Source organism: Pseudomonas cavernicola (genome assembly GCF_003596405.1).
GTDB classification, from domain to species: domain Bacteria; phylum Pseudomonadota; class Gammaproteobacteria; order Pseudomonadales; family Pseudomonadaceae; genus Aquipseudomonas; species Aquipseudomonas cavernicola.
Map to the genome: position 1 here is coordinate 114693 of NZ_QYUR01000002.1, position 57311 is coordinate 172003.

Here is a 57311-nt window from a genome sequence, read left to right on the forward strand (position 1 = left end):
GAATCAACCGCTGGGTAGGCATATTGTTTCTCGGCTACTACCTGGCATACAGCGCTTATCTGCTGCTATTCGCCACCAACCGGCCTTTCTATAAAATCCTCGGCGACGCCATTCTCTGGTACGCCCTGCCGCTAACAGCCATCACTCTGATCATTCTCAGTGCGCGCGCCTGGCAACGCGGTGCCCACTCCAACGTCGAAAGGAAAAAACATGAGTGATAACTACGCCGACGGTCTCGACATGCGCCGCCAAGTGATGGGCGATGCCTTCGTCGATCGCGCCCTCGGCAATGCCACCGAGCTCACCCAGCCACTGCAAGACTTCGTCAACGAACACGCCTGGGGCGCTGTCTGGACCCGCGAAGGTCTGCCATTGAAGACTCGCAGCCTGATCACCCTGGCCGCACTGACCGCACTGAAATGCCCGCAAGAGTTGAAAGGCCACGTGCGTGGTGCGCTGAACAACGGCTGCACGATCGAGGAAATCCGCGAGGCGCTTCTACATTGCGCGGTGTATGCCGGCGTACCGGCGGCGATCGATGCTTTCCGCGCCGCCCAGGAAGTGATCGACGCCTGGCAGGTCGCAGACGAATAAGCGGCGCCGCGACTTGCCAGCCTTGAACGCTGGATCTAGAGGGGACGCGCCTAGATCCAGCCGCCCCACTGCAACACGAAGATGCCGATGTTGGTGGTCACCGCCGCCGCCAGAGTGGTGATCACGATGATCGCCGCGGCCAACTCATGGTTGCCGTTCACCGCCTTGGCCATGACGAAGCTAGCGGCAGCGGTGGGGCTGGCGAAGTAAAGGAACAGAATACCCAGCTCGGCGCCGCGGAAACCATAGAGGAAAGCCCCGAGAGTGCAGACCAGCGGCAACCAGACCATCTTCATCAGGCTGGCGCTGATGGCCAAACCGCTGCTCGCCCGCAGGGACTCCAACGACAGGGTGCCGCCAATACAGATCAGCGCCAGCGGCAGGGTCAGTTGCGCGAGGTATTCACCGGACGTGGTCAACCAGACCGGCAGGCCTATCTGCCAATAGGCAAAGGGCATGGCTGCGAGGACGCCGATGATCAAGGGATTGCGCAGGATGCTCTTGAGAATGCTCCAGGCATCCGACTTGGAACTCGGGCTGTAGATCGCCAGCACTACCGCCGACAGGCTGTTGTAGGAAAGGATCACCACCCCGGCCAATACTCCGCCCAGCGACAATCCGTAATCACCATACATGCTGGTCGCCAGCGCGAGGCCGACAATACCGTTGTTGCCACGAAAGGCGCCCTGGGTATAGACCCCGCGATCGGCCTTGGGACAACGCCAGATCGCCCAGCCCCAGGCCAAGAGAAACCCAAACAGCGTCGCGACGGCAAAATAGCCCAGTACCGCCGGCTGCAAAGCCGTGCGTAGATCGGCATGTAGGATGGCGAGAAACAGCATGACCGGCATGCTGACGTTGAACACCAGCGCCGATGCCGTGCTGATGAACGCCGCATCGATCAGTCCCAGGCGTTTGAGCAGCACGCCGAGAAACAACATGGCGAAAACCGGCGCGGTGATGCCGAAGGTTGCAGAGATGATCGCAAGCATGTCGTTTACTGTGTCGGGCGGATGTCGTTAGGTGGCTAATGATATGTCAGCCGCACCGACAACGCATGCAAACAACAGGTAGGGTGGATTAGCCGCGCGGCGACGTAATCCACCAAATCGGGCAACAATCAACGCCTCGCACAAGGCGAGGCGCTGGAGCGATCCGAAGCCCTAGCGACCTGTGGATTCGCGGCAGGCGGTGGAAGCCCCTCCGGGGATTCCACCCTACTCATCTGCCTAGCCTACGTGCTCAGCAAACAGCTCATTACGCCGGCAACACTATCGATGCCTGCTCCAGCTGGCGATTTTCCAGGCGCAGCTGTCGCTCATGAAAGCGTTTCAGGCTGGAGCGGTGACCAATGCTGATCAGGCTGGTGTCTGGCAATTCATCGACCAACAATTGATAGAGCGCCGCCTCATCGACCTCGTCGAGGGCCGAAGTCGCTTCATCAAGGAACAACCAGCGCGGTGCGACCAGCAAGGCCCGGGCAATCGCCAGCCGTTGCAGCTCACCGGGCGAAAGCACCCGCTCCCAGTGATCTTCCAGGTCCAGGCGCGCGACCAAATGCTCCAGTCGACAATTGCGCAGCACCTGTTCCAGGCGCTCCTGTGGATAGCACTCGGCGGGGTCGGGGTAACTCAGGGCGCCGCGCAGACTGCCAATCGGCAGATACGGCTTTTGCGGCAGGAACAGGCTGCTGTCCGGCAGGCTCAAGGCGCCGCTGCCGAACGGCCAAAGCCCGCTCAGCGCGCGCAGCAGCGTGCTCTTGCCGCTACCCGAGGCGCCGCTGATCAACACGTGTTCACCGGGGGCGATACGTAACGAGGTTGGATCGAGCAGCGTGCGGCCATCGGCCAGGCTCAGTCGAACGCCATCCAGCGATAGTTCTTCAGCATGAGTCTGCCGGCGAATAGCCGGCGCTTGTTCTTGCGCCTGCCCCTCGGCCAGTGCCTGACGGAAGCTCAGAATCCGGTCACAGGTGGCGCGCCAGGCCGCCAGACTGGCGTAGGCGTCGATGAACCAGCTCATGCTTTCCTGCACATTGCCAAACGCCGAATTGATCTGCATCAGATCGCCCAGCTGGATCTTGCCGGCGAAGTAGCGCGGCGCGGCGACGACCAACGGGAAGATGATCGCAATCTGCGAATAACCGGCACTGAAAAAGGTCAGGCGTTTCTGTACCCGCATCAGTTGCCAGAAGTTACTCCAGACACTGTGAAAACGGGTCATCAGGCGCTGCTGCTCGTTGGCTTCGCCGTTGTAGAGGGCAATGCTTTCGGCATTTTCGCGAATGCGCACCAGACCGAAACGCAGGTCGGCCTCGAAGCGTTGCTGGCGGTTATTCAGCCCGATCAGGCGGCGCGCGACCAAGTGCACCAGCCAGCTGCCGACCATCGCATAGAGCAAGGCGGCCCAGAACATGTAGCCGGGAATCTCGACTCCGAAGACTTCGATGCTGCCCGACACGCCCCAGAGGATCACCGAGAACGACACCAGACTGACCACATTGCGAATCAGCCCCAGGCCCAGGCCCAAGGTGTTGTCAGTAAAACTGTTCAAGTCCTCGGCCAGGCGCTGGTCAGGGTTGTCGGTGTAGCCACGCTGCTCCAAGCGGTAGAAGTTCTTATGCTGCAACCAGGCGTCGAAATGCTGATCGGTCAGCCAGCGCCGCCAGCGGATGGTCAGCATCTGGGTCAGGTACAGGCGATAGACCGCCACCAGAATCGCCACCGCGGCAATTCCGCAGAAATACAGGATCAGATGGGTGAAGGCCGGCAGGTCCTTGTTCTGCAGTGCGTTGTAGAACTCGCGGTACCAGCTGTTGACCGCCACCGAGATGGCCACGCCGACCAGCGACAGCGCGATCACCACGATCAGCAGCAACCAGGCCATGGTCTTCTCTTCGCTGCGCCAGTAGGACGCCGTGAGCTGCCAGACCCGCGAGAAGAAGTTGTTCTGCACCACATCGTTGACCGCTGAATATTCGGCGTTATGGCTCATTTAACGGACTCAGGCTCGGTGTGCGGTTATAAAAAAGAGCGCCTCAATAGGCGCTCCTTGACTCATCTGGTTTTCTTCGGTGGCACTCTCAGCGCCGAACCGGTCGCTTCTGCAACTTGCGCTGCAATGTACGCCGATGCATCCCCAACGCGCGAGCGGTGGCGGAGATGTTGCCATCATGTTCGGCAAGCACGCGCTGAATATGTTCCCACTGCAGGCGATCGACCGACATCGGGTTTTCCGGCACCAGGCTATCAAGGTCGGCGTGCTCGGAGACCAAGGCGGTCAACACATCGTCGGCATCCGCCGGCTTGCACAGGTAGTTGCAGGCACCACGCTTGATCGCTTCCACTGCGGTGGCGATGCTCGAGTAGCCGGTGAGGATCACCACGCGCATTTCCGGGTCCAGCGCCAGCAACTTCGGCAGCAGCACTAATCCTGAGTCGCCGTCCATCTTCAGATCCAGCACCGCGTAATCCGGCAGGTCCTGCTCGGCCAGGGCAAAGCCCTCTTCGGCGGAACCGGCGATAGACACGCGCAGGCCACGGCGGTTCATCGCGCGGGCCATGACCCGGGTGAAGGTAGGGTCATCGTCGACCAGCAGCAGATGCGGCTGGTCTTCGCCTTCGATCTGGTTCTCTTCGCTCATAGCATTCTCCATTACGCGGGCAGACGCGGCAGACGCAGCTCAGTGAGCGTGCCGCCGTCCTCATGGTTATAGAGTTTCACCGAACCGCCGGCCCGCGTCACGCTGGCCTGACTAAGGAACAGGCCGAGCCCGAAGCCTTTGCCCTTGGTGGTGAAAAACGGTTTACCGAGCTGTTCGGCAATCGCCAGCGGCACACCGGCGCCATGGTCACGAATGCTGATGCACAGCTCGGTGGTATTCCAATCCAGGCGGATATCAAGCTTCTCGGGGCAGGCATCCGCCGCATTGTTCAGTAGATTGAGCAACGCCTGGGTCAGGTCCGGTGGCGGCGACAAGCGCGGCAAACTGCCAGCGGAGCCTAGAACTTGGTAGCGATAACTGGCTTCCGGACGCATCAGGTGCCAACGGTTCAGCGCGGTCTCCAGCCAGACGCCCACCGATTGCTCCTCGACCGTCAAGCGGCGGTCGGCTTCGGCGGCGCGCACCAGTTGTTGCAGGGTTTCCTTACAGAGTTTGACCTGTTCCTGCAGCACCGCCAGGTCTTCCTGCAGCAGCGGGTCTGGGTGTTCGCGACGCAGCTCCTTGATCAGCACGCTCATCGTCGCCAGCGGCGTACCCAGTTCATGGGCGGCGCCCGCGGCCTGGGTCGCCACGGCGAGCAATTGCTGGTCACGCATGCCTTCCTCACGGCGTTGCGCGCGCGACTGTTCCTGGCGGCGCAGCTCTTCGGCCATCTTCGCCGCAAAGAACGTGATCAGCGCCGCCGCCAGCGCAAAGCTCAGCCACATGCCATAGATCAGCAGCTTCTCGCGCTCCACCAGTTGCATGTCCAGCGGGTGATACCAGACCAACAGCAACGTGTAGCTGGCCAGCGCCAGGCCGGAGAGGATCACCGAATAGAGCCACGGCAAAGTGGCCGCGGCGATGGTCAGCGGCACCAGGTAGTAGGAGACGAAGGGGTTGGTCGAGCCGCCGGAAAAGTACAGCAACACGCTGTGGATGATCAGGTCGCAGGCCAGTTGTCCGGCGTATTCCAGCTCGGTCACCGGCCACGGCCCACGCAGGCGCAGGGCCGTCAGCACGCAGAGCACGGCGGAAAACCCGAGGGTGATACTCAGCGCCAACCAGGGCAGCGGCAGGAAGTCCGACAAATAGGCGAAGCCCACCGAACCCGCCTGAGCGGCCAACACAAGGATACGGATCAACGTCAGGCGCCAGAGATTCTGGTGGCTGGCAGATAACAATTGAACGGGCGCGAGCATGAGCTCTCCTGATGAGCGCTCCAGATGACCGGGGCGAGTATAACCAAGCGGCGGGCCCGCCTGCCCAACTGCGTCAACGCGCCGCAGTCAGCGCTTACGGAACCCGGCCTCGCGGGCTAGAGTCTGATACTCGTTATCCGCTCAAGGAAGCGCTATTGCGGTATCTGTAAGCTGGGTAGAGCCGTTTTTGGCGAAACCCAGCCTACGGGCTGGAAAAACGCAAAACCTGTAGGAGCGGGCTGGCCCGCGAAGCTTTTGCTTCACAGGCTTTCGCGAGGCGGCAGCCGTTCCCGACGGCTTGCCGCATTTCCCACATCCATGTGGGTCGCAGGCTCGCTCTTACGAAGATCAGCAGCCCAGCTCAGCATTTAACGGGCACATGACCGAAAAACCACACAAGGAGTTGTAATGCGATCCCTCACCCGTCTTGCCGCCGCCCTCGCCCTTAGTTCTGCCGCTCTCGCCAGCCTGCCGACCTTGGCTGACGAGGCACGCTACAACCAAATCGCCCTGCGCGCCGAAGTCAACCAGGACGTGGCCCATGACCTGATGCACGTCACCCTCTATAGCGAGGTGCAAAACAGCGATCCGGCCAAGCTCGCCGCCGAAACCACCCAGACCCTGAACATTGCCGTGGAGCAGGCTTGCCAGGTCAAAAACGTCAGCGTCAAACTCGGCAGCCGCAACAGCTACCCGATCTACGACGAGAAAGGCCAACAGATCACCGGCTGGCGCGAACGTGCCGAACTACGCCTTGAAAGCGCCGACTTCGCCACGCTATCCAAGCTGACCAGCGAACTGCTGAAGGACTTGAAGATGGGCAGCATGGACTTTGCGATCTCCAACCCTTCACGCAAAAAGAGTGAAGACGAGCTGCTGAAGGAAGCGGTTGCCGCCTTCAAGGCCCGTGCGCAACTGGCCACTGAAGCCCTCGGCGGCAAAAGCTACAAGTTGGTCAATCTGAGCCTCAACAGCGCGGGTTTCCAGCCGATCCGGCCGATGCGCATGGATGCCATGGCGGGCAGCATGTCGATGGCCAAAGCCGCGCCGGTACCGGAAATCGAAGCCGGCACTAGCGAGGTCACGGTCAACGCCGATGGCGTCATCGAAGTGCAGATGCCCTGATCCTGTGCGGTGGCGCTTTTTTACAGCGTCGCCGCCTCGCGCAAAGCGCCTGGAATTATAGAAAGGCGACATCCACGGACGAACTCGCCACAGCTTCTACACTGATTGGACCGAGTGACTTGCACTGGGCATACGCCCTGCATAGTTTCACGCGGGTCGGCTCACGAGGCCGTACCTCAAACAATGACAACAAACCTGAGGCCACCATGCGTAAAAACGTTGCCGTTCCCTTTATGCTCGCCGCCGGGCTACTCGCCAGCGCGCCCTTCGCCCATGCCGCCACTAACCTGGTGTACTGCTCCGAAGGCAGCCCCGCCGGCTTCGACCCAGGCCAATACACCACTGGCACCGATTTCGACGCCTCGGCGGAAACCGTGTTCAACCGCCTGACCCAGTTCGAGCGTGGCGGCACTGCGGTGATTCCTGGCCTGGCGACCAGTTGGGAGGTATCCGACGATGGCCTGACCTACAGCTTTCACCTGCGTGACGGCGTGAAGTTCCATACCACCGAGTACTTCAAGCCGAGCCGCGAATTCAACGCGGACGACGTGCTGTTCACCTTCGAGCGCATGCTCAATAAAGACCATCCGTTCCGCAAGGCCTACCCGACCGAGTTCCCCTACTTCACCGACATGGGTATGGACGCCAATATCACCAAGGTCGAGAAAATTGACGCCAAGACCGTCAAGTTCACCCTGGCCAGTGTCGACGCTGCGTTTATCCAGAACCTGGCAATGAGCTTCGCCTCGATCCAGTCCGCCGAATACGCCGACCAGTTGCTGAAATCCGGCAAGGCTGCCGACATCAACCAGAAGCCGGTTGGCACCGGCCCCTTCGTGTTCAAGCGTTATCAGAAAGACGCGCAGATCCGCTTCACCGGCAACAAGGACTATTGGGTTCCGGGTGACGTGAAGATCGACAACCTGATCTTCTCCATCACCACCGACGCTTCGGTGCGCATGCAGAAGCTCAAGGCCAACGAGTGCCAGATCACCCTGTTCCCACGCCCGGCCGACCTCGAATCGCTTAAGAAAGACCCGAACCTGCAGATGCCATCGCAGCCGGGCTTCAACGATGGCTATATAGCCTACAACGTCACCCACAAGCCGCTGGACAAGCTGGAAGTGCGTCAGGCGCTGGACATGGCGGTGAACAAGCAAGGCATCATCGACGCGGTGTACCAGAGCGCCGGCCAACTGGCCGTGAACGGCATGCCGCCGACCCAGTGGTCCTACGATGAGACCATCAAGGACGCCGCCTACAACCCGGAAAAAGCCAAAGAGCTGCTGAAGGCCGCCGGCGTCAAGGAAGGCACCGAAATCACCCTATGGGCCATGCCGGTACAGCGCCCGTACAACCCCAACGCCAAGCTGATGGCTGAGATGCTGCAGTCCGACTGGGCCAAAGTCGGCATCAAGGCGAAGATCGTCACGTACGAGTGGGGCGAGTACCTCAAGCGCGCCAAAGCCGGCGAACACGACGCCATGCTGATCGGCTGGAGTGGCGACAACGGTGACCCGGACAACTGGCTGGGCACCCTGTACGGCTGCGATGCGGTAGACGGCAACAACTTCTCCAAGTGGTGCAACGCCGACTACGACAAGCTGATCAAAGAGGCCAAACGCACCACTGACCAAGCCAAACGCACCGAGCTGTACAAGCAGGCTCAACACATCCTCAAGGACCAAGTGCCGATCACCCCGATCGCCCACTCCACCGTGTATCAACCGATGCGCAAGAGCGTGCAGGACTTCAAGATCAGTCCGTTCGCCCTGAACTCCTTCTACGGCGTCAGCGTCGGTAAGTAACCCCAGAGAACCTGTTCAAGAGCGTCGCGAGCGCAGCAGATATTGAACAGGTTCTAAGCCTATTGCCCGAGCCGGTTACCCACTGGCTCAGGCAACCATGCTGTGGCGACCTACTCGGTCGCCGCAGGCATGAACCGTCGTACCCTGGGGGGAACACCCGCATGAGTCGTCCTAATGCTTTTTTTAACAGCCTGCTGCTGAACGGTCTCTTGCTGGCTGGCGTGCCGACTAGCGCCACTGCGATGGCGGCGATCGACAAACAAGCAATGGATACCCTGGTGGTCTGCACCGAGGCCAGCCCCGAAGGCTTCGACATCGTTCAATACACCGCAGCAACTACCGCCGATGCTTCGGCGGAAACAGTTTTCGACCGTCTGGTGAGTTTCGCCCCCGGCAGCACAGAGCTACGCCCCGGCCTGGCCGAGCGCTGGGAAATCTCCGCAGACGGTTTGAGCTACACCTTTCATCTGCGCCAAGGGGTGAAGTTTCATCACAGCAAAACCTTCAGTCCAAGCCGCAACTTGAATGCCGACGATGTGCTGTGGAGCTTCCAGCGCCAGCTCGATCCGCAGCACCCATGGCACAAACTGGCCGGCCGGGGATTTCCTTACGCCGAGTCGATGGGAATGGCCACGCTGATCGAGCGCGTCGAGAAGCTCGACGACAACACCGTGCGCTTCACCCTGAAGCATCCGGAGGCGCCTTTCCTGGCAGATTTGGCCATGGGTTTTGCCTCTATCTATTCCGCGGAATATGCGGAGCAGTTACTCGCCCAGGGGCAGCCGGACAAGCTCAACAGACAGCCGATCGGCACTGGGCCGTTTGTCTTCGAGCGCTACAGCAAAGACGCGCAAGTGCGCTTTACCGGCAACCAGGATTACTGGAACGGCGCGCCCAAACTGGCACGCCTGATCTTCGCCATCACCGCCGATCCCAACGTGCGCCAGCAAAAGCTGCAAGCCAATGATTGCCAGGTCGCGCTCTACCCGCGGCCGACCGATATTCCGGCCCTGCGCAGCGATCCTGAACTCAAGGTGTTGGAGCTGGACTCGCTGCTGATTGCCTATGTCGCCCTGAATACTCGGCATCCGCCACTGGACGATGTGCGTGTGCGCCAGGCGATCAATCTGGTTTTCGATAAAAACGTCTACCTGCGCGCGCAATTCGGCGAAGGCGGCGCCAGCCCGGCGGTGGCGCCCTACCCGCCGACGCTGTGGGGCCACGACGCGAGCCTCAAAGGCTGGCCGCATAACCTTGAGCGCGCCCGCCAGTTGCTCAAGGAGGCCGGTCAGCAAAACGGCTTCCACCTGTCGATCTGGACCCGCCCCGGTGGCGGGCCGACCAACCCCAATCCCGGTATCGGTGCGCAAATGCTGCAGGCCGACCTGGCGAAAATCGGCATCACCGCGGATATCCGCGTGTACGAATGGGGCGAACTGATCAAACGGGCCAAGAACGGTGAACATGATCTGGTGTTTATGGGCTGGGCCGGCGACAACGGCGACCCGGACAACTTCCTCACGCCTAACCTGTCCTGCGCCGCCGCAGCCTCCGGGGAAAACCAGGCCGGCTGGTGCGATCCGCTCTTCGACGCGCTGATCCAGCAAGCCCGACAAACCCGCGAACAAGACCAGCGGGCTGCCCTCTATCGACAGGCACTGGCGATTTTCCATGAGCAAGCGCCGTGGATTCCCTTGGCTCATCCCAAGCAATTCAGCGTACTGCGCCGCGATGTGTACGGTTTCGTCCAGAGCCCGATGGGCTCGAATAACTTTTCCAAGGTGAAACGAGAACCCTAGGGTGGATTAGCCGCGAAGCGGTGTAATCCACCGCACAGGTCATGGAATCGCCGTACCTCAACGAACAGCGGATTACGCTTCGCTAATCCGCCCTACATGACTGTAGGAGCGGATTTATCCGCGAAGAGGGCGCCTCGGTAGCCCAAGCGCATCGCGGATAAATCCGCTCCTACACAAGCATAACGAACCGGCCGGCCTATGCAGCCAGTCGAACAGATGAACCTGATGTGGAGTGCCGAAACGCCATGCTGTCCTTTATTGCCCGCCGCCTGGGGCTATTAATCCCCACCTTCTTCGGCATCACCTTGCTGACCTTCGCGCTGATTCGCCTGATCCCCGGCGACCCGGTGGAAGTGATGATGGGTGAACGCCGCGTCGACCCGGAAATGCACGCCCAGGCCTTGGAGCGCCTGGGCCTGAACAAACCCCTGTATGAACAGTACCTGAACTACATCGGCGATCTCGTCCAGGGGAATCTGGGCGAATCGCTGCGTACCCGCGAGAGCGTCTGGCACGAGTTCCTCACCTTGTTTCCAGCGACCCTGGAGCTGGCCATCGCCGCCCTGCTGTTCGCCGGCACGCTCGGCCTACTCGCCGGGGTGATCGCGGCGTTGAAGCGCGGCTCATTGTTCGACCATGGGGTGATGGGCATCTCCCTGGCCGGTTATTCCATGCCGATATTCTGGTGGGGCCTGTTGCTGATCATGTTCTTCTCCGTCGGCCTCGGTTGGACGCCGGTCTCCGGGCGCGTCGACCTGCTGTATGACATCCAGCCGGTTACCGGTTTCATGTTGATCGACACCCTGCTCGGCGATGAAGAAGGTGCCTTTATGGACGCCCTACGACACCTGATCCTGCCGGCCATTGTGCTCGGCACTATCCCATTGGCGGTGATCGCGCGGATGACTCGCTCGGCGATGCTCGAAGTGCTGCGCGAAGACTACGTGCGTACTGCGCGCGCCAAGGGCCTGTCGCCGGCCCGCGTGGTTTTCGTGCATGGCCTGCGTAATGCACTGATCCCGGTGCTGACGGTGTTCGGCCTGCAGGTCGGCACGCTGCTATCCGGTGCGGTGCTGACTGAGACCATCTTCTCCTGGCCGGGCATCGGCAAATGGCTGATCGAGTCGATTGGCGCCCGCGATTATCCGGTGGTGCAGAACGGCATCCTGTTGATCGCCTGCCTAGTGATCCTGGTCAATTTCGTCGTAGACATCCTCTATGGCCTGGTCAATCCACGCATCCGTCATCAACGCTAAGAAGCTGTTTCAAATTGTCTGCGCATCGACGATTTTGAAAACACCTTCTATGGAGGCAAGCATGAATACCACTACTGCACTGGCCGACCCGAGCGCCCTCTACCCCTCGCCGCTGAAAGAATTCTGGCAGGCCTTCGCGCGCAACAAAGGTGCGGTCGCCGGCCTGCTGTTCATGACCCTGATCCTGTTCTGCGCGCTGTTTGCGCCCTGGGTCGCGCCGCACGATCCGAGCGAGCAGTTTCGGGATTTCCTGCTGACCCCGCCGTTCTGGCTGGAAGGCGGCAACGCGCAGTTCCTGCTGGGGACCGACGAGCTCGGCCGTGACCTGCTGTCGCGGCTGATCCACGGTTCGCGCCTGTCACTGCTGATCGGTTTGAGCTCGGTGCTGATGTCGCTGATTCCGGGGGTTTTTCTCGGCCTGATCGGCGGTTTCTTCCCGCGCATCCTCGGTCCCGCGATCATGCGTGTGATGGACGTGATGCTGGCCCTGCCCTCGCTGCTGCTGGCGGTGGCGATTGTCGCCATCCTCGGCCCAGGGCTGATCAATACGGTGATCGCGATTGCTGTCGTGTCGCTGCCGTCATATGTGCGCCTGACCCGTGCCGCGGTGATGGGCGAACTGAACCGCGACTACGTTACCGCCGCGCGTCTGGCCGGTGCCGACTTGCCGCGCCTGATGTTCATCACCGTGCTGCCCAACTGCATGGCGCCACTGATCGTGCAGGCAACCCTGAGCTTTTCTTCGGCGATTCTGGATGCCGCCGCACTGGGTTTTCTCGGCCTCGGCGTACAGCCGCCAACCCCTGAGTGGGGCACCATGCTGGCCTCTGCGCGCGACTACATCGAGCGCGCCTGGTGGGTGGTCAGCCTGCCTGGCCTGACCATCCTGCTCAGTGTGCTGGCGATCAACCTGATGGGCGACGGCTTGCGCGATGCGCTCGACCCGAAACTCAAGAATGCAGTCTGAGGAGTCCAAGGTGAGAAAAATCACTGACCCGCTCTATTTCATGGCGGTTTACGCCCCCAAGGAGCCCGCCGTATGAGCCTCCTCGACATCCGTAATCTCAGCGTGCGCTTCGGCGACGCGAATGCAGTGCCAGTGGTCGACGGCCTCGATCTGTCCGTCGAGAAGGGCGAAGTGCTGGCCATCGTCGGCGAGTCCGGCTCCGGTAAATCGGTGACCATGCTGGCGCTGATGGGGTTGATCGACGCCCCCGGCATCGTCAAGGCCGACGAACTCAGCTTCGATGGCACCGACATGCTCAAGCTGAAAGGTCGGCAACGTCGGCGCATCATCGGCAAAGACCTGGCCATGGTTTTCCAGGACCCGATGACAGCCCTCAACCCCAGCTACACCGTGGGTTTCCAGATCGAGGAAGTGATCCGTCAGCACCTCGGCCTGTCCGGCAAAGCCGCGCGCCAACGGGCACTGGAACTGCTTGAACGGGTCGAGATTCCCGGCGCTGCCAGCCGCCTGAACGCTTATCCGCACCAACTTTCCGGCGGTATGAGCCAGCGCGTGGCGATCGCCATGGCCATTGCCGGCGAGCCGAAACTGCTGATCGCCGACGAGCCGACTACCGCGCTGGACGTCACCATCCAGGCGCAAATCATGGACCTGCTGCTCGATCTGCAGCGCGACCGGAACATGGCCCTGGTGCTGATCACCCACGACCTCGCGGTGGTTGCGGAAACCGCCGACCGAGTCTGCGTGATGTATGCCGGTCAAGCGGTGGAGGTCGGCAAGGTGCCGGAGTTGTTCGATGCGCCGGCGCACCCGTACACCGAAGCCCTGCTGGCGGCGATCCCCGAGCACTGCCAGGGTGCCACGCGCCTGTCCACGCTGCCGGGCATCGTCCCCGGCCGTTACGACCGGCCGCACGGTTGCCTGCTTTCGCCGCGCTGCCCATATGCCCAAGAGCAATGCCGTGCACAACGTCCAAGCCTCGACCCGAGCGCTCTGGGAGCGGTGCGTTGCTTCTTTCCACTGAACCAGCTGCCATTGAATCAGGAGGTGACGCGATGAGTGTCGTACTGACCGCCCGCGATCTCACCCGCCATTACGAGGTGTCCCGTGGTCTGTTCAAGGGCCACGCCACCGTGCGCGCCTTGAACGGGGTGTCCTTCGAGCTGGAAGCGGGCAAAACCCTGGCCGTGGTCGGCGAGTCCGGCTGCGGTAAATCCACCCTGGCCCGCGCCCTGACCTTGATCGAGGAGCCCTCTTCCGGCTCTCTTCAGATTGGCGGCCAGGAAGTCACCGGCGCCAGCAAGGCCGAGCGCAAGCAACTGCGTCGCGATGTGCAGATGGTCTTTCAAAGCCCCTACGCCTCGCTCAACCCACGGCAGAAGATCGGTGATCAACTGGCCGAGCCGCTGCTGATCAACACCTCGCTGTCGCGCAGCGAGCGGCGCGAGAAAGTCCAGGCGATGATGCAGCAAGTCGGTCTGCGCCCCGAGCATTACCAGCGCTACCCGCACATGTTCTCCGGCGGTCAGCGCCAGCGGATCGCCCTGGCGCGGGCGATGATGCTCAACCCGAAAGTGCTGGTGGCGGACGAACCGACTTCGGCACTGGACGTGTCGATCCAGGCCCAGGTGCTCAACCTGTTCATGGACCTGCAGGCCGAGTTCAATACCGCCTACGTGTTCATCTCGCACAACCTCGCGGTGGTGCGGCATGTCGCCGACCAGGTGCTGGTGATGTACCTCGGTCGCCCGGTGGAGATGGGCCCGAAAGAATTGATCTACAGCCGCCCGTTGCACCCCTATACCCAGGCGCTGCTCTCGGCCACGCCGACCATTCACCCGGACCCGCTGAAACCGAAGATCAAGATCGTCGGCGAACTGCCCAACCCGCTCAATCCGCCTTCGGGCTGCGCGTTCCACAAGCGCTGCCCGTACGCCACCGAGCGTTGCCAGACCGAGGAGCCGGCGCTACGTCTGCTGGATGCGCGGCAGGTGGCTTGCCACCACGCAGAGCGGATCAACGCGCTAGTCTTGCCGTAGCCCCTCTCGGATTGCGCCGCGCTTTGCCTCCCCTCTCCCTAACCCTCTCCCCCAAGGGGCGAGGGAATGGAGTGTGCGGGCTGCAACTGGAGTGAATGGCACCAGCTGTAGGCTGGGTAGAGCCCTGCGGGCGAAACCCAGCTAAATCGCCGCACATGCTGGGTTTCGCTAACGCTCTACCCAGCCTACGGTCTGTTCGCTAAGGACTCCGCGTGGCGGCTATTCGCGAGCAGAGCTCGCTCCTACACAATCCCCGCCCACCCGTTTCAACGCCCAAAGAAACGATAAAAAACACGCAACTGCGCCTGCGCATCGCTCAGGCTGATCACGGTGAAACGCAGGTTCTGCTGCGCCGGGCATTGCGCCAGTCGGCCCAAATCCAGCGGATGCAGCCACCCGAGTAGCGGGTAACCGCCCATGGTCTGTCGGTCTGCCAGCAGCACAATCGGCTGACCATCCGGCGGCACCTGAATGGCGCCCGTCGCCACCCCCAGCGACCATTGCCGCGCCGGCACGCTCAACGCCTGCCCCTGCAAGCGTGCACCCATGCGGTCGGACTGCGGGCTGAGCTGCCAGTGTTGGGCGAAGAAGGCTTGCAACTGGTCCTCAGCGAAACTGGCCGCATCACCGCCTGTGATTACCCGCAACAGCGGTATCTGCCGGTGGTCCGGGATATAGGGCCAAGGCACGCTGGCCGGGCAAGACAACTGCGCCGGCGCACAGCTCAGGCAATCGCCAGCCAACAGCGCGCGTCCATCCGCGTGTACACCGCCCAACCCCTCGCGCACCTGACAGGCGACACTGCCCAGCACCGGTGGCGCGCTAAAGCCGCCGGCCACCGCCAGATAACCGCGCTGGCCGCTCCGGGCAAACCCCAGGCTCAAGCGCTGACCGGCCCGTAGCGGAAAACGCGACCAGCCCGGTCGCACCTGCCCCTCCAGCTGTATCGGCAGATCGGCGCCGCAGACCGCAACCCAGGTATCCACCTGGCTTTCCAGCTCCACCCCACCGAGCGCGATCTCCAACAGCGGCGTGCCCCAAGCATTGCCCAGCAGCCGATTGGCCCACGCCGCCGCCTGCTGATCCAGCACACCGGCCGGGGAGACGCCAAGATGCTGCCAGCCGAAGCGCCCGGCATCCTGCAACAGGCTCAACGGGCCTGGCTTGATGACCTTGAGCCCCGTCACAACTCACCACCCTGGGCGAGGTAATTCTGCCGATCGATCGGTACAAAGCGCACCCGGTCGCCCAGTGCCAGCGGACACACCGGTGTCGCACGGGCGTCGAACAAGCGCCAAGGGCAACGGCCAATCAGGTGCCAGCCGCCTGGCGAGGCTTGCGGGTAGATCGCGGTTTGGCGTTCGGCAATCGCCAGGCTACCGGCTGGCACCTGCGTGCGAGGCGTGGCGCGACGCGGCAGCGCCAGGCGGGCGTCCAGCTCGCCGAGGTAAGCGAAGCCCGGGGCGAAACCGATGGCGCCGACCCGGTATTCGCCCGCGCTGTGCAACTCGATTACCTCGGCCACGCTCAAACCGCAGGCGGCGGCCACGGACTCAAGGTCTTCAGCGACGTACCAGATCGGGATTTGCTGTAAGCGCCCGGCCTCGCTTGGCGGCGGCTCGGCCTGCCAGGCTTCCAGCAAGGGCGCCAGCTGCGCGGCCAATTGCAGGTGATCGGTACGCATGAGGTCGTAATGCAGCAGCAGGCTGGTCCAGCCGGGCACCAGGTCAATCAGCATCGGGCCTAGACGCTGACGGATACGCTCGGCCAGCAGGGCAATGCGCAGCGGTAAATCCGCATCCGGGGTTTCGGCCAGCACCAGCAGCAGCGCTTGTGCACCGGCCGGTTCGATTCGCATCATCGCCGGCTCATGCCGCGTCCAACATTGCGCGCAGACGCCGCAGCACGGCCAGTGACTCGGCATTGTCGCCATGCACGCAGAGGCTGTCGGCGCGCAGCTGCAGCGGCGCACCATCCAGATCGGGGAACGGCTCAGCACGGGCAATCGCCAAGGCCTGTTGCAAGATCCGCTCGGGATCATGATGCACCGCAGCGGCCAGACGCCGTGGCGCCAGTTGGCCATCGGCCAGATAAGCGCGGTCGGCAAAGGCCTCGAACAACAGCGGCACCCCGACGGCCGCGGCCAAGCGCTGTTCGCGACGGTTATCGGCCAAGGCCAGCACCATCAGCGGCAAGCCCGGGCGAAAGGCGGCGCAGGCTTGCAGCACCGCAGCCAGTAACGCGTCGTTGCGCACCAGGTCGTTGTACAGCGCGCCATGCGGTTTGACGTAAGCCAACTGGGTACCGGCGGCGCGGCAAAAGGCCTCCAGTGCGCCGATCTGATACAGCACCATGGCCCGCACCTCCTCCGCCGAGCAGGCCATATGCCGGCGACCGAAACCGACCAGATCCGGGTAAGCCGGGTGCGCGCCAATCGCCACGCCGTGCTGCGCAGCGAGCGCCACGGTGCGCTGCATGGTCAACGGATCGGCGGCGTGGAAGCCACAGGCCAGGTTGGCCTGATCCACCAGCGGCATGGCGTGAGCATCGTCGCCCATGCTCCAGACGCCGAAGCTTTCACCCATATCGCAGTTCAGTAGGATTCGTTTGTTCATGGGCGCTAGCTTCCAGCGTCAAGCGGCGCGCTGCAAGCCCACCCTACAACGCATTTCACGGCAGCAGATTTCCGAACGTAGGCTGGGTAGAGCATAGACCCGTAGGGTGGATTAGCCGCGCCGCGGCGTAATCCACCAGAGGCATTGCAAGGTGAAACCTGCGGCGGCAGTGTGGCGGATTACGCTGCGCTAATCCGCCCTACTTCGCCCTACGGCTCAATACACATCGCGGCGGTAGCGGCCCTCTTCCGTCAGCTGCTGCACAGCCTGCGCACCGAGCAGTTCGTTCAGCACCTGGTCGACGCCCTCGGCCATCCCCTGCAGGCTGCCGCAGACATAGATCGCTGCGCCCTCGGCCAGCCAGTTGCGCAGTTCATCCGCAGCCCCGCGCAGGCGGTCCTGCACATAAATCTTCTGCGCCTGATCGCGGGAGAAGGCCAGGTCCAGTCGCGCCAGTGCGCCGTCGGCCAGCCAGCCCTGCAGTTCAGCGCGGCAGAAGAAATCGTGGGCGGCGTTACGCTCGCCGAACAGCAGCCAGTTGTGCTTGCAGCCCTCGGCGATGCGCGCCTTGAGCAGGCTGCGCAGGCCCGCCAGACCAGTGCCGTTACCGAGCAGGATCAGCGGACGCGGCTCTTGTGGCAGGTGGAAGCCGCTGTTACGGCGCAGGCGCAAGCTGACCGCAGCGCCGGCCGGCGCGTACTCGGTCAGCCAGCCGGAACCCAGGCCCAAACTGCCATCCGCGTGGCGCTCCTGACGCACGATCAGCTCCAGCGCGCCATCACTCGGCAGCGAAGCGATCGAGTATTCGCGCGCCGCCAGCGGAATCAGCGCATCGACCAAGGCTTGCGCATGCAGGCCGACCAGATGCTCGCGGCTCGGCGGCAGCTGCCGGCTCGCCAGCGCCTGAGCCAGGGTTTCGCTCAGACCGGCCAGCTGCACCGGCGTCTGCGCCGCCACGCCCAGGCCGGCGAGAAATGCCTCGACCGCTATGGCGCTGTTACGCGGCAGCACCTCCACCAGATCGCCGGCGAGCCAATCGCCGGCCGCGCTGCTTGGCGCAGCCAGGCGTAATAGGAAGGTCGGCGCACCAGCGCTGCCGGAATTCAGCAACTCACGCCCACTCAAGGTCCAACTGGCAAAGTCTGGTGCCTGCCAAGCCGTCAGCGCTTGGCAGCCGGTCAACTGGCCAAGCTGCTGCTGCCAGTGTTGCAGTGCAGTACCGTCGCCGTTATCCACCTCGACCGGCGCGAACAGACTCTGCGCGCCCTGCTGACCGAGCCAGCCGTGCAAACGCCGGGCAAAGCCGCAAAACTGCGCGTACTGCCGATCGCCCAGGGCCAGCACGGCGTATCTCAGGTTACCCAGCGTCACGGCTTGACCGAGCAGCTTGCGCTCGAAACCGCGGGCGCTGTCCGGGGCTTCACCATCGCCAAAGGTGCTGACCACAAACAACGCGTTTTGCGCCTGGCGCAGACTCTGCTCATCCAGCGCCGCCAGCGGCTGCACCCGCACTGGATGGCCGGCGGCCTGCAAATGCCCGGCGGTCTGCCAGGCCAACTGTTCGGCGAAACCGCTCTGGCTGGCGAAGCCGATCAGCCAGCCGTCTCCACCGCTGGTGCGGATATCGCCACGCGCCGTACGGATCGCGCGCTGCTTGCGCCGCCGGTCGAGGTAGAGCAGCCAGCCGGTGATGGCGAACAACGGCATCGCCGCGCTGGCCAGCAGCATCAGGATGCGCCCGGCCAGGCCGAAGTATTCGCCAACGTGCAGGGCGTAGACGCTGGTCAGCAACTGCGCCTTGAAACTCTTGTCGTTGTAGCGCTCGTGGCGGGCGATCTTGCCGCTGGCCGGGTCGAGCAGGATCTGATTGAGCGCGCGCGGGTGGTCGGCATCTGCCAGCAAGTAGAACACCGTCGCCGGCTGCCCGCCGACCGGCGGCAGGCGCAGGTTGTAGGCTGTCATCTGCGGCCCGGCGGCATTCTGGATGCTCTGCCACACCGCCGGGTAGTCGACCACCAGCGGCGGCCCGGGCGGCGCCGGCATACCCCGCCCGCCATCGCTGCGGCCCTCGCCACGTCCAGCGGGCTTGCCGCGCGCCTCACCGGCCGGCGCATCGGCGAGCAGCTTGGTCAGCCCCTCGCGATACCAGTCGTAAGACCAATACAGCCCGGTCAGTGACGCCAACAAATAAAACGCCAGACACCAGGTCCCAGCGACCGAATGCAGATCCCAATTGAAGTTACGACCCTTGCGCGCCCAATCCAGGGTCAGCCAGGCGCGCCAGTTCAGCGCCTGGCGTGGCCAGCGCAGATAGAGGCCAGACAGACAAAAGAAGATGAGGATCAGGGTGCAGGCGGCGGTGATCTGTTTACCGAACTCACCCAGGGCGAGGAAGCGGTGCAACTGCAGCATCAGGCCAAAAAACTGCTGCCCCGTCGGCTCGTCCAGCAACTCGCCGCTGTAGGGGTCGAAATAACGCATCGGCCCGCGCCGCTCGCCCGGCGGTGGGGTGAAGAACACCCGTGCGGCGTTGCCGCTCGTGGTTTCGACCCACAGGCTAGCGATCGTCTTACCCTCGGCGGCCTCGATCTTCTGCACCAGCTCGGCCGGCGCCAGCACGCCGGACTCACGCACCTGGACCCGCAAGGTGTCCGGGTTGAGGGCGCGCATGATCTCGCCTTCAAAGGAATACAGCGCACCGGTTACGCCCATCAACGCCAGCACCAAGCCGGCGCTGATGCCGAAGAACCAGTGCAACTGGAACAGAGTTTTTTTCAACACGGGAAGAATCCACCTTCAGCGGGTAACGGTCCGACACCATAACTGCGAAGCAATTCTATTTGAGAATGCATTACATTGGAGCCGTAACCGGGCGCTTTTATCTTTTATGTTCAGCTCTGCTCGCGATCGCTTTTTGGAGTTCAGATCGCGAGCAGAGCTCGTTCCTACACATCAGCCCAGCGCCGCAGCAGGTTGTGATACACGCCGGTCAACTGCACGCTGCTGGCGTGCCCGGCGCCCAACTCACTATTGAGTTGTTGGATGCTCGAATCCAGATCGAACAAGAGACTGCGCTGGCCGTCATCGCGAACCATGCTCTGCAGCCAGAAGAACGAGCAGACTCGTGCGCCGCGAGTGACTGGGTTGACCCGGTGCAGGCTGGTAGACGGATAGAGGATCAGATCGCCGGCCGGCAGCTTGACGCTGTGCGCACCATAGGTGTCTTCCACCAGCAGCTCACCGCCGTCGTATTCGTCCGGGTTGCAGAAGAACAGCGTGGCGGACAGATCGGTACGGATGCGCTCGCCCGTACCACGCACTTCGCGCACGGCGTTATCCACATGCAGGCCGAACGACTGCCCACCCTGGTAGCAGTTGAACAGCGGCGGGAAAACCTTTTTTGGCAGGGCTGCGGAGATGAACAACGGATTGCGCTCGAGTGCCTGAAGGATCAGTTCGCCCATCTGCCGTGCCTGCGGGCTGTCCTCCGGCAATTGCAGGTTGTCCTTGGCCATCGCCGACTGGAAACCTGCAGTCGCCTTGCCATCGATCCACTGCGCCTGCTGTAACAGGCGCCGGCACTCGGCGACCTGTTCGGGGGTCAACACCTTGGGGATATGCACCATCATCGCGACGATCTCCTGATACGCCAAAGCCCCGCCGAATGGGCGGGGCTTTGATTGCAACGGTTTTTAAGCTTTAGAACGAGTAGTTGGCGGTCAACACGGCGGAGCGACCGTCGCCGGGGACCAGCGAGGAGGAGCGACCAGTCGTACCTGCGGTGGTGCGGATGCGGTCGTAGTACTCCTTGTCGAACAGGTTGTAGAGGTTCAACTGCAGGCTGAGTTCATTGTTGACCTCGTAACCCACCAGCGCACTGTGCAACCAGTAGGCCGGCACCTTGGCGGTACCGGTGTTGGCGACGTTACGCTCGTCGACGAACTGCGCGCCATAGCCAACTTCCCAGCCCTGCGGCAGGTCATAGCTGGTCCACAGGCTGAAGGAACGCGGCGGGGTGTTGGCCAGCGCCTGCCCCTCCTCGGCCAGATCGGTCGCCGATGTGCCGGTCTTGCGAATCTCGCTGCGCATCTGGGTGTAGTTGGCAAAGGCCTCCCAGTTGTCGGTGATCTTGCCGGACAGTCCCAGCTCGAAACCCTCCACGCGCTGCTCGCCGTCCAACTGATAGCTCACCCCGGCACCGCTATCCACATCAACGCGGCCATTGGTCTTGTCGACCCGGAACAGCGCGGCATTGACCGCCAGCCGCTGATCCAGCAGATCCCACTTGGTGCCCAGCTCCCAGGTTTCGTTCTTCTCCGGGTCCAGATTCTGCGTCTTGTCGTTCAGGCCGGTTCCGCTGGTGCCGCCCAGATTGCCACTGCCGGTCAGGCTCTCCGCCGAAGAGTTGTAGGAGTTGCCCCAGGCGACATAGATGGCGCCGTTCGTCGCTGGCTTGAACACCAGGCCGGCGCGGCCGCTGAACATGTCATCCGAGGAGTCCTGCTTGCCGCTCCAGGCGTACTGGCTGCCGTAACCCGGTACCACTGCTACGGTGGCGGTCTTGCCCTCACCCTCGTAGCGCTCGTAACGCAGGCCCAGGTTCAGCTCCCACTGCTCGCTCAACTCCAGGGTGTCGAAGGCGTAGAGCGCCCGGCTATCCAGCTCGGACTCGGCGCGGCCGGTGTCCTGCTTGTTGGTCGGCCCGCTGTAGTAGCCCTCGGGATTGTGCAGGTCGAACAACTGGTTGGCGGCCAGGGTGTTGTAGCTGAAAGTGGTGCGCTCGTATTTCTCCTGAAAAATCTCGGCCCCAGTGACCAGGGTGTGGGCGATGAAGCCCGTATTGAAGTTCCAGGTCAGGTTGGTCTGATTGATCGCCAGCTTGGTGCTGTAATCGCGACCAAAGCCCGCCGCGCCGCCATAGGTGTATTTGCCGGCCGGTACGGGTCGAACCCCACCGGGCAACGAGCCGTTGGAGTCATAGGTGCCGGTGTTGATCTGCGCGGCGGTGACCACGGTGGTGCGATCGGTTTCCGAGTAACGGGCGCTGTTGGACAGGCTGACCAGGTCGTTGAAGTCGTGCTCCAGCTTGACGGTGAAGCTGTCGATATCGGTTTCCTCGGTGTCCAGGTTGCGGAAACCGTAGTAGTTGTCGCGATCGACACCCGCCAACACCTTGCCGTTGAGGGCTGGCAGGCCGTAGTCCGGCAGATTGTCGTCGGACTGATGGAGATAGCTCAGAGTCAGGCGGGTCGGCGTGCCCAATCCGAAGCTGAGGGACGGCGCGATGCCCCAGCGGTCGTAATCGATCTGGTCGCGGCCAGCCACATCGTTCTGGTGGGCCATCAGGTTGAGCCGGAAGGCCGCCCCTTCGATGCCGTCCAGCTGCTGATTGGTGTCGGCGGTCAGGCGCTTGTAGTCATCGGTGCCGAGGCCGGCGCCGAGGGTGGTTAAGGTGCCGAAGTGCGGCGTCTTGCTCACCAAGTTGATCGAGCCACCCGTGGTGCCGGCGCCGGAGTAGACCGAGCTCGGGCCCTTGACCACTTCCACCGACTCCAGGTTGAAGGTGTCGGAACGGGTAGTCTGGGCGCTGTCGCGCAGGCCATCGATCATGATGTTGTTGTTGGCGCTGAAACCGCGAATGTTGATGCTGTCGCCCAGGCCGCCACCGCCCTCACCAGCGGCGAAGGTGATGCCGGAGACGTTGGACAGCACCTGGCGCAGGCTCAGGGCGCCCTGCTCCTGAATGACTTCCTGCGGCACCACGGTGATGGTTTGGGGAGTGTCGAGCAGCGGTGCGGTGTATTTCGGCGAAGAGGCTTGCTCGACCTTGTAGCTTTTCGCCTTCTCCTGCTTGCCTTGCACGTTCACCGCGCCCAGCTCCACCGCTTGGCTCTTGCTGCTCTCTGCCGCCAGGCCAGTACAGGCGAAGGACGCAATGGCAAGACCGATAGCGGAAGCCAGCAGGCGAGGCTGTGGCAAATTGGAGGACATCGCTTTCTTGTTCATAAGAATCACTCCCCAAGTAAAATGAGGCGCGATTCTATTTGAGAAACAATCTCAATCAACAGCAAGTCGCAATCTTTACAAACTCTTTACATATCTCCATGGAACCGTGCAAACCCACCAGTTTCTGCAGCCCATAACGACAAAACCCCGCCAAGGCGGGGTTTTGCAATCTGACTCAACGCTTACAAATAGAAAGCCTTCAGCGGCGGAAAGCCGTTGAACTCCACCGCGCTGTAGCTGGTGGTGTAGGCCCCGGTGGACAGCCAGTAGAGGCGATCACCGATCGCCAGGTTCAGTGGCAGGCCGTATTTGTAGTTCTCATACATGATGTCGGCGCTGTCGCAGGTCGGGCCGGCGATCACCACTTCCTCCACTTCGCCCTTCTTCTCGGTCCAGATCGGGAACTTGATCGACTCATCCATGGTTTCGATCAGGCCGGAGAACTTGCCGACATCGACATAAACCCAACGCTCAACGGCAGTACGCGACTTACGCGCGACCAGCACCACTTCGCTGACCAGCATGCCGGCGTTGGCGATCAGGGAGCGACCCGGCTCGAGGATGATTTCCGGCAGGTCATCGCCGAAGTCTTCCTTGAGGAAGCGGATGATCTCTTCGGCGTAGGTTTCCAGGCTGTTGGTACGGGTGATGTAGTTGGCCGGGAAACCGCCACCCATGTTGATCATCTTAAGTTCGATGCCGTCTTCTTCCTTCAGGCGCTCGAAGATCACCTTGACCTTGGCGATGGCCGCGTCCCACACGCTGATGTCGCGCTGCTGCGAGCCGACATGGAAGGAGACGCCATAAGGCACCAGGCCCAGTTCGCGAGCGAGAATCAGCAGGTCCATGGCCATGTCGGTCTGGCAGCCGAATTTGCGCGACAGCGGCCAATCCGCCGTGGTCGAGCCTTCGGTGAGGATGCGTACATAGACTTTCGAGCCCGGCGCTGCCTTGGCGATGTTGCGCAGGTCGGCTTCCGAGTCGGTGGCGAACATACGCACGCCCTTCTCGAAGAAGTAGCGGATGTCCTTGGATTTCTTGATGGTGTTGCCGTAGCTGATGCGCTCCGGGCCAACGCCCTGATTCATCACCTTGTCCAGCTCGTAGATCGAGGCGATGTCGAAGTTCGAGCCCTTGTCCTTGAGCAGATCGATGATCTCGACTGCCGGGTTGGCCTTCACCGCGTAGTAGACCTTGGCGAACTCGAAACCTGCGCGCAGGTCATCGTAGGCCTGGCTGATGATCTGGGTGTCGATCACCACGAACGGGGTTTCTTGCTGATCGGAGAACGCCTTCATTTTCTGGAAGGTTTCACGCGCGTAGTAGTCTTCGACCTGAATCGACATGCTAGGGACTCCATATGGCAAAACAAACAAAAGTTCTAAGGGGTGCCTTACTCAATAAACCGCAAAGCTCGAACGCCTAATCCGTTTCCCCACTTTGGTTCGCCTACTTCCCAAGGCATGTCGCCGAGGATTACCTGCCAGCAGTGGCCTGCAACCTCTCGTCGTCAGTACTTGAGCCGGATGGATCGTTTCCAGCATGGACGTTCGGGCGCGAACTTTAGGAGCATGTGGGGCTGAGATCAATCAAAAATTGCCGCTCTCCTACCTCACTTTGTCGCCTCGGCGATTGACCGTTGCGGATTCAAAACAAAACGTCATGGAATGCTGCACAAGCCCCGCGAAACCAGACCGCCCGTCGGCCGCCGCCGAGGGCGCGCATGCGTTATAATCGCCGCCTTTTTTGACAGACCGACTATCCGTCGAGGCGTTCCCCTCCTATGACCACTCAGGCCGCCGAAGTCGCGAAACGCCGCACCTTCGCCATCATTTCCCACCCCGACGCGGGTAAAACCACCATCACCGAGAAACTCCTGCTGATGGGCAAAGCCATTGCCGTCGCCGGTACGGTGAAGTCGCGCAAGTCCGACCGTCACGCCACCTCCGACTGGATGGAAATGGAGAAGCAGCGCGGCATCTCCATTACCACCTCGGTGATGCAGTTCCCCTACCGCGAGCACATGATCAACCTGCTCGACACCCCCGGCCACGAGGACTTCTCCGAAGACACCTACCGCACCCTGACCGCGGTGGACTCGGCGCTGATGGTGCTCGACGGTGGTAAAGGCGTCGAACCGCGCACCATTGCCCTGATGGACGTCTGCCGTCTGCGCGACACGCCCATCGTCAGCTTTATCAACAAGCTTGACCGTGACATCCGCGACCCGATCGAGTTGCTCGACGAGATCGAGGCGGTGCTGAAGATCAAGGCCGCACCGATCACCTGGCCGATTGGCTGCTACAAGGACTTCAAGGGCGTTTACCACCTGGCCGGCGACTACATCATCGTTTACACCCCGGGCCACGGGCATGAGCGCACCGAAGTCAAAATCATCGAGCACCTCGACTCGGACGAAGCCCGCGCCCACCTGGGCGATGAGTACGAGCGTTTTATCGAACAGTTGGAGTTGGTGCAGGGCGCCTGCCACGAGTTCGACCAGGAAGCCTTCTACCAAGGCCAAATGACCCCGGTATTCTTCGGCACCGCGCTCGGCAACTTCGGCGTCGATCACGTCTTGGACGCTGTCGTCGACTGGGCCCCACGCCCGCTGCCGCGCGCCGCCCATGAGCGCGTGGTGGAACCGACCGAGCACAGGTTCACCGGCTTCGTGTTCAAGATCCAGGCGAACATGGACCCGAAACACCGCGACCGTATCGCCTTCATGCGCATCTGCTCGGGCAAATACGACAAAGGCATGAAGCTGCGCCACGTGCGGATCGGCAAGGAGGTGCGGATCGGCGATGCGCTGACCTTCTTCTCCTCCGAGCGCGAGCAGTTGGAAGAAGCCTGGGCCGGCGACATCATCGGCCTGCACAACCACGGCACGATCCAGATCGGCGACACCTTCACCGAGGGTGAGAACCTGGGCTTCACCGGCATCCCGCACTTCGCCCCGGAGCTGTTTCGCCGCGTGCGCCTGAAGGATCCGCTGAAGTCCAAGCAACTGCGTCAGGGCTTGCAGGAGCTGGCAGAAGAAGGCGCCACCCAGGTGTTCTTCCCGCAACGCAGCAACGACATCATCCTCGGCGCCGTCGGCGTGCTGCAATTCGATGTGGTCGCCAGCCGCCTGAAGGAGGAATACAAGGTCGAGTGCCTATATGAGCCGATCACCGTCTGGTCCGCGCGCTGGATCGAGTGTGACGACAAGAAAAAGCTCGAAGACTTCAAGGTCAAGGCTCTGGAAAACCTCGCCATCGACGGCGGCGGCCACCTCACTTACCTGGCGCCAACCCGGGTCAACTTGGCACTGATGGAAGAGCGCTGGCCGGACATCAAGTTCCGAGCTACGCGCGAGCATCACTAAAAGCCCAAAGCCCCCTCAAGAGCTCAAAGCCCCTCTCCCCTGCCCCTCTCCCGCACGCGGGAGAGGGGTTCTATTCGTACACAACCAATCCCTGCGCTTTGGCTTTGGCTTTGGCTTTGGCTTTGGCTTTGGCTTTGGCTTTGGCTTTGGCTTTGGCTTTGGCTTTGGCTTTGGCTTTGGCTTTGGCTCCCCTCTCCCGTTTTACGGGAGAGGGGCCGGGGGAGAGGGCTGCTGGGGAGAGGGCCGCTCCTGCTCCACCCACATCCGAATCCGCTCCAGCACCGCATCCGTTTGTTGCAGCACCTCGTGATTCCAGAAACGCAACACCGTGAAACCCTGCCCCATCAGCCAGCGATCCCGACGCCGGTCATATTCAGCCTGTGTGGCATGTTGTCCGCCGTCGAGCTCGATGATCAACCGCAGCTCCATGCAAACGAAGTCCACGATGTAAGACCCAAGCGGCTTTTGCCGCTTGAACTTCAGCCCCATAAAGCGACGAGCCCGCAACTGATACCAAAGACATAACTCTGCGTCCGTCATGCCCTTGCGCAGATCCTTCGCATACTCAAGAGTCGTCATATCCCTTTACCCTCTCCCCTGCCCCCACTCTGTGCCCCAGCCACTGTGCCTGCAGGCGCAGTGGCGTTCGGGCGGGGCAAAGCATGCTTTGCCTATTTCCGCCTCACCCCGCAAGCGGGAGAGGGGTTCACCTGCTCAGCACGGTATATCCTGCGACTTCTGCTCGAGAAAAATAAACCATGCGCCTGATCGACACCCACAACCACCTGGACTTCCCCGACTTCGACGCCGACCGCGGCGAAGTCTTGACGAACTGCCGTGCGCTCGGCGTGGAACGCATGGTGGTACTCGGTGTTTACCAAGCCAATTGGCAGCGATTGTGGGAGCTGGTGAGCCGCGAGGATGGCCTGTATGCCGCCTTCGGCCTGCATCCGGTCTATCTGGATCAACACCGGCCGGAGCATTTGCATGAGCTGCGGCGCTGGCTGGAACGGCTCGCCGGGCAACCCAAGCTCTGCGCCGTCGGCGAGTTCGGCCTCGACTATTACCTGGAAACCCTCGACCGCGAGCGGCAGCAGGCGCTGTTCGAGGCGCAACTAGAGCTGGCCGCCGAGTTTGCGCTGCCGGCCCTGCTGCATGTGCGGCGCAGCCATGCCGTGGTGATCGCGACGCTGAAGCGTTTCAAGCTCAAGCGCGGCGGCATCATCCATGCGTTTGCGGGCAGCGTGGAAGAGGCCAAGGAATACCTCAAGCTCGGCTTCAAACTGGGCCTCGGTGGCGCCGCGAGCTGGCCGCAAGCCCTGCGCCTGCGCAAGGTAGTCGCCGCGCTGCCAGTGGAGGCCATAGTGTTGGAAACCGACGCTCCAGATATGGCACCGGCCATGCACCCGAACCAGCGCAATAGCCCGGAATATTTGCCGCAGATCTGCGCGGCTCTGGCTGAGCTCAAAAAAATCAGCCCGGACGAGTTGGCACGGGCTAGCACGGACAACGCCCGCGCGCTTTTCGGCTGGTAGCACGCAAGCCATTACAGAAAGATGCCGTTCAGTTAAGCGTCGGACAACTGTGCGGGCACTCTGTACATCCAGCAGGAGCGCGCAAGGTAGGTTGGCGCTGAGCCGAAGGCGATGCCCAACAACCGGCCTGTAAGGCCGGGCTTCTATGTTCGGGACCGTGAAGAGGGAGTCGCGGGGCGACTCCTCGTTGGGCATCACTGCGTTCAGCGCCAACCTACGTCAGCGCCTACATCAGCGCCAATCCGGCAGCCTCAGACGCGGAATGCGCTGATCAGCTGCTTCAGGTGCGCGACCTGCCCAGACAGCTCGCGACTGGCCTGCTCGGTCTGGCTGGCGCCCTCTGCGGTACGCTCACCCGCCAGGTTGATCTCGACGATGTTCTGGTCGATATCGTGGGCCACCGCCGTCTGCTGCTCGGCGGCTGCGGCGATCTGCTGGTTTTGGTCGACTATCATGCCCACCGAACCAAGGATGTTCTCCAGCGCCTGCTGCACTTTGCCCGACTCGGCGACAGTGCCATCGGCCATCTGGTGGCTGGTGTGCATGGTTTTCACCGCCGCGCCAACCCCTCCCTGCAGCTTGGCGATCATCTTCTCGATCTCTTCGGTCGACTGCTGGGTACGCTTGGCCAGGTTGCGCACTTCGTCGGCCACCACGGCGAAACCGCGGCCCTGCTCGCCGGCACGCGCCGCTTCGATCGCCGCGTTGAGCGCCAGCAGGTTGGTTTGCTCGGCGATGCCCTTGATCACATCCAACACTTGGCTGATCGAGGCGCTATCGCTCGCCAACTGATTGATTACCACCACCGACTGGTCGATCTCGCCCGCCAACCGCTGGATGCTGCCGACCTGGAACTCCACCAGCGCCCGGCCACTGACCGTTTCCTGATTCACGTTCTGCGCACTGTCCACCGCCGCGGCGGCGCTACGCGCCACTTCCTGGGCCGTAGCGGACATTTCGTTCATCGCCGTCGCGACCTGTTCAATCTGGCTCCGCTGCCCAGCGACCGCTTGGTTGCTCTGTGCGGAGACCGCCTCCACTCGATCAGCCTGGCGCCCGACTTCGCTTACGGTATGCCCGACGCGCTCGATCAAGTGGTGGATTTTCTGCACTGTGCCGTTGAACACCTCACCCAATTCGCCCAGCTCATCGCGACTCTGCGCCTTGAAGCTGACGGTCATATCGCCCGCCGCAACCTTGTCCATCACCAGGCCAAGATTCTTCAGCGTCGTCCGCGTGGAGACATAGAAAGCACCGTAGAGGTAGACGATCAGCAGAAACACCACCATCAGCGCGACGACCAGCAACACCACCTGTACGCGTTTTTGCTCTAGACGCTGCTGCAGCTGTTGGTCGAGGAACACCACGGCGGCATCGTTGAGCTGATAGGTTTTGTCCATCGCCGCCGTGACCTGGTCATAAAACTGCTGCCAGGGGGTGTCTAGCGTGTCGGCCATGATCACTTGGTCTTCAAACAGCGCGCTGCTGTCTTTCAGCGTTGCGCGGCTGGCGGTCGCCAAAGCGTCCAGCGCACTGCGCGCCTCCGGGCTGCCATCCAAGGCATCGCGCAGGCTAAGCCCGTATTCGGCATGCAGTTTTTCCAGCACCAAGAGCAACTCGTCGAACTTGCTGCTGGCAGATGAATTCAAGAACCCCTGGCCGAGGGAGTAGGAACCAATGGCTCGACCGCTGCTGAGCGCGGCCGTCACCTGCGGTGTCACCACCGTAACCAACTCAACCATCTGCCGCACTGCGGGTTGATTGTCCTGGCTAAGCCCAGCCTGGTTCGCCACTACCTTGATAAACACCTGGGCATTGCCAAGCAGCTTCTCGACCATGGAAGTCTTACTCTGCAACGAAGTCTCGGCCTCAATGCCCTGCAACGCAGCGAGCATCTCGTCACGCTTGCTGTTGAACTCCTCGACCTGCTCGGGCTCGCTGACCACCGGCGCCAAGGCTTGCAGCGAACCCCTGACTTCCTTGCTCAACTGTGCGCCCCGCGCCTCCAGATCGCCGGCCTTACCCGACTGACCAATCATGGCGTTGATCTCGACCAGGTCGTTGAGGCTTTCCAAATCACGCCGCAGCTTGAGACTGGAACTCAGTAGGTCGAGACTCTCCAGCTCGGCACGGGTGCCGACGAACTGCCGATAGGAGTCGCGCACCAGATAGAAGTTGGTGACCAGCATCGGCAAGAAGAACAAGACGCTGATCAGACTAAATTTCATACCAAAACTAAGGCGATTCATCAGCGCGATGGCCGGATACAGCACGGTCTTCACAAGACGTCTCCTGTTCGCATTATTGTTATGTGTCGTCGCAGAGACGGACGGGTAAGAATCACACGTGGCAGCCGTTCCATCCCGATGGGCCGTCCTGAGTCGCTAGAATCAGAACGACAACTACAGGCAGTTCAATGTAAGAAAAGTCCCAAAAAACCGTCAGAGCGCGGAGTCCTGTATACCTGATATCGACTCAGCCCTCTGTAACTTAAGGTTAAGAATGAATCGATCATTGCGGTTCGGTATCGATCTGGGTGGCACCAAGATCGAAATTGTCGCCCTGGAAAATAATCAGCCGGTCCATCGCCGCCGGCTACCCACCCCGCAAGGTGACTATGCCGCCACCCTGGCTGCAATTGCCGCTCTGGTGGCCCAGGCCGAGCATGAGTTGGGCGCCAGCGGCAGTGTTGGAGTGGGCATTCCGGGGATCCGCTCGCCGGATCACGGGCGGATCAAAAACGCCAACTCGATTTGCCTGATCGACCAGGACCTGCGAGGCGACCTCGAACGCTTGCTGCAACGTCCGGTGCGTCTGGCCAACGACGCCGACTGCTTCGCCCTCTCGGAGGCCAGCGACGGCGCCGGCGCAGGCGCGGCAACGGTATTCGGGGCCATTCTCGGCACCGGGGTCGGCGGTGGTGTGGTGATTAATGGCCGCTTACTCAGCGGGCCGAACGCAATTGCTGGCGAGTGGGGACACAACCCACTGCCCTGGCGCAGCCCTGCGGACGGCCCTGCCCGCCGTTGCTATTGCGGGTTGGAGGATTGCATCGAAACGTTCTTGTCTGGCCCCGGCTGGGCAGCCCGTAGCGGCATGGCGCTGGACGCCGGAGCTTTGGCGCTGGCGGCCGCGCGCGCCGACTCCGCCGCCCAGCAGGCTCTCGAACGCTATTGCGACCAGTTGGCGCGCGGACTGTCCTCGGTCATCAACCTGATCGACCCGCACGTCATCGTGTTAGGTGGCGGCTTATCGAATATCGGCGCGCTGTATGAACAGGTGCCACGGCTATTGCCGCGCTATGTGTTTTCCGATCGGGTCAACACCCGCCTGCTGCCAGCCCAGCACGGTGACTCCAGCGGAGTACGCGGTGCAGCCTGGCTATGGGATTGAGGAGCCGCCCGGCAGCGGCTGGGCACGGCTAACCCAGGCAGACCCGTAGATACTCTGTTGGACGTCAAGCTTCAGCCAGATGGATTTTGCTGAATAGCTTGCTGGAGTCGAAGGGTTCGCCCAGTTGGATGCAGGCCCAAAGCCCGGTCAGGTACTTGCGCATGACGGCGCATACGGCCTGTATTTTCTTTTTGCCACGGCGTTGTAGGGACAGGTAGAAGGCCTTGGCGTTTGGGTCATGTCGTACCGCGCTCAGTGCCGGCATGTAGAGGGCGCTTCGTAGATAGGCATTACCCGCCTTGCTCAGCCGTGAAGCCTTATTGACGCTACTGCCCGATTGGCACAGGCGGATATCTAGCCCGGCATAGCGACTGACTTGCGGCGCCTTCAGATGCTGGGGCAGGACACTGAGTTCAGCCAGTAACGCAATAGCACTGGCAACGCCAACACCTTTGGCTGCCAGCAGATGCTGAAACTGACTGTTCAACACGGCGTCCTCGGCAATCAGGCGCTGTGCAGCGTTGCTGAGTCGCTCGATGCGCTGATCCAGCCTCTCGACCGCTTCAACTTCGTCTTCAATCAGCAGCGCCAGCGTGTCACGTTTGGAGCGCAAGGCGTGCAGGCGGTTCTTGGCTTGTGTACGGGTCGCGGTCAGCCGATTGATTTGTCGGCCGATGTCACGCAGCGCCATACGGAGGGTATCCGGCGCAGTCCAAGGGGCTGGCGTCATCCGCTCGGCGTACTCGGCCAGGAGGGCCGCGTCTAGCGGGTCGGTCTTGCTTTGCGCCAACTTGAGTTGGGCAAAGTGGTGGAAGCTTTTGGGGTTGATGACAGACACGACGATCCCGGCCTTGCTCAAGGCAACGGCCAAGTCCAAGTAGTAAACGCCGGTGGCCTCCATCACGACTTGGACGGCTTCTAGCGCTTTAATCCGCTCCACCGCCTGGGCGTGCCCCTCGGGCGTTTGCTGGATGTCCAGCTTGCCCCGCGTGCGACCACCCTTTCGCCATGCCAAGACAACTGTCTTGGCACCCACATCCACACCGACAAATACGCTCATTGTTTTCATCTCGCCCGGCATTTGAGCAACAATAGCTACCGGTTCCCCGACCTCGCACTTCTTGCCGCTGCAACCTTGTGATGCGAAGTCCACCTCAATGAGCTGGCTTCCGGATACTCCACGCGGTGGGCAATGAGGCGGGGGGCCAATCTACGGACGAGGTTGAGTGTGAACTCACCTCCAGGTTGGAACGGCCTCCCCAGTAACTGCTTCTCTGCGTCAAGCGCAGGGCCTGAAAGGCTAACCCGGTTGACGGAAAACAACATACAAGGGTGGATTAGCCGCACCGCGGCGTAATCCACCGGAGCCATTGCAAGGTGCCACCTTCAGCGGCAACCCAGAGTCCCTAAAGCAACAGCGTCCACACGGCAAGGCCGGCATACCACAGCACCGCGGCGCGCACCAGCAACTGCCAGAGCCCGTCCAGGCTAGCGACGCCAGCCTCACCCAAAATCGGCTCGGCCACCTCACCCGCCGCACGCCCGGCCTGCACCACCAACTGCGCGGCGGAAATATCCCAGTTCAGCAGTTCATGCAATAACCCCCGGCTGACCGCGACAAAATTGCCCACCAACGCAAAGCTCGCCGCTAGCAGCCGCACCGGCAGCCAGTCGAAGGCGTGTCGCCACTGCACTGCGCGCTCCCGCACGATCGGCTGCTCGGCATGCTCAGTCATCAACGCCAGTAGCCGATAGGCCAACGCCGCCACTGGCCCGAGCAGGGCGTACCAGAAGATCACCGCGAAGAAACTCTGATAGCCCTGCCAAAGCAGATAGTTCTGCACCTGCGGCAATAGGGCATTGCCCTCCTCGGCCTGTAGCGCCAGATCGCGGCGAGCGACCAGATAAGCCGCCTCCGCATCGCCGCGCCGCCAACTGTCGCGGAAGGGGCCGAGAGCCGCCAGCGGATCGCCGCGCCCCAAGCTATAGACCAATACCAGCAGATGCACCGGCAAGGCCAGCCAGCCATAAGCCAACGGCTCGAGCAGAGTCAGCAGCAAGGCCAGGGCCACCAGCGGCAGCAGCACCAGCACCAGCACCGCCAACCAGGGGCTCTCGATGAAGTCCGACTGCCGCTCGACCCACGCCAGCAGACGCAGCCAGGGGCCATCCTGCTGGATCTTGGCCCGCCAGGCCGAGAACTTCTCTACCCACAGCACCAACAGCAGCACCAGAAAGCTCATTGCCCATCCTCCTTAATCTGTTAATGCCGCGCGCAGACGCCGCCAATCAAAAGCGGGCCCCGGATCAGTTTTGCGCCCCGGCGCAATATCGCTGTGGCCACAGATACGCTCCAAGGTGATCGCCGGATAAGCGTTGCGCAACAACAGGCTCAATTCCACCAGTGCAGCATATTGAGCCTCAGTGAAAGGCAACTCGTCAGTCCCTTCCAGCTCGATCCCGAGAGAGAAGTCATTGCAGTTCTCTCGCCCTTCGAACAGTGAAATTCCGGCATGCCAGGCACGCTCCAGGCAGGAGACAAACTGAGTCACCGCGCCGTCACGCTCAATCAGAAAATGCGCCGACACCTGGAGCGTGGCAATTCCAGCAAAGTATGGATGCTCATCAGTCGTCAGCTTATTTTGAAAAAACTCTTGCACCTTGCCGGTACCGAACTGGCCTGGCGGCAGGCTGATGTTATGAATCACCAGCAGGGAAACTTCCCCCTGCGGACGGGCATTGAAGTTTGGCGAGGGGCAGTGGCGAACGCCAGCACACCAACCGCTTACGGAATCCAGCTGCATAAAGGCTCCTTGAACTGCCAACCACTCTAGAACAGGCCGGCGGCAGGGCCAAGCGCCACAAACAACAACGCCCGACAAGATGCCGGGCGTTGTTGTTTGTGGCTATGCCTGAGAGCCGCAGGCATTCCACAGGCCGGACACGCCCCTCCGTAGGAGCGGATTTATCCGCGATGAGGCCTTCCGACCAGCGCGCCTGTAACAGCTGAAGCCCGCCCACAAAAGCTACGCAGGCTTCCTACCGTGGGATCGGCGCCATTTTCAAACTCGGCTTCGCGGATAAATCCGCTCCTACACAAGCCCCGCAGCCGCAGCCATTTCGCAGGCCGCCCCCCCTGAAGCGAGCTCCTACAAGAAGCTACAGCCCAACTCAATATGCAACGGGCGCATAGCTTTGTTGATCGCTAGCAATGAGTCAGGCGTTTTTCAGACGACGCAGATTACCGATCACCGACTCCAGAGCGCGGTCGAACAACAACGCATCATCAAGCAGGCGAATAGCACTGCGGCGAAATTCTACGGCCAAGCCCATGCGGGTCTTTTCCAAGACTTTCATGCCGGTACGGTTCACGAAGATGTACTTGCCTGTTGGCTTGATCACCGCCGCTAACTTGCAACGCAGCTTGTGCTCCTCGTCCTCCTGGAATTCCACCCAGCTGCCGACGCGCAGGTTGTCCACCTGTAGCAGCGCCTCATCGTCGTCGGCCAGGCTGGTCTCCGGTTCCTGCACCCGGCTTTCGCCCGGTGCCAGCAGGACGATTTCTTCAACCACCTCGACCATCGCCGGCGCATCAGCCAACTCAGGCTCCTCAGCAGGCGGCAGCTCCAGCAGCGGCAACTCGACTCCAGCCTCTGCCAATACCTCAGCCACCTGTTCAGTAACCGGCGGCTCACTAACCAACCGTTCAGCTTCTGGAAGCGGCCGCTTGAAGCGTTGGAATCCCTGAACATGCAGGAACTCCAGCTGGCTGAAAAATTCGCTGGTGGAGAACGGATCGAAAGCTGCGCTGGCCATTCCTTCGCGCAATTCCTTCAGCAGCCCAGGCACCAACTCCAACAAGCGCAGGCGCGCCTCCGGATCTTCGTGCGGCGCAACGCTCCAGACCAAGTCATCCATGGTCGCCAAGGCCGCCAGCCACTCTGGCGAGTCAACTCCGTGCTTGAGGCACGTCAGCATCAGCACCTTGCTCCAAGCCTCTTGCAGCAAGCGCACCACCACTTCCGGCAGAGTCCTGCCCAGCAGACGCTCATTCAGCGCCAGTTCCACTTGCCGGCGTGCCAGTTCCGCCTTGGCGCTGCCCTCTTCAGCATCACGGGTGCGCTGCTCGAGGAGTTCGCTACGCCGGCGCTCATCGCCGGTAAAGGCCAGGAAGTCCGCCAGCAGCTCGGAAAAAATCGCCGGGTCATCGACAAAATCATTCAGTAGACGTTGCACCACCTGCTCGATCTTCTGATACAGGCTGTCACGCTGGGTATTGTCGTGCTCAGCCCAACCCAACGCCGCCGAAGCAATTTCGTTGAGCAGGCGGCGAGCCGGATGGCTACCGCGACTGAAAAAGGTCTTATCCAACACCGCCACTTTCAGCATTGGAATTTGTAAACGCCCGATCAGTGCTTTCAGCGAGTCCGGTAGCGTGCGGTCATCCAAGATGAATTCGAACAACATGGAGACCAGATTGATGACGTCCTCATCAACCTCGCCAACCACACGCGCCTTGCCACTTTTGACGCTGGCGCGGGTCAGCAGCTGCTCCAACTGCTGACGCAGATCGAAGTCATCCATGGCCGCTGGAGCGGGCGTGCGCTGCTGCAAGTGCGACAGCAAGCGCATCAGATCACCGCTGGAAATCGGTAGCGCATCAGCCGGCAGCTCGCGCCGCGGCAAGCCTGTACCGCGAACCTGCGAGAGCAGCTCCTGAAGTACGCCGAACACCTCCTGCACGCCTTCATCAGCGTAGCTCCCGCCCTCCGAGGGCAGAGCACCGCCGCCCTCACGCCCTGAACGCGAGCCCGATGTCGGCACCTGTCCCGGCTTGCGGCGAATAGGCGCCGACTTCAGCTCCGGCAGCACACCCGCAGCAGCCAACTGCTGATTGGCCTCGGCGTAGAGTTGGTCGAGATCACTCAGTACATACTTTTCGAATAGCTTGAGAATGATCAGCTTGACCTTGATCTCCACTCCCAGACGGCTGCAGGCATCCAGGAAAACCTCACAAAGCACCAGAGGCCCGAAAGGGTTGGACTTGTCATCCAGTTTTTTACTGACCAACGCATTCAGGCGAGTGGTCAGATGGCTTAACGCGACACCGTCGCGGCTCTTCACCTTGGCCACCATGGAGTCCAGCGCTACCGACTCCTCCAGCTCATCGTTCTGGATCAGCGCGAGCTTGTCGAAAGACACCGCATCCAACTGCGGCGCTTGGCCAATTTCGTATTGGTTGAGGGTGGCGAAAGACTCAAAGACTTTGTGCAGGAAGCCACGCTCGATGCTTTTGCGCTTCAAGCGCAAATCACGCATGGCCTCGAAGAAAGTGTTCTGCTCGGCATTGCTGGTCGAGCGATCGGCCATCTCGAAGAGCGTGTCGTCCGCGTTATCGAACAGCGCTTGCAGCGCCTGCTTAAGCTGCTGAGCAGCCTTATCGCGTACCTGGATCAGCGCCACTGGCAGCCTTCCCACCGGCGGAGTTGGCGAGTGCTCAGGGGCAACCTTATTCAGGTGCACCACTTTCGCATCGGTCATTGCAAATCTCCCGCAGACCGCCCCTCTCGGGCTTATTCGTCTGCACAACGATCAACTGAGCGTCATCCGTAACGTCAAAGGCCTGGCGTCAATATTAAGCATTTAAAAGTCATTATAGAGACCAACCCCAGCCTTCAAGCCGACTTTTCCCACAGACATGACCCGCGTCACAGATGGACCGCATCAGCCTCCCAGCGGCTGCTCATGCACGACCGACACACTATCGGCCTCACGGAGCAGGCCGCGTGAAAACGTAGCGAGCGACGGTTAGACAAGGCGAAAACAGGCGAAAAAGCGCAGTTTACGTGGTGTAAATGAGCATTTTTAGCCTGTTTTTAACGCCGTATAACCGAGCGCAGTAGTTTTCACTCGGTCTGAGAAAGCCCCCGGCTTGCCATCAATCACGCTGCGCCCGCCGCCGACCATCCCTATAATTGCCCGATCTAGAGAGTGGAGCCAGCCATGCCGAACCTAATCCTCGCCGACCTGAGCGCAGAAATCGAAGCCAACGTCCGCCGCGCCTTACGCGAAGATATTGGCAGCGGCGACATTACCGCCCAACTGATCCCCGCCGAACGCCTGGCCCAAGCCACCATCATCACCCGTGAAGCGGCTGTGATCTGCGGCACCGCGTGGGTCGATGCCGTGTTCCGCCAACTCGACCCACGCGTCGCCGTGCACTGGCAAGTGAAGGATGGCGAACGCGTAGCGCCTAACCAAGCCCTCTTCCACCTGGAAGGCCCGGCCCGCGCCCTGCTCAGCGGCGAACGCAGCGCACTGAACTTCCTGCAAACCCTTTCCGGTGTCGCCACCCGCTGCCGCCACTATGCGGACCTGGTGGCAGACACCGGCGTCAAACTGCTCGACACCCGCAAAACCCTACCCGGCCTACGCCTTGCGCAGAAATACGCCGTCACCTGCGGCGGCTGCCACAACCACCGCATCGGTCTCTACGACGCCTTCCTTATTAAGGAAAACCATATCGCTGCCTGCGGCGGCATCGCCCAAGCCGTGCAAGCCGCCCACAAAATCGCCCCTGGCAAACCGGTGGAAGTGGAAGTGGAGAGTTTGAAAGAACTGCAAGAGGCGCTGGATGCAGGCGCCGACATCATCATGCTGGACGAGCTCAGCCTGGAGGAGATGCGCACCGCCGTAAGACTCACCGACGGCCGCGCCAAGCTCGAAGCTTCCGGCGGGATCAACGAAACCACCCTGAGAACCATTGCCGAGACAGGCGTGGACTACATCTCGATTGGCACCCTGACCAAGGATGTCAAAGCCATCGACCTCTCCATGCGCCTCAGCCTTTGACCGGATCATGCCGGCCAATCGGTTCGCGGTGGCGGTGGAAGCCCCTTCGGGGATTCCACCCTACGATCTTGCCAAGCCCCACGCACCCGTAGGGTGGATTAGCCGCGCAGCGGCGTAATCCACCGTAACCGCGCAATACGTCCATAGCTCAAGTATCAAGCAAGTCAGTTGCAAGGCGCTGACCCTGGGCGCAAATTGCATCGCAAATGCACTACAAAAGGCATGCCACATGAAAGCCTCAACGCTCCCCTCGATTCGCGTTCTACCGGAACTTCGCCAAGCTGCCGAAGCCGTGCTCAAGCCAGGCGAAACCTTGTCAGCACTGATAGAGGAAGCGCTCAAGCAAAGCATCGCATTGCGTCAAGCACAGCGAGAGTTCATCGCTCGCGGCTTGGCCTCCGCGACAACCGCCAGGCAAAGCGACAGTTACATCGCCAGCGATGCCGTGCTGGACAAGCTAGAACAGCGTCTGCAACACGCTAAAACCGCGCATAAGGGCGCCCGATGACCTATCAGATACGCTTCACGGAAGAAGCGCAGGCCGATCTGCTTAGGCTTTACGATTTTCTCCTGCAACGTGACATCGGCCTTGCCGAAGAGGCCCTAAGCGCTATCCGCCAAGCCCTTGCCCTACTGGAAACCTTCCCCTTCGCCTGCCGGCCCAACCCGACACCCCACTCCTGCGCGAGCTGCTGATCCCTTTTGGCCGGGAAGGCTATGTGGCGCTCTTCGAGATAGACAATGCCACAACAGTCACCCTGCTCGCCTTCAGGCACCAGCGCGAAGATGACTACCACTGAGCATGGCGATGAAAGCCACGTAGGAGGATTAGCTGCGCAGCGGCGTAATCCGTCATCGCCCCAGCCCACAAAAGCAAACGCGCACACCCTCTTCGGTCAGCGGCGTTTTGCTGTGCGGTAGGAGCGAATTTATTCGCGAACCTGGGCAGCTCCGCGCGGCCTTCATTGCGCATGAATCCGCTCCTAGCCGCCAGCACTACTCGTAATGTGTCCATAGGCGAAGCACCTTCACCAGATGCTCTTCCTCAAGCACTTGATACACGAGGCGGTGCTGGATATTGATTCGGCGCGAATATGCGCCGGCTAGATCCCCTACCAATTTTTCGTAAGGGGGCGGGTTCTGGAATGGGTTGTTCGCAATAATTCGGAGCAGGTCCTTTGCCTTTTCCTTGAGTCCAGACGATGCGAGCTTCTGTGCATCTTTTTGGGCTTGCTTGGTGTAAACGAGTTGCCAACTCACCAATCAAGCTCCTTGGCGCAAGCATCAGCCGGCTCAGTCATGCCTTCCTTGATGGACTCGCGCATACCGGGAATGGACAGCAGGAAGAGGGTTTCCTGGATTGCCTCCCAATCTTCGGCGGCAATCAAAACCGCGTTATTCCTTTTCCCTGCGATAACAATGGGCTGATGGGATTCTGCAGCCTGATCCAGAAGTCGATACAGATTGGCTCGGGCCTCACTGGCGGTAAGGGTCTGCATAGGAGAGGCTCCTTCGATTGCATGGAGAGAAATCGTACGTCTTAACGTACCACTATGCAAGACCGCTTTGACAGCCAACCCACCTTGCCCACCCGGCACGTCGAAAACCCGTTGGTTGAACCGCTCCGGGGATTCCACCCTACGCTCTACGAGCCATCATACCGCGGAGCCATGTAGGATGGATTAGCCACGCAGCGGCGTAATCCGTCACCCAACCGTCCCACAAAAGCAAACGCCCCGCACAAGGTGGGGTGCTTGCTTATCGGAGTGCAATGGTCGAACGATTCGGGATAAACGGTGGAAGCGCCTTCAGCGATTCCACCCTACGAATCAATCCGCCATACCGCGATGCTCGCTCAGGCACCAGGCACGTAGGATGGATTAGCCGCGCAGTGGCGTAATCCGTCACCTCTCCGGTCCCACCACCCTGGGATGCGTTCAGGCATCGCCGGCAACGGCAAGCTCGATGCAGCCGGCCCAATCGGCTGGGTACAGCCCGCGACGCACATCGCGGTGAAAACTCGAATAAGGCCAATCCCTCACCCGCCCGACCAGCCCATGTTTGAGCGGGTTGATATGCACATAATCCACGTGCCGGCGAAAATCTTCGTCGTCGCGAATCAAATGCTCCCAGTAGCGCCGCTGCCAGACGCCCCGTTCGCCCCTCAGCAACCGCAGCGGCGAGCGATGCTCGGCGGGCGGCAGGGCGCGGCAGAAGAACGTCTTGATCAAGCGCCAGCGCAGTGGATAGGCCATATCGCCCGGCGGCAGCGTCCACACGCAATGCATGTGTTCCGGCAGCACCACCCAGGCATCGATGGCGAACGGATGCAGGCGATGCACCCGGCGCACCGCGTCACGCAGGATATCCACATGACGAACCAGCAGGTCATTGTTGCGGCGTTGCAGCAGATTGACCGTAAAGAACCAGGTCGCCCCCGGCACATAAGCCCGACGATAATTCGGCATTCCTTGCCTCCACATCCGATTGAATGAGCAAGCATAACCTTGTCCCGTAGGGGGATTAACCGAAGGCGTAATCCACCGCGCGCAAAAAACAAACGCCTGCACAGGACGGGGCGTTTATTCAACAGCGGAGCATGCCGGCCAACCGATTCACGATGGCGGTGGAAACCCCTTAGCCGCGTAGGAGGATTAGCCGCGCAGCGGCGTAATCCGTCATCAACCCACCCCACAAAAGCAAACGCCCCACACAGGGCGGGGCGTTTGTTGACAAGCCGACGTAGCGACCGAACGGTTCGCGGTTAACGGCGGAAGCGCCTACGGCGATTCCACCCTACGAGTTAATCCGCCATACCGCGATTACCGCAATTACCGCGATTACCGCGATTACCGCGATTACCGCGATTGTAGGGTGGATTAGCCGCGCAGCGGCGTAATCCACCGAACCGCGCAAAAACAAACGCCCCGCACAAGGCGAGGCGTTTATTCAAAACCGGATCACGTCGGTCAAGCGGTTCGCGGTGAACGGTGGAAGCCCCTTCGGGGATTCCACCCTACGATCCGTCATACCGAGATGTCATATGGCCATACGATCCGTCATACCGCGATACGATCCGTCATACGGTCATACCGCGATTATTGCTTACAAACCTTAGCGGCCAAACAGTCGCCGGACTGAGTCCACACAACTTGTGTTGCACCGGCCGCCAATGTCGGGGTATTGACGTAAGTGTAGCCGCCTGCAGCAGCACTCGCGGTGGCAGTCACAGCTGCAGTGGTCCCCGTAATAGCTAGAGCGGTAGCCGCTTCTTTGGAGTTTACCAGTGTAGTAATGCCGACTTCTGCAATCGTGTCACAGGAAGTTACAACACCTGCGTTTTCAGTCAAACACACAGAAATAGCGGTTTCAGCAGAGGCGGCAGCCGACACGATGTCTTGAAACTTGGCCTTAGTCACATAGTCCTGATAGGCCGGAATCGCGATAGCCGCCAAGATACCGATGATTGCAACCACGATCATCAATTCAATAAGGGTAAAACCCTTTTGCATTTGAGCTTTCATTTGAGTCTCCTTGAGTTGTTAGGCCATCAGCCTGCCAGAGACAAAGCAGATAGCGTGCCAACTCAACTATCCCCACCATGCCGCTTGAATCGCAACACTTGCCCATACCGAGACAGCCATTAACGCGCAGCTTGTGACATTTTTTGCCACCCGCTTGCTCGCCGTTTGGCAGCCCCGCGCAACTGCGCTATAAGGCAGGGCATTGTGTCTATGAGTCCCTTGTCATGAATGACGCCGTTTCCCTCTCCGGTCTGGCCAGGCAAATGGTGCTGGCCGAGCTGCTGGACGAAAAAGCCGCGCAGCAAGCGCAGCAGCAAGCGCAGCGCAATAAGTTGTCGCTGGTCACCTATCTGGTTCAGAACAAGCTGGTCAAGAGCCGCGCCCTAGCGGAACTCGCAGCCGAGCAGTTCGGCGTGGCCTTTCTCGACCTGGGCAGCATCGACAAGGAAGGCCAGCCCAAGGATCTGGTCAGCGAAAAATTGATTCGCCAGCACCGCACCCTCCCCTTATGGCGCCGTGGCAACAAACTCTTCGTTGCCGTATCGGACCCGACCAATCACCAAGCGGTTACCGATATCCAGTTTTCTACCGGGCTCAACACCGAGTCCATCCTGGTCGAGGACGATAAACTCGGCGATGCCATCGAAAAATTTTTCGATAACGCCACTAACGGCATGGAAGATCTGGGTGATGTCGATCTGGACGGTGTGGACATTCAAGCCGTCGATGATGACAAACAAGACACTGCCGAGGGCAATTCGGCGGACGACGCGCCAGTCGTGCGTTTCGTTAACAAAATGCTGCTGGACGCGATAAAAGCCGGCTCTTCCGACCTGCACTTCGAGCCCTACGAAAAAACCTATCGGGTACGCTTTCGTACCGACGGCATCTTGCATGAGATTGCCAGACCACCGATCCAACTCGCGCCACGCATTTCCGCGCGACTCAAAGTAATGGCCAGCCTGGATATCTCTGAGCGTCGTAAACCTCAGGATGGGCGCATCAAGATGCGCATCTCGAAAAACAAATCTATCGATTTCCGTGTCAGCAGTTGTCCGACTCTATGGGGCGAGAAGATCGTGATGCGGATTCTCGACCCCTCTAGCGCACAAATGGGTATCGATGCCCTCGGCTATGAAGAGTCGCAAAAAGATTTGTACATGGCCGCACTGAAGCAGCCACAAGGCATGATCCTGGTTACCGGCCCTACCGGCTCCGGCAAGACCGTTTCGCTGTATACCGGCCTGAATATCCTGAACACCGTTGACGTCAACATCTCTACCGCCGAAGACCCGGTGGAGATCAACCTGGAGGGCATCAACCAGGTCAACGTCAACCCCAAGCAAGGCATGGACTTCACTGCGGCACTGAAATCATTTTTGCGCCAGGACCCTGACATCATCATGGTCGGCGAGATTCGCGACCTGGACACCGCCTCCATCGCAATCAAGGCCGCTCAAACCGGACACATGGTGATGTCCACCCTGCACACCAACAGCGCCGCCGAGACTCTGACGCGGCTACGCAATATGGGCGTCCCCTCGTTCAACATTGCCACCTCGGTCAACCTGATCATCGCTCAGCGGTTAGCCCGCAAGCTCTGCACTAGCTGCAAGAAAGAGGTACAGATTCCGCGTGAGGCTCTGTTAGAAGAAGGCTTCCCGGAAGACAAGATCGGCTCCTTCAAGATTTATGGCCCGGTTGGCTGCGAAAATTGCAACGGCGGCTACAAGGGCAGACTCGGTATTTATGAAGTAGTTAAAAACACGCCGGCCTTGCAGCGGATTATCATGGAGGAAGGCAACTCCATTGATATTTCAATACAAATGCGCAAAGACGGCTTCAATGACCTGCGCACATCGGCTCTGCTGAAGGCCATGCAGGGTATTACCAGCCTCGAAGAAGTAAACCGCGTGACTAAGGACTAATCCATGGCCGTGAAAGCGATAAAAACCAGCACCTTCAGCTGGGAAGGGACTGATAAAAAAGGCTCCAAGATCAAGGGCGAAACAAGCGGCCAAAACCCAGCCCTGGTCAAAGCGCAATTGCGCAAGCAAGGCATTAACCCGACCAAGGTGCGCAAAAAGTCAGTTTCGCTGTTCAGTGCTGGCAAAAAAATCAAACCGATGGACATCGCCCTGTTTGCGCGGCAGATGGCGACCATGATGAAAGCCGGGGTGCCCCTGCTGCAGTCCTTCGACATCATCGGCGAAGGCTTCGACAACCCCAACATGCGCAAACTGGTGGATGAGATCAAGCAACAGGTCGCGGCAGGCAACAGCTTTGCCACCGCCTTGCGCACCAAGCCCGAATACTTCGACAGCCTCTTCTGTAACTTGGTGGATGCGGGCGAACAAGCCGGCGCTCTGGAAAGCCTGCTCGATCGTATTGCTACCTATAAGGAAAAGACCGAGGCACTGAAAGCCAAGATCAAAAAGGCGATGAACTACCCGATTGCCGTAGTAGTAGTGGCCATTATCGTTTCGGCAATCTTGTTGATAAAGGTGGTGCCGCAGTTTAAACAGGTTTTTTCCAGTTTCGGTGCCGAACTACCCGCTTTTACGGTGATGGTGATCGGATTATCTGAAGCCCTGCAAGAATGGTGGTACGCAGTTCTAGCGAGTATATTTGCTGCAGGTTTTGCTTTTCAGGAGGCCAAGAAACGCTCACAGGGTTTTCGCAACTGGCTTGACCGCACCGCTCTTAAGTTACCTATCGTCGGCGATATTCTGTACAAGTCCGCAGTCGCGCGTTTTGCCCGTACCTTGTCCACCACCTTTGCCGCCGGGGTGCCGTTAGTCGAGGCACTCGACTCGGTTGCTGGCGCAACCGGCAATATCGTATTCGTCAATGCCGTCAATAAAGTCAAACAAGACGTTACCACCGGCATGCAGTTGAACTTCTCCATGCGTACTACCGGCACCTTCCCCTCTATGGCAATTCAGATGACTGCCATCGGCGAGGAGTCCGGGGCGCTGGACGAGATGCTCGATAAAGTCGCCAGTTACTACGAAGCAGAAGTGGACAATATGGTCGATGGCCTTACGGCGCTGATGGAGCCATTGATCATGTCGGTGCTGGGCGTTCTGGTCGGTGGTTTGGTCGTGGCCATGTACCTGCCCATCTTCCAACTGGGTGCCGTGGTTTAACTTATGTCCTTGCTCGATTTTCTGGCCAGCCATGTGCTGGCCTTTGTTTTGTGCGCGCTATTACTGGGCCTTCTGATAGGCAGCTTCCTTAATGTAGTCATACACCGCCTACCGAAAATGATGCAGCGCGACTGGCAAACCCAGGCCCGGGAGATTCTGGAATTACCGGCCGAGCCGGCCGGGCAGACATTCAACCTGATTCTGCCCAACTCCCAATGCCCCCACTGTGGCCACGAGATCAAGCCCTGGGAAAACATCCCCGTGGTTAGCTATCTGGCCTTACGCGGTAAATGCTCGAACTGCAAAGCACCAATCAGCAAACGCTACCCGATGGTGGAGCTGGCCTGTGGACTGCTGTCAGCCTATATAGCCTGGCACTTCGGTTTTAACTGGCAGGCCGGCACCATGCTGTTGCTGACCTGGGGCCTGCTGGCGATGAGCTTGATCGATGCCGACCATCAGCTGTTGCCGGATGTACTGGTGCTGCCGCTGCTTTGGCTGGGCCTGATCCTCAGCTACTTCGGTCTCTTCACTAGCCTGGAAAATGCGCTCTGGGGCGCTATTGCGGGCTACCTGAGCCTGTGGTCGGTGTATTGGCTGTTCAAGCTGGTGACCGGCAAAGAGGGCATGGGCTATGGCGACTTCAAGCTGCTGGCCATGCTTGGTGCGTGGGGGGGCTGGCAGATTTTGCCGCTGACCATTCTGCTCTCGTCGCTGGTAGGCGCGGTGTTCGGGGTGATTATGCTGCGCCTGCGCAATGCCGAAACCAGCACGCCTATCCCCTTTGGCCCTTATCTGGCGATTGCCGGCTGGATTGCGCTGCTCTGGGGTGATCAAATAACCGGGACTTATCTTCAATTCGCCGGTTTTAAATGACGCTCATCTCCCTAAACCTACTGCGCCACTCGATAGCTGCGTCAGCTTCTCGCTCAAGCCTCGCCGTACCGGCTTGTACTGTCTCGGCTTTCGCCGCGAACCTTCCTTGCTCTCGAGCGGCTCGCCACGGTTTATGGAGGCGCCCGTGAAACCCTGGATTCTTGGCCTGACGGGTGGCATCGGCAGCGGTAAAAGCGCGGCTGCTCAGCACTTTATCGACCTGGGCGTGCATACCGTAGATGCCGACCACGCCGCGCGCTGGGTCGTGGAACCCGGTCGACCGGCCTTGGCACAGATCGTCGAGCACTTCGGTGACGGTGTGCTGCAAGCGGATGGCCAGTTGGATCGTGCGGCTTTGCGCGCACGCATTTTCCAGAGCCCGGAAGAACGGCGCTGGCTGGAAGCACTGCTGCATCCGCTGATCGGGCAGGAGATCATCAGCAATCTGGCCCGCGCCGAATCCCCCTACGCCATCCTGGTCTCGCCACTGCTGGTGGAATCCGGCCAACATCAGTTGACCCAGCGGGTGCTGGTGGTGGATGCCCCGGAGCAGTTGCAACTGCAACGCACCATGCAGCGCGATCAAGCGCCCGAAGAACAGGTGCAGGCCATTCTCAAGGCCCAGGCCAGCCGCGAAGAACGTCTACGCCATGCCGACGATGTACTGCTCAATGACCGCGATCTAAAATGGTTGCAGACTGAAGTCGAACGCCTGCACCATTTTTACCTGACACTGCGCGGAGGCCAGTCATGAGCCAAGCCCCAACCGTTACTTGCCCCACCTGCGGCGCCCCGGTCGAATGGGGTCCGCAAAGCCCGAGCCGGCCGTTCTGCTCCGAGCGCTGCAAACTGATCGATCTGGGCGCCTGGGCGGCTGAAGAACACGCGATTCCCGGCGACCCGCTGGAAGATGACATCTTCTCCGGCGATCTACCGCCACGACAGCATTGATCAGCCCGTAGGGTGGATTAGCCGCGCAGCGGCGTAATCCACCGCAGCGCAAAAACGAACACCCTACACAAGGCAAGGCGTGTGGGTAGGCCAGTCAATCAGTTCGCGGTAACGGTGGAAGCCCCTTTGGGGATTCCACCCTACGGTCCTACCGCCACGGCAGCATTGACCAGCCCGCAGGGTGGATTAGCCGCGCAGCGGCGTAATCCACCGCAGCGCAAAAACGAACGCCCTACACAAGGCAAGGCGTTTGGGTAGGCCAGCCAATCAGTTCGCGGTGAACGGTGGAAGCCCCTTTGGGGATTCCACCCTACGGTCTACTCTGCGGGCAAGAGACGGCCTCGGCGTAGGTTGGCGCTGAGCGCAGCGATGCCCAACAAGGAGTCGCCCCGTGACTCCCAATACTCGGTCTCAAGATTAGAAGCCCGGCCTTGCAGGCCGGTTGTTGGGCATCGCCTTCGGCTCAGCACCAACCTACGAATTGCGTTTTTCCAATACACGACCTGCATCCGTGAAAGTAGGCTGGGTAGAGCCGCTTTTGGGCGAAACCCAGCATTGCCCGGAGCTGGGTTTCGCTACGCTCTACCCAGCCTACATCGTCGGGTACCGGCGGAAATAAATTGGCTATGTAACCGCTCCTAGCGCGGCGGCTCGTCATCCTTCCAGGGCGCCTGCAGGTAACGGGTACGGTTGAAGGTTTCCAGCCAGTCCGGCTGGAACACCACCAATGCAGTCACCACCATGCCGTTGATAAACGCCTCGGGAAACATCACCAACCAGAGGTAACCGACAAAATCCTCCAACCAGGCGGGCATGGGAAAGCGCCCATCGAACCAGAGCACGCCAAGCCCGACCAGCACACAGAGCAACGCCGCCAACGCCGCAGGAAAGAAGCCCGAGCAGAAGATGTAAACAAACAGATTACGTGGCTGCGAACGCTCCACCAGCAGCGCGCAGACCTCGGTCACCAGCACCGGGATCAGCACCAGCAACACTCCATTCAACCCCAACGCGGTGAACTCCTGGCGACCGATGGCGAGCAGGCCGAACTGCGCCGCCAAACCGCCGAGCACGGCCAGCGGCCAGTCGAGCAGCAGAGTCACGGCCGTCATCCCAATGAAATGGAATGACACCCCAACGTCGAAGTCACGCCGCACCAGCCACAGCAGAAACAACGCCAGCACAGTGCCAAACAGCAGATGCTGGCGTCGAGCATCGCTGAATAGCTCCAGCCACGGCGCACGCCAGACCGCCCACAGCAGCGCAGGCAGATAAAGCGCCCAGCCCGCTACGAGGCTTGTCGGTGAAAGCAGCTCAGCGGCAATCATCGGATCACCGGCCCCGGCTCCCGCCTCCACAACGACAGCAAACCCAACAACCATCCAGCCTTAAGCCTCACGCCGATACCCTCCGAGTGGAATACAGCTGAATATCCTCGCGCGGGCCCCAGCCAGGCTGCGCCTCCCAGAAAGCCAAAGCCTCTGGCGCATCACGGAGAACAAACACGTGGGATTTTTGCACCCCCAACGCCGCCAGCCGCGCGAGCGTTTCAACCAACAGGGCTTGCGCCAGGCCACGACCGCGGTACGCCTGGTCAACCACCAGATGCTGCAAATAACCACGGCGCCCGTCATGCCCGACCAATACACAACCAGCCAGCCGACCATCAATTTCACTCAGCAGGCTTAAGTCTGGATTTCGCAACAAATAGGCGCAGAACGGCTCGAAAGCATCCTCCGGACGAATACAGATACCCGGCGTACGCTGCCACAACGCCAGCAAAGCCGCGTGATCGGCAGACCTGATGGGACGAATCGACATGGGCAACTCCAAACCGAGCAATGGCTCAGTCTACACCGCGGCAAAGCCCGCTACAGAGCCGCCCGCTACTGCTGCAAGAGCTATGGGAATCAGCTAAAGTCGCGCCCCCTTTGGCAGACACGTATTCGCCATGCAACCGCTTTTGCCCCGCCTTGTTTTAGTTTTCACCCTCATCTGCGCCCCACCGCTACAGGCTACGGACAGCACTTACGGCAAAGTCCAGGTCGATGAAGTCACTAGCATCTATGACGGCGACACTTTCCGCGTGACCATCCGTGGCTGGCCCGCAGTCGTCGGCCAACGGGTGCCCGTGCGGCTCTACGGTATCGACACACCTGAAATGCGCGACAAACGCCCCAAGGTGCGCGATCTGGCCCGCCGAGCCAAGCAGTTCAGTGTCGAACGCCTGCGCAACGGCAAACGCATCGAGCTTCGTGAAGTTCGCCGCGACAAATACTTCCGCCTGCTCGCCGAAGTCTGGATCGACGGACAAAGCCTCGGCGCCCTACTGCTCAAGGCCGGCCTCGCCAAGCCCTACGACGGGGGTACCAAGAACACTTGGTAGCGGGCTAAGCTTGCAGACATGGATGACTCCGACTATTTACGCTTGCTGACCCATCAGGCCGAACAAGCCAACGACTTCCTCTCCAATGCGCGCAAGTGGGAACGCGAGCGTTGGGTCTGCCAACGCCTGTTACAAGCGCTGAATGTCCCACACCGGCTTGAGGAGTTCGGCGCTGCAAGCCAGGAACCACCGGATGTGCTGTTTCGCGAAGCCAGCTTCGAGGTGTTTTTTGTCCTCGACGAAGGCCGCCGCCTGAATGACGAATGGCGTGCCGAGCTGGAACGGCGTCGCAGTGCCTTCTCCCTCAGTCAACTGGTGCGCCGCGAAACCCGCCCACGGCGGATTCCCGCAGCCGAGCTGCAGGCCCGTCTGGCACCGACTTTACGCAAAAAAGCCCACAACTATCGCGAACGCGGCCTCGACCTCGGCGAGCTGGACCTGCTCGCCTGCGTCAACCTGAAACGCGCCATCGCCGACTTCAACAGCCCGTTCCCACCACCCACCGAGTTTCTGCTCCAGGGCTGGCGCTCGCTCTCGCTAGTCGGCCCGAACTTCGCCCGCGTGCTGTTCGCCCACTCGGGCGCGCCAGACTTTCTGCGCAACAACCTCGGCCGCAGTGTGCTGCTGGATGTCGGGATCAGCCTATGAGCCCGCTGCAGGAGCTGCTCGCGGACGTCCCGCAACAGGGCCGCGTGCGCTGGCTTGGCATACGCCCAAGCGCACACGCGCAGATGCTCGAACTGGAGGCTGTGGAGGCACGACGCGAAGCCGGCCTGACCGGCGACCACGCCCGCCCCGGCCCGCGTAACGCACGGCAGGTGACGCTGATTCAGTGGGAACACCTAGCCGTGATCAGCGCCTTGCTCGGTCGAACCCCAGACCAGCCAATCACCCCACAAGATTTGCGCCGTAATATCGCCATCAGTGGGATCAATCTGTTCAGCCTGAAAAATCGGCGCTTCCAGATTGGTCAGGCTGTGCTAGAAACTACCGGCTGGTGTCAGCCCTGCGCGCGACTGGAACAGCGCCTGGGTCGTGGCGCCTTCCAAGCCACTCGTGGCCATGGCGGAATTACCGCCCGCGTACTACAAAGCGGAATTATTCGACTGAATGACGACCTCTGCGTTGAGCCCTTGTGAAGCGCGCAGCTAGAATGAATCACTCCCTATCGAGGCATCTATGTCCAGCCGACTGAGTCCTGACGACCAACAACGTGTCGACCAGTACCTGAGTGCCCCTCAGCACCAAGTCGAACGCCGGCCCTTTCGGCCCTGGTTTTTGCTGTTCATTGTGCTGGCCTTGGTCATCGGCCTCGGTCTGTTAAGCCGCCTGCTGAGCCGTTTAGTGCTATGAGCTGCTTCGCGCTCGCCTATCCGGCCATTTCCCGAATCCCTAAAAGCCTTATGAGATATCAACATGTCCCATCGCATTGTGATTGTCGGCGGCGGCGCCGGCGGCCTGGAGCTTGCCACCCGCCTGGGTAGCACCCTGGGCAAGCGCGGCCAAGCCAAAGTCGTGCTGGTCGACGCCAACCTGACGCATATCTGGAAGCCTCTGCTGCACGAGGTGGCCGCTGGCTCGCTGAACTCATCGGAAGACGAGCTGAACTACGTCGCGCAGGCCAAATGGAACCACTTCGAGTTTCAGCTCGGGCGCATGGCCGGGCTTGATCGTGCGAACAAGCAGATCCACCTGGCTGCCACCCTCGACGAACAGGGCGAAGAACTGATGCCCGAGCGCGAGCTGAGCTACGACAGCCTGGTCATCGCCGTTGGCAGCACCACCAATGACTTCGGCACCCCCGGCGCCGCCGAGCATTGCCTGTTTCTCGATACGCGCGAGCAGGCTGAACGCTTCCACCGCCAGTTGCTCAGCCACTACCTGCGCGCCCACGCCAGCCAAAGCGACGTCGCCGAACAAATCAGCGTGGCAATCGTCGGCGCAGGCGCCACTGGCGTAGAGTTGGCCGCCGAACTGCACCACGCCGCCCACGAACTGGCTGCCTATGGCCTGGATCGCATCCGACCGGAAAACATGCGCATCACCCTGATCGAGGCCGGCCCGCGTGTGCTGCCAGCACTCCCCGAGCGCATTGGCCAGCCCGTGCACAAGACCTTGGAAAAGCTCGGCGTCACCGTACTGACCAGTGCCTCCGTTAGCGAAGTGACCCGCGAAAGCTTGAAGACCGCCCAGGGCCAGACCATCTCCGCCAGCCTCAAAGTCTGGGCCGCCGGCATTCGCGCCCCGGACTTTCTACAGGATCTGGATGGCCTGGAGAGCAACCGCATCAACCAGTTGCAAGTCCGCCCAACCCTGCAAACTACGCGCGACGACAACATCTTCGCCTTCGGTGATTGCGCCGCCTGTCTGCAACCGAACAGCGACGGCCGCAACGTTCCGCCACGCGCGCAAGCGGCACACCAGCAAGCCTCGCTGCTGGCCAAGTCGCTCAAGTTACGGATTGAAGGGCAGGCGCTGCCGGAGTATCGCTACCGCGATTACGGCTCGCTGATCTCCCTGGCGAGCTTTTCCGCGGTGGGCAACCTCATGGGCAACCTGACCGGTAGCGTGATGCTCGAAGGTTGGTTGGCGCGGATGTTCTATGTCTCGCTGTACCGCATGCACCAAATGGCGCTGCACGGCATCTTCCGCACCCTGCTGCTGATGCTCGGCGACCTTATCGGCCGCAGCACCGAGCCGCGCCTGAAGCTGCATTAAAGCGCCTGTAGGAGCGAATTCATTTCGCCCGGGGAAGCGCATCTGTGAAGGTTGGCTGGGTAGAGCCGTTTTCCGGCGAAACCCAGCATTGCCCAGCGCTGGGTTTCGCTACGCTCTACCCAGCCTACGGTGTCAGGCGTCGGTGGAAAAAATTGTCTATGCGCCCGTTAACTGTCGAGTCGGACTGCGCAGCGTGAACAAATCCACGTATACACGTGTCGCGAAAACAAAAAAGGCGCCCCGAAGGGCGCCTTTTTTGTCGGCTACGATGCTTTTAACATCTCGCCTTAAGATTCAACCCTTTAATCAAACAAGGGCAGAAAATGGTGGGTCGTGTGGGATTCGAACCTACGACCAATTGGTTAAAAGCCAACTGCTCTACCAACTGAGCTAACGACCCAAAAATGGTCGGGGTAAGGGGATTTGAACTCCTGACATCCTGCTCCCAAAGCAGGCGCGCTACCGGACTGCGCTATACCCCGGTTGAAAGATTGGCTCCGCGACCAGGACTCGAACCTGGGACCCAATGATTAACAGTCATTTGCTCTACCGACTGAGCTATCGCGGAACTACTAGCCTTCATCTCTTTTACGGCTTAGGTGTTATCCGTTTCCCGTATCAGAGGCGCGCCATTTTACGGTTCTCGGCGACGCTGTCAACCCCCTAAATAGCTTTTAAGACAATGCGTTGCAGCTGAGTGATGGGCTGCTATATCTTTCCTTAAGATCTCGCCGCAGCAGGATGCACCAGCCGCCAGGCTAAAATCAGGACAGTCCATGAGCAACCAGGACACACCCCCCATCTCCCCCAAAGTGCTCCAGACATTGGCCAGCCGTGGCATTCAGCCACGCTTTGGTGAATTAGTGCAGGGTTGCCGCAAGCTCGCCATGAACCGTCTGGCCGAGCACCTCTCTGGGGTCTTCGGCCAGGTCGATGACACGCTTTTCGAGTGTGCGGAAAAGGCCGAAAACAATCAGGTGCAGACGCTGTTTTTCGACAACATGCGTGAAATCCGCAAGCAGCGCCCGCAAATCGAGCGCGCCTACCACCAACGCGTGGCGCAAAATTTCTCGAACTTTCTCGACGGCACGCCAAAAACCCAAGACCCGCCAGAAGAACTGAAGGCCGAACAACTCTCGCTGGTACGGAACGAGGATTACGAGGAAAGCCTGCACGTCACCAATATGGTCAGCCGCGTCAAAGCGCGCTGCGCTCAACCGCTATTTGCCTTGGAACAGCGCCTGGCAGTGCTGAACAACGGGCAGAAACTCGGCGAAGACAGCAATCCTTTCGGCCCCCTGGCCATCGCCCAGGCCTTCCGTGAAGCGCTGGCGCCCAACCCCTTCCCGGCACAGATCAAAACCGTCCTCTATATGCTGTTCGACCGCCACGTCATGCAGAGCCTCGACCGACTCTATGACACGATGAATCAGCGGCTGATCGACGCCGGCGTGCTGCCCAACCTGAAATATGGCGCGCAACGTGCGACCAGCAGCACGCGACCGCCGTCCTCAACCGCCCCCGAGCCTAATGCTGTGGCGTCGACTGACGGCCAACATCCTGCCACCGCCACCAGCAACGGTGTGCCCCCCGTGGCGGCGCCAGTCGACCTCAGCGGCCCACCCCCGAACGACCCTGGCGCCCTGTTCAGCGGCCTGGCGGCCCTTCTCGGCGAGCGCCGCCAACACGATGTGGACGCCCCACTGCTTGGCGGCACACGCAGCATTGCCAGCCTCGCCCCCCGTGGCGCAACTCGCACCTATAGTGCCAATGAACTGCTGAATGCCCTCAATCGCCTGCAACAGCAGTCGACCCACGACCTGTCGCAACGCCTACAACGCCCGCAACGGGTGGAAGGACTCAAAGTCGATCTGCAGCAACAATTGGAGACCCACAGCAGCCTGCCCGGCCAACAGAAACTCTCCGACCAGGAAGCCGATGTCATTGACCTGGTGGGTATGCTGTTCGACTTCATCCTCGACGACGACAACTTGCCGGAAAACTGCAAGACCGCCCTCTCCCACCTGCACACGCCTTACTTGAAGGTCGCGCTACAGGACAAAGCCCTGTTCACCCAGCACCACCATCCAGCCCGCCGCCTACTAGACGCCATGGCCCAAGCCGGCGCGCTGTATGGCGGCGAGGGCGACGAGCGCGGCCTGCTGACGAAAGTGCAATGGGTGGTCGAGCGAGTGATTCATGGTTTCAGCGGCGATTTGCTGCTGTTCGAAAGCCTGCTAGAAGAGTTCAACGAATACGCCAGCGACCTCCAACACAAGGTCGAACTGCGTGAGCGCCGCGCTGTGGAAGCAGCCAAAGGCCGCGACAAACTGCTCAGCGCCCGGCAACAGGCAGTCGAGGTGATCGCCCGCACCCTGGCCGGACGCGAGCTCCCCGCCATCATCCACAACTTCCTTGAGCTGACCTGGGCCGACACGCTGGTGTTCGTGCTGCTCCGGCACGGCGAGCGCAGTATCGAATGGCAGCGCGCGAGCGAAGTAGCCGAACAGCTGGCCTGGAGTAGCACCCCGCTGGATGCCGCGGGCCGTGAGCGCCTGCCAGGGTTGCGCGTGGCCTTGCTGGACGAGCTGCGTAAAGGTCTGGAGTTGCTCGGCGGTTATCATGAAGACGGCATACGCCGCCTGCTGCAAGACATCGTCGCCTGCCAGCATGCGGTGCAGGCGAAACAACCGCAGATCGCCGCCCAACTCAACCCCATCCTCCCGGAAAGCCCACTGGGCGCCATGCTTGGCGAGGACGCCGTGCTCGCCAGCACCGCACCACGCGCCTCCGGCCTGTCGCCACGTGCACAGCTGCTGGCCAAGGAGCTAACGCAGATCGAATTCGGCACCTGGTTCGAGTTTGTCGAGGGAGAACAGGTTCGCACTCTCAAGCTGTCCTGGTTCAGCCCAACCACGCACAACTATATGTTCGTCGACCACAGCGGCCAGCGTGTCGCGATCAAACCCCTCACGCTGCTGGCCAGTGAAATGGAGCAAGGCTTGGCGCGCATTGCCCCGCATGAGCGTAGCGCGCCCCTGTTCGATCGCGCGCTCTCTGCTATCTACCGCGTGCTGCAGCGCTTTACCGGCCGCACAGCAGACCCCAGTTAAGGAGCCTCAATGGAAGATCGTCGTCAGCACAGCCGCCATACGCCCGAGCTGCAGCTGGAAGTCTTCGACCTGCATACCGAAAAACGCCTCGGCCGCGTGGTCGACCTCTCGACCGATGGCTTTATGTTGTTCAGCAACTGCCCGCAGGTGGCCGACGCCCTGCTCGAATGCCGCCTGGTCGCGGCACAGGCAGTAGAAGGGGTCAGCGAGGTCAAGCTCGGCGCCGACTGTCTATGGAGCCGCCCTGGCGCGGACGGTCAGCACTGCTGGGCCGGTTTTCATATCATCGACCTGGCGGAAGATCAGGCCGCCGCGCTGGAGGTACTGCTTCGACACCTCTGAGCACCAATAAAAAGGCTCTTCGCGGAATCCCGTGGAAGACTGGTAGGGTGGGCTTTAGCCCACCGATACAGGGCGCGTGGTGGGCTAAAGCCCACCCTATCAACTCGTTTAAGCATGCGTCTGCGCTTTTTATCCCCTCGCCCCTCTGGGGAGAGGGTTAGGGAGAGGGGAGCATGGCCAAACGAATTCAGTTTTTGCCGCGATTCACCCTCCCCCAGCCCCTCTCCCGCGAAACGGGCGAGGGGAGCCAGACTGGTAGGGTGGGCTTTAGCCCACCGATACAGGGCGCGTGGTGGGCTAAAGCCCACCCTACCAACTCGTTTAAGCATGCGTCTGCGCTTTTTATCCCCTCGCCCCTCTGGGGAGAGGGTTAGGGAGAGGGGAGCATGGCCAAACGAATTCAGTTTTTGCCGCGATTCACCCTCCCCCCGCCCCTCTCCCGCGAAACGGGCGAGGGGAGTCAGTTTGTAGGGCGGGTTAGCCGCAAAGCGGCGTAACCCGCCAACGCCTCCAACAGACAACGCCACGTACCGGCTGATGGTGGGTTACGCCTACGGCTAACCCACCCTACGCCTAACAGCCTTAGGCAAAGACGATCTCGTCACCCTCAACCGTACCCGTGACGCTCGCCCCTGGGGCGAACTTGCCGGCCAGGATCAGCTGCGCCAGCGGGTTCTCGATCCAGCGCTGGATCGCGCGCTTCAGCGGCCGCGCGCCATACACCGGGTCGTAGCCAATGGCGATCAGCTTATCCAACGCCTCACTACTCAGCTGCAGATTCAGCTCGCGCTCAGCCAGGCGTGTACGCAGGCGGCCCAGCTGGATCTCGGCAATCCCGGCGATTTGCTCCCGCGCCAGCGGCTCGAACACCACCACCTCGTCGATCCGATTGACGAACTCCGGACGGAAATGCGTACTCACTGCGTCCATCACCGCCGCCCGTTGCGCCTCGCGATCACCGACCAACTCCTGAATCTGTACCGAGCCCAGATTGGAAGTCATCACGATCACCGTGTTGCGAAAATCCACGGTACGCCCATGGCTATCGGTCAGGCGACCATCTTCCAGCACCTGCAAGAGCACGTTGAACACGTCAGGATGGGCCTTCTCCACTTCATCCAGCAGCACGACGGAGTACGGCTTACGGCGCACCGCCTCGGTCAGGTAGCCACCCTCCTCATAGCCCACATAGCCCGGCGGCGCGCCGATCAAACGAGCAACTGAGTGTTTCTCCATAAACTCGGACATGTCGATCCGCACCAGCGCCTCTTCAGTATCGAAGAGAAACTCGGCCAGTGCCTTGCACAGCTCGGTTTTACCGACCCCGGTGGGGCCAAGGAAGAGGAACGAACCACTCGGCCGATTCGGGTCGGACAGCCCGGCGCGCGAGCGGCGCACCGCGTTAGCCACGGCGATCACGGCCTCGTTCTGACCGATCACCCGCTGGTGCAGCAAGCCTTCCATTTTCAGCAGTTTGTCGCGCTCGCCTTCGAGCATTTTCGAGACCGGAATACCGGTCCATTTGGAGACGACCTCAGCGATCTCCTCCTCGGTGACCTTGCTGCGCAGCAGCTGGTTCTCCGCCTTACCGTGCTGATCGACCATCTGCAGGCTGCGTTCGAGGTCGGGGATGATGCTGTACTGCAACTCCGCCATCCGCTCCAGGTCACTCTTGCGCCGAGCGGTCTCGAGCTCCTGGCGCGACTGCTCAATCTTCTGCTGGATCTGCGCCGAGCCCTGGACTTCGGCCTTCTCCGACTTCCAGATATCTTCCAGGTCGGCGTATTCGCGCTCCAAGCGAGCAATATCGTCTTTGAGCTTCTCCAGCCGTTTTATCGCCGCGTCATCGTCTTCCTTCTTCAACGCCTGCGCTTCGACCTTCAACTGAATCAGCCGACGCTCCAGGCGGTCCAGCACTTCTGGTTTGGAATCGATCTCCATGCGAATCCGACTGGCTGCCTCATCGACCAGATCGATGGCCTTGTCCGGCA

51 protein-coding genes, 3 tRNA genes and 1 pseudogene (2 of these 55 cut by a window edge) are annotated in these 57311 nt (G+C 60.8%); 27 read left to right on the forward strand and 28 right to left on the reverse strand.

Going from position 1 to position 57311, the window contains the following annotated elements; translation table 11 throughout:
- Positions 1–218: the 3' end of a calcium/sodium antiporter gene (locus tag D3879_RS00880; RefSeq protein WP_119952262.1), read on the forward strand. The gene continues 895 nt to the left of window position 1, outside the view; the window shows 218 of its 1113 coding nt (coding positions 896–1113); its start codon lies beyond the left edge, outside the window; its stop codon occupies positions 216–218.
- Positions 211–594 carry a carboxymuconolactone decarboxylase family protein gene (locus D3879_RS00885; protein WP_119952263.1) on the forward strand — a complete coding sequence of 128 codons (384 nt, stop codon included), beginning with the start codon at positions 211–213 and terminating at the stop codon, positions 592–594. Before D3879_RS00880 ends, D3879_RS00885 begins: the two co-directional genes overlap by 8 nt.
- 50 nt (positions 595–644) lie before the next feature.
- Here D3879_RS00885 and D3879_RS00890 read toward each other — a convergent pair whose 3' ends face one another.
- The 4 genes from D3879_RS00890 to D3879_RS00905 all read right to left on the reverse strand — a co-directional run bounded on the left by D3879_RS00890 (position 645) and on the right by D3879_RS00905 (position 5499).
- Entirely contained in the window at positions 645–1586 is a 942-nt protein-coding gene (locus D3879_RS00890; protein ID WP_119952264.1) for an AEC family transporter, read from the reverse strand.
- A gap of 265 nt (positions 1587–1851) precedes the next feature.
- Positions 1852–3588 carry an ABC transporter ATP-binding protein/permease gene (locus D3879_RS00895; RefSeq protein ID WP_119952265.1) on the reverse strand — a complete coding sequence of 579 codons (1737 nt, stop codon included), beginning with the start codon at positions 3586–3588 and terminating at the stop codon, positions 1852–1854.
- 88 nt (positions 3589–3676) lie between these two features.
- Positions 3677–4237, reverse strand: a complete 561-nt coding sequence (locus D3879_RS00900) for a response regulator transcription factor (protein ID WP_119952266.1) — start codon at positions 4235–4237, stop codon at positions 3677–3679.
- Positions 4238–4248: 11 nt separating this feature from the next.
- Positions 4249–5499, reverse strand: coding sequence for an ATP-binding protein (locus tag D3879_RS00905; RefSeq protein ID WP_119952267.1), 1251 nt, complete (start codon positions 5497–5499; stop codon positions 4249–4251).
- 408 nt (positions 5500–5907) lie between these two features.
- Between D3879_RS00905 and D3879_RS00910 the strand changes: the two genes are divergently transcribed.
- The 7 genes from D3879_RS00910 to D3879_RS00940 all read left to right on the forward strand — a co-directional run bounded on the left by D3879_RS00910 (position 5908) and on the right by D3879_RS00940 (position 14493).
- A complete protein-coding gene (locus D3879_RS00910) occupies positions 5908–6624 on the forward strand; it encodes an SIMPL domain-containing protein (protein WP_119952268.1) in 717 nt (238 codons plus the stop codon).
- A gap of 206 nt (positions 6625–6830) precedes the next feature.
- The gene (locus tag D3879_RS00915; protein WP_119952269.1) at positions 6831–8432 is read left to right on the forward strand and encodes an ABC transporter substrate-binding protein; all 1602 of its coding nucleotides are present in this window, start codon (positions 6831–6833) and stop codon (positions 8430–8432) included.
- Positions 8433–8593: 161 nt separating this feature from the next.
- On the forward strand, positions 8594–10231 hold the full coding sequence (locus tag D3879_RS00920; RefSeq protein ID WP_420800893.1) for an ABC transporter substrate-binding protein: 1638 nt from the start codon (positions 8594–8596) through the stop codon (positions 10229–10231).
- 245 nt (positions 10232–10476) lie between these two features.
- Complete coding sequence (locus tag D3879_RS00925; RefSeq protein WP_119952270.1) at positions 10477–11487, forward strand: ABC transporter permease subunit; 1011 nt, start codon at positions 10477–10479, stop codon at positions 11485–11487.
- 61 nt (positions 11488–11548) lie between these two features.
- On the forward strand, positions 11549–12454 hold the full coding sequence (locus D3879_RS00930; protein ID WP_119952271.1) for an ABC transporter permease subunit: 906 nt from the start codon (positions 11549–11551) through the stop codon (positions 12452–12454).
- Between the two features lie 72 nt (positions 12455–12526).
- Positions 12527–13513, forward strand: coding sequence for an ABC transporter ATP-binding protein (locus tag D3879_RS00935; protein ID WP_119952272.1), 987 nt, complete (start codon positions 12527–12529; stop codon positions 13511–13513).
- The gene (locus D3879_RS00940) at positions 13510–14493 is read left to right on the forward strand and encodes a peptide ABC transporter ATP-binding protein (protein WP_119952273.1); all 984 of its coding nucleotides are present in this window, start codon (positions 13510–13512) and stop codon (positions 14491–14493) included. Before D3879_RS00935 ends, D3879_RS00940 begins: the two co-directional genes overlap by 4 nt.
- Before the next feature lie 266 nt (positions 14494–14759).
- Here the strand turns inward: D3879_RS00940 and D3879_RS00945 are convergent, their stop codons facing one another.
- From D3879_RS00945 to D3879_RS00975, 7 genes are all read right to left on the reverse strand, one after another.
- Positions 14760–15680 (reverse strand): 5-oxoprolinase subunit C family protein, encoded by a 921-nt coding sequence (locus D3879_RS00945; RefSeq protein WP_119952274.1) that lies wholly within the window; start codon positions 15678–15680, stop codon positions 14760–14762.
- The gene (pxpB, locus tag D3879_RS00950; protein WP_119952275.1) at positions 15677–16354 is read right to left on the reverse strand and encodes a 5-oxoprolinase subunit PxpB; all 678 of its coding nucleotides are present in this window, start codon (positions 16352–16354) and stop codon (positions 15677–15679) included. The genes D3879_RS00945 and pxpB overlap by 4 nt, the downstream gene beginning before the upstream one ends.
- Positions 16355–16361: 7 nt before the next feature.
- Positions 16362–17108: a 5-oxoprolinase subunit PxpA gene (locus tag D3879_RS00955; RefSeq protein WP_119952276.1), complete on the reverse strand. Its 747-nt coding sequence runs from the start codon at positions 17106–17108 to the stop codon at positions 16362–16364.
- A 216-nt stretch (positions 17109–17324) separates the two neighbouring features.
- Positions 17325–19889, reverse strand: coding sequence for a PepSY domain-containing protein (locus D3879_RS00960; protein WP_119952277.1), 2565 nt, complete (start codon positions 19887–19889; stop codon positions 17325–17327).
- A gap of 164 nt (positions 19890–20053) precedes the next feature.
- Positions 20054–20737 (reverse strand): Fe2+-dependent dioxygenase, encoded by a 684-nt coding sequence (locus D3879_RS00965; protein WP_119952278.1) that lies wholly within the window; start codon positions 20735–20737, stop codon positions 20054–20056.
- Positions 20738–20807: 70 nt separating this feature from the next.
- Positions 20808–23114: a TonB-dependent receptor gene (locus D3879_RS00970; protein WP_119952279.1), complete on the reverse strand. Its 2307-nt coding sequence runs from the start codon at positions 23112–23114 to the stop codon at positions 20808–20810.
- Between the two features lie 182 nt (positions 23115–23296).
- Positions 23297–24460 carry a type III PLP-dependent enzyme gene (locus D3879_RS00975; RefSeq protein WP_119952280.1) on the reverse strand — a complete coding sequence of 388 codons (1164 nt, stop codon included), beginning with the start codon at positions 24458–24460 and terminating at the stop codon, positions 23297–23299.
- Positions 24461–24897: 437 nt separating this feature from the next.
- Between D3879_RS00975 and D3879_RS00980 the strand changes: the two genes are divergently transcribed.
- Positions 24898–26481, forward strand: coding sequence for a peptide chain release factor 3 (locus D3879_RS00980; RefSeq protein ID WP_119952281.1), 1584 nt, complete (start codon positions 24898–24900; stop codon positions 26479–26481).
- Positions 26482–26682: 201 nt separating this feature from the next.
- On the opposite strand, the gene D3879_RS00985 is transcribed toward D3879_RS00980, so the two are convergent.
- The gene (locus D3879_RS00985; RefSeq protein ID WP_119952282.1) at positions 26683–27060 is read right to left on the reverse strand and encodes an endonuclease domain-containing protein; all 378 of its coding nucleotides are present in this window, start codon (positions 27058–27060) and stop codon (positions 26683–26685) included.
- A gap of 179 nt (positions 27061–27239) precedes the next feature.
- Between D3879_RS00985 and D3879_RS00990 the strand changes: the two genes are divergently transcribed.
- Positions 27240–28016 (forward strand): TatD family hydrolase, encoded by a 777-nt coding sequence (locus D3879_RS00990; protein ID WP_119952283.1) that lies wholly within the window; start codon positions 27240–27242, stop codon positions 28014–28016.
- Between the two features lie 251 nt (positions 28017–28267).
- On the opposite strand, the gene D3879_RS27735 is transcribed toward D3879_RS00990, so the two are convergent.
- Entirely contained in the window at positions 28268–28981 is a 714-nt protein-coding gene (locus D3879_RS27735; RefSeq protein WP_420800913.1) for a methyl-accepting chemotaxis protein, read from the reverse strand.
- A 144-nt stretch (positions 28982–29125) separates the two neighbouring features.
- Positions 29126–30265, reverse strand: a pseudogene (locus D3879_RS27740) (HAMP domain-containing protein); the annotation flags it as partial.
- A gap of 253 nt (positions 30266–30518) precedes the next feature.
- Between D3879_RS27740 and D3879_RS01000 the strand changes: the two are divergent.
- The gene (locus tag D3879_RS01000; RefSeq protein WP_119952285.1) at positions 30519–31409 is read left to right on the forward strand and encodes an ROK family protein; all 891 of its coding nucleotides are present in this window, start codon (positions 30519–30521) and stop codon (positions 31407–31409) included.
- A 64-nt stretch (positions 31410–31473) separates the two neighbouring features.
- On the opposite strand, the gene D3879_RS01005 is transcribed toward D3879_RS01000, so the two are convergent.
- From D3879_RS01005 to D3879_RS01020, 4 genes are all read right to left on the reverse strand, one after another.
- Positions 31474–32469 carry an IS110 family RNA-guided transposase gene (locus D3879_RS01005; RefSeq protein ID WP_119952286.1) on the reverse strand — a complete coding sequence of 332 codons (996 nt, stop codon included), beginning with the start codon at positions 32467–32469 and terminating at the stop codon, positions 31474–31476.
- Positions 32470–32815: 346 nt separating this feature from the next.
- Entirely contained in the window at positions 32816–33652 is an 837-nt protein-coding gene (gene ampE, locus D3879_RS01010; protein ID WP_119952287.1) for a regulatory signaling modulator protein AmpE, read from the reverse strand.
- Between the two features lie 12 nt (positions 33653–33664).
- Positions 33665–34213 (reverse strand): 1,6-anhydro-N-acetylmuramyl-L-alanine amidase AmpD, encoded by a 549-nt coding sequence (gene ampD, locus D3879_RS01015; protein WP_119952288.1) that lies wholly within the window; start codon positions 34211–34213, stop codon positions 33665–33667.
- Between the two features lie 412 nt (positions 34214–34625).
- Positions 34626–36950 carry a DUF1631 domain-containing protein gene (locus tag D3879_RS01020; RefSeq protein ID WP_119952289.1) on the reverse strand — a complete coding sequence of 775 codons (2325 nt, stop codon included), beginning with the start codon at positions 36948–36950 and terminating at the stop codon, positions 34626–34628.
- A 462-nt stretch (positions 36951–37412) separates the two neighbouring features.
- On the opposite strand from D3879_RS01020, the gene nadC reads away from it, so the two are divergent.
- From nadC to D3879_RS26770, 3 genes are all read left to right on the forward strand, one after another.
- Positions 37413–38261 carry a carboxylating nicotinate-nucleotide diphosphorylase gene (nadC, locus tag D3879_RS01025; protein ID WP_119952290.1) on the forward strand — a complete coding sequence of 283 codons (849 nt, stop codon included), beginning with the start codon at positions 37413–37415 and terminating at the stop codon, positions 38259–38261.
- 229 nt (positions 38262–38490) lie between these two features.
- Positions 38491–38769, forward strand: a complete 279-nt coding sequence (locus tag D3879_RS01030; RefSeq protein WP_119952291.1) for a YlcI/YnfO family protein — start codon at positions 38491–38493, stop codon at positions 38767–38769.
- The gene (locus D3879_RS26770) at positions 38766–38957 is read left to right on the forward strand and encodes a type II toxin-antitoxin system RelE/ParE family toxin (RefSeq protein ID WP_218567804.1); all 192 of its coding nucleotides are present in this window, start codon (positions 38766–38768) and stop codon (positions 38955–38957) included. Before D3879_RS01030 ends, D3879_RS26770 begins: the two co-directional genes overlap by 4 nt.
- A 300-nt stretch (positions 38958–39257) precedes the next feature.
- Here D3879_RS26770 and D3879_RS01045 read toward each other — a convergent pair whose 3' ends face one another.
- From D3879_RS01045 to D3879_RS01060, 4 genes are all read right to left on the reverse strand, one after another.
- Positions 39258–39521, reverse strand: a complete 264-nt coding sequence (locus tag D3879_RS01045) for a Txe/YoeB family addiction module toxin (protein WP_119952293.1) — start codon at positions 39519–39521, stop codon at positions 39258–39260.
- The gene (locus D3879_RS01050; protein WP_119952294.1) at positions 39518–39760 is read right to left on the reverse strand and encodes a type II toxin-antitoxin system Phd/YefM family antitoxin; all 243 of its coding nucleotides are present in this window, start codon (positions 39758–39760) and stop codon (positions 39518–39520) included. Before D3879_RS01050 ends, D3879_RS01045 begins: the two co-directional genes overlap by 4 nt.
- A gap of 438 nt (positions 39761–40198) precedes the next feature.
- The gene (locus D3879_RS01055) at positions 40199–40729 is read right to left on the reverse strand and encodes an REP-associated tyrosine transposase (protein WP_119952295.1); all 531 of its coding nucleotides are present in this window, start codon (positions 40727–40729) and stop codon (positions 40199–40201) included.
- A gap of 630 nt (positions 40730–41359) precedes the next feature.
- The gene (locus D3879_RS01060) at positions 41360–41785 is read right to left on the reverse strand and encodes a pilin (RefSeq protein ID WP_119952296.1); all 426 of its coding nucleotides are present in this window, start codon (positions 41783–41785) and stop codon (positions 41360–41362) included.
- 224 nt (positions 41786–42009) lie between these two features.
- On the opposite strand from D3879_RS01060, the gene pilB reads away from it, so the two are divergent.
- From pilB to yacG, 5 genes are all read left to right on the forward strand, one after another.
- On the forward strand, positions 42010–43713 hold the full coding sequence (gene pilB / locus D3879_RS01065) for a type IV-A pilus assembly ATPase PilB (protein ID WP_119952297.1): 1704 nt from the start codon (positions 42010–42012) through the stop codon (positions 43711–43713).
- Positions 43714–43716: 3 nt separating this feature from the next.
- Positions 43717–44934 carry a type II secretion system F family protein gene (locus D3879_RS01070; protein ID WP_119952298.1) on the forward strand — a complete coding sequence of 406 codons (1218 nt, stop codon included), beginning with the start codon at positions 43717–43719 and terminating at the stop codon, positions 44932–44934.
- Positions 44935–44937: 3 nt separating this feature from the next.
- A complete protein-coding gene (locus tag D3879_RS01075; protein WP_119952299.1) occupies positions 44938–45810 on the forward strand; it encodes a prepilin peptidase in 873 nt (290 codons plus the stop codon).
- Between the two features lie 133 nt (positions 45811–45943).
- The gene (coaE, locus tag D3879_RS01080; protein WP_119952300.1) at positions 45944–46564 is read left to right on the forward strand and encodes a dephospho-CoA kinase; all 621 of its coding nucleotides are present in this window, start codon (positions 45944–45946) and stop codon (positions 46562–46564) included.
- Positions 46561–46761: a DNA gyrase inhibitor YacG gene (gene yacG, locus D3879_RS01085; RefSeq protein WP_119952301.1), complete on the forward strand. Its 201-nt coding sequence runs from the start codon at positions 46561–46563 to the stop codon at positions 46759–46761. The genes coaE and yacG overlap by 4 nt, the downstream gene beginning before the upstream one ends.
- Before the next feature lie 638 nt (positions 46762–47399).
- On the opposite strand, the gene D3879_RS01090 is transcribed toward yacG, so the two are convergent.
- Positions 47400–48089 carry an energy-coupling factor ABC transporter permease gene (locus D3879_RS01090; RefSeq protein ID WP_119952302.1) on the reverse strand — a complete coding sequence of 230 codons (690 nt, stop codon included), beginning with the start codon at positions 48087–48089 and terminating at the stop codon, positions 47400–47402.
- 67 nt (positions 48090–48156) lie between these two features.
- Positions 48157–48582, reverse strand: a complete 426-nt coding sequence (locus D3879_RS01095) for a GNAT family N-acetyltransferase (RefSeq protein WP_119952303.1) — start codon at positions 48580–48582, stop codon at positions 48157–48159.
- Between the two features lie 142 nt (positions 48583–48724).
- Here D3879_RS01095 and D3879_RS01100 point away from each other — a divergent pair, with 142 nt between their 5' ends.
- The 5 genes from D3879_RS01100 to D3879_RS01120 all read left to right on the forward strand — a co-directional run bounded on the left by D3879_RS01100 (position 48725) and on the right by D3879_RS01120 (position 51865).
- Positions 48725–49147, forward strand: coding sequence for a thermonuclease family protein (locus tag D3879_RS01100; protein WP_218567805.1), 423 nt, complete (start codon positions 48725–48727; stop codon positions 49145–49147).
- An 18-nt stretch (positions 49148–49165) separates the two neighbouring features.
- Complete coding sequence (locus tag D3879_RS01105; protein WP_119952305.1) at positions 49166–49795, forward strand: DUF1780 domain-containing protein; 630 nt, start codon at positions 49166–49168, stop codon at positions 49793–49795.
- The gene (locus D3879_RS01110; protein ID WP_119952306.1) at positions 49792–50286 is read left to right on the forward strand and encodes an MOSC domain-containing protein; all 495 of its coding nucleotides are present in this window, start codon (positions 49792–49794) and stop codon (positions 50284–50286) included. Before D3879_RS01105 ends, D3879_RS01110 begins: the two co-directional genes overlap by 4 nt.
- A gap of 40 nt (positions 50287–50326) precedes the next feature.
- Positions 50327–50500, forward strand: a complete 174-nt coding sequence (locus D3879_RS01115) for a DUF3094 family protein (RefSeq protein WP_119952307.1) — start codon at positions 50327–50329, stop codon at positions 50498–50500.
- 63 nt (positions 50501–50563) lie between these two features.
- Positions 50564–51865 (forward strand): NAD(P)/FAD-dependent oxidoreductase, encoded by a 1302-nt coding sequence (locus D3879_RS01120; protein ID WP_119952308.1) that lies wholly within the window; start codon positions 50564–50566, stop codon positions 51863–51865.
- A 324-nt stretch (positions 51866–52189) separates the two neighbouring features.
- Here the strand turns inward: D3879_RS01120 and D3879_RS01125 are convergent.
- The 3 genes from D3879_RS01125 to D3879_RS01135 all read right to left on the reverse strand — a co-directional run bounded on the left by D3879_RS01125 (position 52190) and on the right by D3879_RS01135 (position 52433).
- Positions 52190–52265: transfer RNA gene (locus tag D3879_RS01125), tRNA-Lys, on the reverse strand.
- Between the two features lie 5 nt (positions 52266–52270).
- Positions 52271–52347 (reverse strand) — tRNA-Pro (locus tag D3879_RS01130).
- A gap of 10 nt (positions 52348–52357) precedes the next feature.
- Positions 52358–52433: transfer RNA gene (locus D3879_RS01135), tRNA-Asn, on the reverse strand.
- A 208-nt stretch (positions 52434–52641) separates the two neighbouring features.
- On the opposite strand from D3879_RS01135, the gene D3879_RS01140 reads away from it, so the two are divergent.
- Both D3879_RS01140 and D3879_RS01145 read left to right on the forward strand, forming a co-directional pair.
- Positions 52642–54978: a DUF1631 domain-containing protein gene (locus tag D3879_RS01140; protein WP_119952309.1), complete on the forward strand. Its 2337-nt coding sequence runs from the start codon at positions 52642–52644 to the stop codon at positions 54976–54978.
- Between the two features lie 9 nt (positions 54979–54987).
- The gene (locus D3879_RS01145) at positions 54988–55320 is read left to right on the forward strand and encodes a PilZ domain-containing protein (RefSeq protein WP_119952310.1); all 333 of its coding nucleotides are present in this window, start codon (positions 54988–54990) and stop codon (positions 55318–55320) included.
- Positions 55321–55902: 582 nt separating this feature from the next.
- Here D3879_RS01145 and clpB read toward each other — a convergent pair.
- Positions 55903–57311: the 3' portion of an ATP-dependent chaperone ClpB gene (clpB, locus tag D3879_RS01150; protein WP_119952311.1), read on the reverse strand. The gene runs 1156 nt beyond the window's last position; the window shows 1409 of its 2565 coding nt (coding positions 1157–2565); its start codon lies beyond the right edge, outside the window; the stop codon is at positions 55903–55905.

Excerpts from the sequence above, each read along its gene's own strand:
- D3879_RS00885 (WP_119952263.1), top strand. The coding sequence starts at position 211 with ATGAGTGATAACTACGCCGACGGTCTCGACATGCGCCGCCAAGTGATG.
- D3879_RS00890 (WP_119952264.1), bottom strand. The coding sequence starts at position 1,586 with ATGCTTGCGATCATCTCTGCAACCTTCGGCATCACCGCGCCGGTTTTC.
- D3879_RS00895 (WP_119952265.1), bottom strand. The coding sequence starts at position 3,588 with ATGAGCCATAACGCCGAATATTCAGCGGTCAACGATGTGGTGCAGAAC.
- D3879_RS00900 (WP_119952266.1), bottom strand. The coding sequence starts at position 4,237 with ATGAGCGAAGAGAACCAGATCGAAGGCGAAGACCAGCCGCATCTGCTG.
- D3879_RS00905 (WP_119952267.1), bottom strand. The coding sequence starts at position 5,499 with ATGCTCGCGCCCGTTCAATTGTTATCTGCCAGCCACCAGAATCTCTGG.
- D3879_RS00910 (WP_119952268.1), top strand. The coding sequence starts at position 5,908 with ATGCGATCCCTCACCCGTCTTGCCGCCGCCCTCGCCCTTAGTTCTGCC.
- D3879_RS00915 (WP_119952269.1), top strand. The coding sequence starts at position 6,831 with ATGCGTAAAAACGTTGCCGTTCCCTTTATGCTCGCCGCCGGGCTACTC.
- D3879_RS00920 (WP_420800893.1), top strand. The coding sequence starts at position 8,594 with ATGAGTCGTCCTAATGCTTTTTTTAACAGCCTGCTGCTGAACGGTCTC.
- D3879_RS00925 (WP_119952270.1), top strand. The coding sequence starts at position 10,477 with ATGCTGTCCTTTATTGCCCGCCGCCTGGGGCTATTAATCCCCACCTTC.
- D3879_RS00930 (WP_119952271.1), top strand. The coding sequence starts at position 11,549 with ATGAATACCACTACTGCACTGGCCGACCCGAGCGCCCTCTACCCCTCG.
- D3879_RS00935 (WP_119952272.1), top strand. The coding sequence starts at position 12,527 with ATGAGCCTCCTCGACATCCGTAATCTCAGCGTGCGCTTCGGCGACGCG.
- D3879_RS00940 (WP_119952273.1), top strand. The coding sequence starts at position 13,510 with ATGAGTGTCGTACTGACCGCCCGCGATCTCACCCGCCATTACGAGGTG.
- pxpB (WP_119952275.1), bottom strand. The coding sequence starts at position 16,354 with ATGATGCGAATCGAACCGGCCGGTGCACAAGCGCTGCTGCTGGTGCTG.
- D3879_RS00955 (WP_119952276.1), bottom strand. The coding sequence starts at position 17,108 with ATGAACAAACGAATCCTACTGAACTGCGATATGGGTGAAAGCTTCGGC.
- D3879_RS00965 (WP_119952278.1), bottom strand. The coding sequence starts at position 20,737 with ATGATGGTGCATATCCCCAAGGTGTTGACCCCCGAACAGGTCGCCGAG.
- D3879_RS00970 (WP_119952279.1), bottom strand. The coding sequence starts at position 23,114 with ATGAACAAGAAAGCGATGTCCTCCAATTTGCCACAGCCTCGCCTGCTG.
- D3879_RS00975 (WP_119952280.1), bottom strand. The coding sequence starts at position 24,460 with ATGTCGATTCAGGTCGAAGACTACTACGCGCGTGAAACCTTCCAGAAA.
- D3879_RS00980 (WP_119952281.1), top strand. The coding sequence starts at position 24,898 with ATGACCACTCAGGCCGCCGAAGTCGCGAAACGCCGCACCTTCGCCATC.
- D3879_RS00985 (WP_119952282.1), bottom strand. The coding sequence starts at position 27,060 with ATGACGACTCTTGAGTATGCGAAGGATCTGCGCAAGGGCATGACGGAC.
- D3879_RS00990 (WP_119952283.1), top strand. The coding sequence starts at position 27,240 with ATGCGCCTGATCGACACCCACAACCACCTGGACTTCCCCGACTTCGAC.
- D3879_RS27735 (WP_420800913.1), bottom strand. The coding sequence starts at position 28,981 with ATGAACGAAATGTCCGCTACGGCCCAGGAAGTGGCGCGTAGCGCCGCC.
- D3879_RS01000 (WP_119952285.1), top strand. The coding sequence starts at position 30,519 with ATGAATCGATCATTGCGGTTCGGTATCGATCTGGGTGGCACCAAGATC.
- D3879_RS01005 (WP_119952286.1), bottom strand. The coding sequence starts at position 32,469 with ATGAGCGTATTTGTCGGTGTGGATGTGGGTGCCAAGACAGTTGTCTTG.
- ampE (WP_119952287.1), bottom strand. The coding sequence starts at position 33,652 with ATGAGCTTTCTGGTGCTGCTGTTGGTGCTGTGGGTAGAGAAGTTCTCG.
- ampD (WP_119952288.1), bottom strand. The coding sequence starts at position 34,213 with ATGCAGCTGGATTCCGTAAGCGGTTGGTGTGCTGGCGTTCGCCACTGC.
- D3879_RS01020 (WP_119952289.1), bottom strand. The coding sequence starts at position 36,950 with ATGACCGATGCGAAAGTGGTGCACCTGAATAAGGTTGCCCCTGAGCAC.
- nadC (WP_119952290.1), top strand. The coding sequence starts at position 37,413 with ATGCCGAACCTAATCCTCGCCGACCTGAGCGCAGAAATCGAAGCCAAC.
- D3879_RS01030 (WP_119952291.1), top strand. The coding sequence starts at position 38,491 with ATGAAAGCCTCAACGCTCCCCTCGATTCGCGTTCTACCGGAACTTCGC.
- D3879_RS26770 (WP_218567804.1), top strand. The coding sequence starts at position 38,766 with ATGACCTATCAGATACGCTTCACGGAAGAAGCGCAGGCCGATCTGCTT.
- D3879_RS01050 (WP_119952294.1), bottom strand. The coding sequence starts at position 39,760 with ATGCAGACCCTTACCGCCAGTGAGGCCCGAGCCAATCTGTATCGACTT.
- D3879_RS01055 (WP_119952295.1), bottom strand. The coding sequence starts at position 40,729 with ATGCCGAATTATCGTCGGGCTTATGTGCCGGGGGCGACCTGGTTCTTT.
- D3879_RS01060 (WP_119952296.1), bottom strand. The coding sequence starts at position 41,785 with ATGAAAGCTCAAATGCAAAAGGGTTTTACCCTTATTGAATTGATGATC.
- pilB (WP_119952297.1), top strand. The coding sequence starts at position 42,010 with ATGAATGACGCCGTTTCCCTCTCCGGTCTGGCCAGGCAAATGGTGCTG.
- D3879_RS01070 (WP_119952298.1), top strand. The coding sequence starts at position 43,717 with ATGGCCGTGAAAGCGATAAAAACCAGCACCTTCAGCTGGGAAGGGACT.
- D3879_RS01075 (WP_119952299.1), top strand. The coding sequence starts at position 44,938 with ATGTCCTTGCTCGATTTTCTGGCCAGCCATGTGCTGGCCTTTGTTTTG.
- coaE (WP_119952300.1), top strand. The coding sequence starts at position 45,944 with ATGGAGGCGCCCGTGAAACCCTGGATTCTTGGCCTGACGGGTGGCATC.
- yacG (WP_119952301.1), top strand. The coding sequence starts at position 46,561 with ATGAGCCAAGCCCCAACCGTTACTTGCCCCACCTGCGGCGCCCCGGTC.
- D3879_RS01090 (WP_119952302.1), bottom strand. The coding sequence starts at position 48,089 with ATGATTGCCGCTGAGCTGCTTTCACCGACAAGCCTCGTAGCGGGCTGG.
- D3879_RS01095 (WP_119952303.1), bottom strand. The coding sequence starts at position 48,582 with ATGTCGATTCGTCCCATCAGGTCTGCCGATCACGCGGCTTTGCTGGCG.
- D3879_RS01105 (WP_119952305.1), top strand. The coding sequence starts at position 49,166 with ATGGATGACTCCGACTATTTACGCTTGCTGACCCATCAGGCCGAACAA.
- D3879_RS01110 (WP_119952306.1), top strand. The coding sequence starts at position 49,792 with ATGAGCCCGCTGCAGGAGCTGCTCGCGGACGTCCCGCAACAGGGCCGC.
- D3879_RS01115 (WP_119952307.1), top strand. The coding sequence starts at position 50,327 with ATGTCCAGCCGACTGAGTCCTGACGACCAACAACGTGTCGACCAGTAC.
- D3879_RS01120 (WP_119952308.1), top strand. The coding sequence starts at position 50,564 with ATGTCCCATCGCATTGTGATTGTCGGCGGCGGCGCCGGCGGCCTGGAG.
- D3879_RS01140 (WP_119952309.1), top strand. The coding sequence starts at position 52,642 with ATGAGCAACCAGGACACACCCCCCATCTCCCCCAAAGTGCTCCAGACA.
- D3879_RS01145 (WP_119952310.1), top strand. The coding sequence starts at position 54,988 with ATGGAAGATCGTCGTCAGCACAGCCGCCATACGCCCGAGCTGCAGCTG.